The organism is Acinetobacter pittii ANC 4050, assembly GCF_000399685.1.
Classification (GTDB): domain Bacteria; phylum Pseudomonadota; class Gammaproteobacteria; order Pseudomonadales; family Moraxellaceae; genus Acinetobacter; species Acinetobacter pittii_E.
Map to the genome: position 1 here is coordinate 1 of NZ_KB976987.1, position 57,671 is coordinate 57,671.

Sequence of the window (57,671 nt, forward strand, 5' to 3'; positions counted from 1 at the left end):
AATGTGAACGGTACTAACTACACCGTGACAGCAACTGACCTTGCCAACGGCTTCATCACAGCAGCTCTCGCCGCAACAGCAGCAGATCCTGTGACTGGTCAGATTGTGATTCATGCTGAGGCTGTAGATGCTCAAGGTAACGTGGATGCTGCTGATGCTGATGTAACAGTAACACTCGATGTTACTCCACCAGATATCACTACAACTGTGTTAGCAATTGACCCAGTTACTGCTGACAACATACTGAATGCAGTAGAAGCAGGTGGTCCGGTGACCTTAACAGGTACCTTGACCAACATTCCTACAGATGCTGCAACAACAGAGGTTGTGGTGACTGTAAATGGTGTTGATTATACTGCAACCGTGGATGCAACAACGGGTCTTTGGACCGTTGATGTAGCTGGTAGTGGCCTTGCTGCAGATCCAGACTTAACAGTTGATGCAGTAGCAACCTTTACCGATGCGGCGGGTAACCCAAGCACAGTAGCGGATACACAAAGCTATACTCTTGCGGGTTCTATCCCTGCATTTGACAACACTGATCATGCAGTTCTTAGTCCGAAACCAGCTCTTGTTGGTGATGATGTAAGCCTAGGCAGTACTTCTTATTTAGTACTTACATCTGTAGCAGGCTTAGACCTTCAACTTGGTGGTAATTCTCTAGGATTTACTGTCGCTGATGGTCATGAAGGTGATGTCACTTTCCAATATAGTGGCTTAATCGACGCAGCTGTACTTTCTGACTACAAGCTAGTAGTTCAGAAATTCAATACAGCAACTAACCAATGGGAATCTATCCATGGGGATGCTGATTCATCTTTAATTAGCTTGCACTTGTTAGGTATTGGTACAGGTAATGTTCCTGGTGCAGTCCTTGATGGTTTAGATGCGGGTCAATACCGCGCATTCTTAGCCTACGATGGATTGTTAGGAGTTGGCGTATTAGGTACTCTTTCTGCCACTATGGATGATTATGACTTGTCTGTAGCAGGTGGATATGAAATTGGTAATGCTGAAGGTAACGTGATTACTGATCCGGATCCAACAACAGGTCAAATCGATCAAGTAACTCCAGATACTTTTGTTTCATCAGTAAATGGTCATGCGATTGATGCTGATGGTGAGACATTTGCAGGTACTTACGGAACAATTACTTTCTATCAAGATGGTAGTTATGTTTACGTACCAAATGCAGATGGTTCTGGTGTAGGTCAAACTGATGTATTCACATATACGTTAACTGACTCAGTAACTGGAGCAACTGGACAAGCTAATCTTAATATCGTGTTTGATTCGATTCGTGCAGCGGATAATCTTGTTGAGGTTGAACTCAATCCACAATATCAATTGGTGGGTACAGAGACTGATTCGGCATTCTATGGTGTTCTATTAAATGTTGGAAATATTGTTGACTTACAACTCCTCACTGTAGATACAGTTGACTTTACTATCGCTGCTGGTCAGGAAGGCGTTGCAACATTCAACTTCAATAGTTTGATTGGTGCATCTGCTTTAGGTGATTACAATGTTGTGTTGCAAAAATACAATGATGCGACAGGACAATGGGAAGCTGTGAATGGTACAGGTGATCGTTCATTATTGAATTTAACCTTACTAGGCACTACACCGACAGCACAGATTGCAGGACTTACTGAAGGCGAATATAGAGCATTCTTGTCATTCAGTGGTGCAGTGGGTGGCGCACTCGCAGTAACATTAAACGGCAGTGTAGATGTTTATAACCCTGCGGTTATTACTGGTTACGATGTTGTGGCAGCTCATGGCAATCTAATCTCTGATCCAAATACAAATGGTGATGTTGATATTGCTACACCTAACAGTATTATTAGTGAAGTCAATGGCATTGCAATTGGAGCATCTCCAACTGAAATTATCGGTGCTCACGGTACTTTACTCATCTATGCAAATGGTGATTACACCTATACACCAAATGCTGATAGTGCTGGTTTAGGTCAGGTTGATCAATTTACCTATACCTTGTTAGACCCTGCTTCTAATACAACTTCACAAGCTACGTTCTATGTACATCTAGATAGTAAAGCTGTGGATATGAATTGGGATGCAGCTGATCCATCACAACCTGCTACTGTAACAATTACAGCAGTGGATGATGCTGTAAATGCTGCAATTGCTGCTGAGCCTCATTTAATTGAGGATGACAGAGCATTGGGTAGCGCAAGTTACCTTGCATTGTTATCGTTGGCCGGTATCAATCTACAAGCTCCTTTACCATTCGTGAATAGTACTGTGGAGTTCAATGTAGGCGCTGGTGAAAACGGAACTGCAACCTTCAAATACAGCAGTTTAATCAATGAAGGAGCGCTTGGTGATTACCAACTTGTAGTACAAAAATTCAATACTGCTACTAATAGTTGGGAGTCAATTACTGGTAGTAGTGAAGCTTCCTTGTTGAACTTGAGTGTATTGGGTATAGGGGTGAATGCGACACCAGGAGCGGTTGTTGAAGGACTTGATGAAGGTCAATATCGTGCCTTTATGACATACAACGGCCTATATGGTAAGAGTATCCTAGGCACATTGTCTGGTACGATGGATGTTTATGATCCAAATCAAATTGACTTTACTGGTCTAGCAACAGAAGGCAATGTGATTACCGGACTTGGCGTAGGCACAAATGCCGATACAGTAACGGGCTTCACAATTGTTGATTCGGTTACTGTGAACGGTGTGACTACGAATGTTGATCCAAATACTGGCACAACTATTCAAGGTCAATACGGTACGCTTCAAATATTCGCAAATGGTGATTACAGCTATACACCGACTAATACCAATGCCAATCTAGGTCTAGTTGATCACTTCACTTATACATTGTCTGACCCTATGGGAGGCAATATTAGTGCAAGCCTAGACTTTACAATTGGTAATAGTACTCCAATCATCGCGGTTGATGACTTGGCTGTAGCAGTCATTAATCCAGAGTATTTACAACTCCAAAATGATGTGGCGGTAGGTAGTACTACGTATCTAGCATTATTGTCATTGACTGATAATTTTGACTTCCAAGCTGGTGGTCAAAGCGTTAACTTTACTTTGACCGATAGCACCTTAAACGATGTGACCTTCAATTACGGTGCATTAATAGATGCAAGTCTGCTTGCTGACTATGTACTCGTGGTTCAAAAATTTGATACTGCAACGAATCAATGGGTAGCTGTGAATGGTACTGGAGATGCTGACTTACTCAGTCTTGCAGCCTTTGGTGGAAACTCAGTGACATTGGAAGGCCTAGCAGCCGGTCAATATAGAGCTTATATGACTTATGCTGGTGGTGGTGTCGGAGTTAGTGTGCTAGGTACATTGTCAGTTCAAAAAGATGTATTTGATGCGACAAATATCACAGGCTACAGTACGCAAGTCGCTGAAGGTAACGTTATCCATGATGTTGGCCTAAATGGACACGCAGATACTGCTTCTGGTTTCAGTACAGTGACTAGCGTTGACTTTAATGGCACGACATTTGCGGTTAATGCGACAGGTGTAACAACAATTGTGGGTGACCACGGTACATTGTCAATCTACGCTAATGGTAATTACAGCTATGAACCAAATGGTGAGGCTGCAAGTCTTGGTCAAGTTGATCAATTTACGTACACCTTGTCAGATGGTGTAAATACATCGCAAGCGACCTTGTATCTACATATTGATAGTGATGCTATTGATATGACTTGGAATACAAGTGACCCATCACAACCTGCAACAATTAATGCTGTAGATGCAATCGATAATGTGGTTTCTGCTGGTGTAGATATCGTTCCTCAAGCCACATTCGATGTAGCTATAGGCTCTGCAACTTATCTAGCATTGCTAGGAATTACAGAGGACTTTAATGTACCGGTATTAGGAACACCAAGTGTTGGATTTACAATTGACGCTGGTCATGAAGCTGAAGTTACCTTCTCATATGGTGCATTGCTATCAGTATCATTATTGAATGATTACAAAGTGGTATTGCAACAAAAAGGTGCCGATGGTTCTTGGTACAATATTGATGGCGGTACAAGTACTGGGTTACTCAACATTGGCGTATTGGGCAGTGGTGGCTTCGGTGCAACGGTTCAACTCGATCAAGGTGAATACCGAGCATTTATGGTTTACACCGGCTTAGGTTTGGGCTTACTAGGTACAATGAGTGTAGTGAAAGATGACTTTGATTACACAGTTGCTTCTACTAATACAGCAGTAGTTGCAGAGGGTAATGTACTGACTGATGATGTAACGACATTAGCTACTCAGGTTACAACCGTAACTTCTGAGGTAGTGGGTGCTCTACCACAAACAGTAGGAACAGATACAGTTATAAGCGGTGCATACGGTACATTGGTGATTTCTACAAATGGTCACTACACCTATACACCAAATACAGCTGATCTGAGTGCAATTGGTAAAGTGGATTCATTCACTTACACAATTCGTGATGCAATAACAGGAACTACTGATACTGCAACATTACATGTTCAGGTAGGTTCTCCAGACGTTACAGTGACTTGGAATACTGCAGATCCTTCAGTAGATGGTATTGTTCCTGCACCTATCGCAAATCCGGATGAGATTACGGTCAACAGCATTTTAGTGAATGCAATGACTAATATTGATCCGCTTGATAATGGTCAAGGTTCGTTTAGTACACCACTAGGTACTCCGCTCACTCCTCGAACTGGCACAATGACATACAACTTCACAGTTGATGCCAATGATATGAGTGATGTCACAATTTACGCAGTTCCTGGTGCAGGTTTGAGTGTGTTACCTTCTTACACAATCACTGTAACGAATAGTGCAGGAGTTGTGGTTGGTACAGTAACGGGTACTTCTCTAGCAAATGCTGTAAGCCTATTAGATGGCGGTGTTCGTTTGACCTTAAATGATTTAGAAGCTGGTACATACACAGCGACTATCTCTAGTCGAAACATCTTAGGCCTTGGTTATACCACTTCAGTATATATGGGCGAAACAATCACTCACCTAGATAGCTATGACTATACTGGTGCTAATGGTGGAGTGGTTTCTGGTAATGTACTGGAGGGTGATGCAATTGGAGGAGTTGCTGACATCGCTGAGGGTTCTCAACTATATGTATTGAATACCACAACTGGTACATATGAACTTGCTTTAGGTCAAGCTATCGATACAGGTACAGGAACGCTACATATGTATGCGAATGGTTCGTATACATATCTGCCAAGTACTTCTTCGACAGCGGCATCTGACGTAATTGAATATAAACTGGTATCAGGAATAACTGGTCAGGAATCTTCATCTAGCTTGACAATCAATCTAGATAAAGAATTTAACCTCAGCACGGGCGATGATATTGTAGTTAGCTCAGCTGGCCAAGATGTTCTTAACAGTAATGCAGGTGGTTCAGATACTTTAGTCTTTAATGTATTGAATAATGCTGATAATGCTGGTGGCAATGGTGTAGATACCTGGAATAACTTCCACGTAGGGCCAACTGCTTCCGATGCTGATGCTGACAAAATTGATATAAGTAGCCTATTGGTTGGTTACACTGGAAATGGTACTGCAGCATCATTTGCTGGATACCTCACAGTGACTTCTGATGGTACAAATACAACTGTTAGTATTGATCGTGACGGAGCTGGAACAACTTATGCTACAACAGATTTACTTGTATTAAATAATACTGATACAACCCTAGATCAATTGTTGCAAAACAATCAAATCATTTTCTAATCTGATAAGTGATTTATAAAAAAAAGAGCCTTCGGGCTCTTTTTTTACGTCTAAACAATACGTTAACTTAGCTTTTTACATGTTCATGTTATGATGCATTGAAAACTTTATAGAACAACAAATAACGGATAGGGACTGATTTCGAGTGACAGCATTTTTAAACTTCCAAAGACAACTGAACCTTTGGTTAGAACATATCGCTCCCCATGTTTCAGATCTTCAGAAAGAAACAATTTTATTTATATCATTTGGTCCCAAAGACCAAAGATGTAACGTATGGCATAGTAAAAAGACAAGCTTTTCACAAGCAAAAAAAGAATTATTAGATTTCATTAATGATCAGTTTGCACAGGAAACACTTACTGATTATATAAAAATTGATGTTGCATATAATTTAGCAAGACAAGCTTGGAAAGTAGTAGAGCAGCAGATCCATCATCAATTTCATAACAACCACTATCGTCGAGGTATTGGATTTGATGAACAATGTTCGGTTGCATTTCTTGAGCAAGAGATTTATGGAAAAGCCATCATTCGAGGTTTGAGCTATGACAAACCCAATTTTTTTGATGAAACAAACCTAAATTACGCAGTTAAGCAAAAATATAATACGACTAAACCACAGATTAAATTACAAGAATTACAAGACATTTGGACTTTTGATACCTATGCAGCATTTTATGAAAATGAGCAATTCATTAATTTAGCGAGCCGCTATGATGCGAATGGTATTAGAGCGATTTCAAGCAATAAGAAACAGCATTTTCAGTCGTTAATTGAAAAAAATTCGGCATTTTTGCATGATCAGATTCAAGAAAATGGCAAATTTATCTATGGCTATTTTTCTGCTTATGATCGGGACATCCGTAACTATAATACGGTACGCCACTGTACCTCGGTATATGCGTTGCTAGAAACATTTGAAGTGCAGAGCAAGCCAGAGTATTGGCCCAAGATACATGCTGCCATCCAATATGCGCTGACCAACTTTTATAAAGAAAAAGACTCTGAAACCAGTTTTATGATTGATGGTAAAGAAGGGGAGTTTGAAATTAAATTAGGGGCCAATGCAGCTGCTATTTTAATGTTAACTAAATATCAAGAAATTACTCAAAAAAATGATTATCAAAAATATGCAGAAAAACTAGCAAATGGTATTTTAAAATTAGTCGATTCAAATGGCTCAACCACTCATGTATTAAATTATCCAGATTATGATTTAAAAGAAAAATTCAGAATTATTTATTATGATGGTGAAGCTGCTTTAGCTTTATTAAGGTTATATCAAATTAATCAAAATTCTAGTTTATTAGAAACTGTTAAATTAATGTTTGAATATTTTATTGAAAATAGATATGAAAAATATCATGACCACTGGTTAAGTTATTGTACAAATGAACTCACTAAAATATGCCCTGAAGATAAATATTTTATTTTTGGTTTAAATAATTATTTAAAACATTTTATTTTTATTCGAAATCGAAAAACGACCTACGCAACTTTATTAGAAATGTTAATGGCTGCTTATAAAATGGTGAACCGTTTAAAAGAGCAGGGCCGAACGGTACTTTTTGAGCAGGCTTATATGTCTGAGCTTCAAAAGCTAATTGAGTTTAGAGCTGATTTCCAAACCACAGGCTTTTTTTATCCGGAAATGGCGATGTATATGGCGCGGCCAGATAAAATTTTACATGCATTCTATATCCGCCATGATCGTTTTCGAGTAAGGATTGATGACCAAGAACATAATTTATCAGGCTATATCGCCTATGTAAAAGATTACAATGGTGATGAGTCATGAAGTATCAACCCGTTGAAATCAAGTTATTAGCTCATATCGACACTACAAATTTTGATGAAGCTGTATGGCAATTCGAAGTTGATGATGATATTTCAACGCTCTTACTCATCGACTATGCACTAGAACAATTTCAACAAAAAAAAGTACAGGCTCAAGACGTCTATGTCGTGCCACAAAAAATGAGTGAGCGAATTGGACAGCAAAGCTTAGGTTTAGAAACATCTGAAAGTTATACATTTACCGAGTTATTGCAGTTCTTAATTTTTACTCAAGCAGCAGATGTAAAAGATGCTTTAAGTAAGATGCTCTGCGGTACAAATGAGCAAGCATCTTTAATTTTCTCTAAAAGAGCCGCTACCCATAACTTAACCCTAAAAAATGCAGGTGTCCAAAATCAGTTAAAGCATTTGTTTTTATTGCTTAGAAAAATTTTTAGTTACCCAATTGAAATAAAAAAACTTTTTTTTATTAAGGAACTTATTTTTAAAGGAAAGTCCTATTTTCCTCAGACCTCATTAATGGCACAGAACGTAGTAGAGGTCTTATATCTTACAAACTCATTTAGAAAAATTTATCTTACTTTCTTTGAAGAAAACCAAACGATTGGTTTCTTTTTATTTTTAGATGATATTCATCGTGCTGAGCACTTGATTCCTTACTATCATTGTTTTCAAGCACAGAATGTAAAACCTAAAGTTTGCTCTGCTCCGAGTGGCATTATTAACATTTTGGGGGATACCTACTTTGGGGAAATCTACACTGAAAAGCGTAAGGTGAGAGGACAAACGGACGCTCTGCAGCAATATGGGTATGACTATTCATTCGATAAAATAAAAGCCTTTTTAGGCGAAAATGACCTAAATATTGCTAACTTTGAAGCGGTCTTTGCTTTAGAAACTCAATCTCCTTTAGCACATAAAAAGCCATTCATTCTTAAAGCTGATGTTGAACAAACATTAGGTGCGTTCAAAAATATTCACCTTAACCATGTTGTACTGGCAAATAATCATCTAAAAGATTATGGGGATCGTGGATTAATTTATACATTACAACAATTTGATCAAGCTAATATTTCTTATATTGGGGCTGGCCTAAATCAAAAAGATGCTCATAGCTACTTTGAAATCACTTTTAATAACAAGCATTACGCTATTTTTAACGGCTATTGGCACAGAGACACGGCCTATTTAGATTATGATTTTTATGCTTTAGGTCATAAAAATGGAGTTACGTGCTTAAATGGAGTTTTACTTGATCAAATAGGCCGTTATAAGCAGACTAACCCTGAGCATAAAGTTATTGTTATTTGTCATTGGGGTGTCGACTTTAAGCCCGTTACAAAAGAGCAGAGTAAACTTGCTAAGATTTTAACCCAAGCGGGTGCAGATCTTATCGTTGGTCATGGTGCTCATACTATTCAACCTATTCAGATGATCACCCAGAAGCCAGTCGTGTTTGGTATTGGCAATGCTGTCTTTAATAGTAATGGTGAATATGACGCACACAATGCTTTACCTTATGGTTGTATAGCAAGGTTAGATTTGTCAAAAGATCAGCTGCGTTTATATCCGATCTACACTAATAATCTGAAAACATTTTGGCAACCGTATCCAGTCAATGCTGAAGATTTCTTAAAGGCCAGTAGTTACATGACAACTCTACTAGCCCAAGAAAATTATTACACGGCACAAGATGATTTCGGTTTTTACGTTGAAATGAGTTTTTAATAAAGTTTATGGATAGCGTTGATAGTTTTCTAAAATTGTTTGAAGTTGTACGGGCGTAAAACCTAAATTTCTAAGTCCACCACTACCAAGTTTACATTCTGCGCTCGTCATGATGTTGGTTGACGTACGTTTAGTTGCGTTCGGTGCACATACATGTTTTAGTCCAAACACATGGCCCATCTCATGTACGCTACCCGCCTGAATATTATAATTGAGACGGTTCCAGTCTAATAAAACAAAAGGTTTACCATTATTGCGAAACGCTCTACTCGTTACATCCTCAAATTTCCACTTCGTTGAGTAGGCATCATAAATGAAAACAATAACCTCTTTGCTCGCAGTCCGCTTAGGAAAACAGGTATTTACACTTGCAGGAATGGTCTCGGTAGTAATTGGGTAAGGCTGATTAATCTGTTGTTTTAAATCACAGCGTAATTTTGAGAACTCTTCATAAGGGATATAACGATGTAATTTAAACTTGAAAATTTTATTATTTTTATCATCAACATAATATCTATTTAGTATTTTAATTTCCTTACGCATCTGTTGATAATTATCAAACTTCGTCGCTTCTGGTGTATTGGTTGTAAAAACAAAAGTGACTGGAACAATAGGGCGACCATCTATAGATACTTTAGGGGGTTCTCCTGATGTAAAAGGAGGACGTGTAGTACAAGAAACGCATAGTAAAGTTCCAGTAACCACCAGTAATATTTTTTTCATGCAGATCTCCCTCAAGCCCACCTTGGATTGCATTTAGTTTTGGTCAAAAATTTTTATATGATATGAATTATGTCAATTTTTATGGAGTCCATTTTGACAACTCAGTATGAACTACATCGACAGATTTTAGAAGTCATTGCTTTGATTCCTTACGGAAAAGTTGCGACTTATGGGCAAGTTGCTCGTATGGCAGGATTACCTAAACATGCAAGATTGGTGGGCTATGTTTTAAAACATCTTGAAGCTGATCATCAAGTTCCTTGGTATCGTGTGATTAACTCTCAAGGCAAAATTAGCCTAAGTAAATTTAATGAAAAGGGCGAAAATATTCAGCAATTAAAGTTGGAAGCTGAAGGCGTCTATTTGTTAAATGGTAAAGTTAACTTAAAGCAGTTTGCTTGGCAGCCTTAATGTTCAGATTAGAGCCTAATTACACATGAAAAAGAATGATAAACGGTTTAGTGGAGCAATATGATTTTTAAGTTTGATGGCACAGATGAGTTATGCTGAAAAAGGGAAGCTTTAACTCAACCTTTTAAGATATAAAAGCCTATCTTGCTCAATTTAGCCAGACAGGCAATCTTGCATTAGCGCACAATTAAAACAGGAATATGGCTTTCACCTAAGACTTTTTGTGCCACACTTCCTAATACAAGTTTTCGAACCCCTGTGCGACCATGTGAGCCCATAACAATTAGATCTGCATTTAAATCTTGGGCAGCCTGAATAATTTCCTCATGTACGACAAAACCTTCCAGTAATTTAGTTTCAACAGTAAGGCCTTCATTAGAAAATTGTTGTTTTGCTTGTTCTAAAATATCAAGTAAATAAGTTCGTGTGCGTTCAATCAGCTCATTGGTTTCACCAGTTTTTACATAGGCATCAGCAATAAATGGATCAAGTGCCATCACCTGTACAACTGTAATTTTGCTATTTAGCGCTTTTCCCAGTTTGATTGCCTCTTTCATGGCAACCATAGACGTTTCAGAACCATCAATTGGTACAAGAATATGTTGATATAACATGAGTATTTTCCTTATTGTAATGATGCTTATTTATTAATACTTTAAACTTATTTTTTGACGATTTAAATTCAAGCGCGTAATCATTTGTGGCTTTATAACAACAAATTTTTGTAGATATATTTTTTATAAAATACGCAAATTTTCTACATGTGCAGATAAAGCATCTATATCATCAGATTGTAAATATTCGCGTATTTTTAAAATTTGCTTCTCATCTAAGTCATAAAGTTTTAAAGCAAGTAATTTGTCTATTTGTTCTTGAGGAAAGCGATATTTAATAATTTTTGCAGGCACCCCTCCGACAATTGCATAAGGAGGAACATCTTTAGTTACCACAGCTCCCGTTGCGATCACTGCACCTTCACCTAGTTTGACACCTTGCATGATCATCGCACGGCTACCAATCCAGCATCCGTCAGCAATTACAGTATCACCAGCTGCCAAAAAACTTCGAGTATCAAAAGGAAAAGTTGAAATCCAGTCTGGTCTGTGAAGTTGGTTACCACCCATCATGATCACACACTCAGCGCCAAAACAAACAAAATTACCAATATAAAGCTGGTCAATTGGCTTGTCTGGAGTAGAGGGCTTATCATGTAAATAGCGCACGACACAACGTTCAAAACCCTGATCCCAATAGGCCGAATAGTAAGAATAATTTCCTTTAATATGGATATTTGGATTTCTTACAGTTTTGGAAATAAACTCAAATTCGCACCAGTGACGAATAGGGGAGCCAATTAACTTTTCAGCCATAAGGGAAATATAAAAAAGAGAATACGCCATTATACCGAATTGCGATTCAAGCTGAACCCATAATCTCAGCCCAGCCAGTGAATCAAATATTAAAGGAGGGGTTAATTTGAACTAATTATTATGAGGAATACGTGCAATGACTTTAATCTCAAAATCAAAACCCGCTAGCCAGGTTACACCAACAGCGGTCCAGTTGGGATAAGGCTTTTGTGTAAAGATCTGATTTTTAACTTTCATAATACTTTCAAACTGCCGTTCAGGATCGGTATGAAAGGTGGTGACATCAATAATATCATCGAAAGTGCAACCCGCTGCTTTCAATGTCTCTGCTAAGTTTTTAAAAGCTTGTGTTACCTGTTTTTCAAAATCAGGTACAGGCGAACCATCTTCAAGGCTACCAACCTGCCCTGAAACAAAGAGTAAGTCTTTCGATTGAATTGCGGCTGAATAACCATGCTGTTCATATAATGCATGACGCTCTTGAGGAAATATTGCAGTTCTCATCAGGTTTGTTCTCCTTCAGTATTTAAATACCAAATTAGTAAATGTTGTTCAAATTTCACATACGCCTCGTATGTAAACATAATTGACATACGAGGCGTATGTCAATTAAAATTTTTATGATGATTCCTTGGTGAAATACATGTCTGTTCGTGAACAAAAGATGGCGGAAACCCGCAAGAAACTAATTGAAGTAGCTCGTCGTGCATTTGCTGAATATGGCTATGCCGATACTTCAATGGATAAACTCACGGCAGAAGCAGGTTTGACCCGCGGGGCGTTGTACCATCATTTTGGCGATAAGCGTGGTTTATTTGCTGCAGTGGTCGATCAAATTGATTCACAAATGGCAGAATATGCCCAGCAGCATCGAGAGCAGCCTGATGATCTTTGGGGAGGATTATTACTTGAAGGGCAGACCTATATTCAAAATGCTTTGAATCCTGAGTTTCAGCGTATTGTGTTACGTGATGGACCTGCAGTGCTGGGCGATCCAGCGCATTGGCCAAGTCAAAATAGATGTCTGCAGTCTACCCGTGAGTGTGTTGAACAGCTATTGGCAGCAGAACGAATTAAAATTGTAGATCCTGAAGCGGCAGCAGTGCTTTTAAATGGTGCTGCCATGAACGCTGCATTATGGGTGGCTTCTAGTGAATATCCTGAACAGGTACTTCCTGAAGCATTAAATGCTTTTCAAATCTTTGCATCAGGCTTTTTAAAAGATACATAGTGAAATTTTTAATATTAGTCTGAAATATAAAAAACCCCTCAATTGAGGGGTCTTATAACTTAAGTATATCTATTTAAAAATTAAATATATTCTACACTTACGATTTCATATTCTACTTCGCCTTGAGGAGTAACGATTTTTACTTCATCACCTTCACTCTTGCTCAAAAGGCCACGTGCAATTGGTGAGTTCACTGAGATTTTATTGATTTTAAAATCTGCTTCATCATCACCAACAATTTTATAAGTCTTGCGTTCTTCAGTATCAAGGTTCTCAATCGTTACCGTAACACCGAATACAACACGACCGTTTTGTTCTAAGTCTTTAACATCGATGACTTGTGAAGCACCCAATTTACCTTCGATATCTTGGATGCGTCCTTCACAGAAACCTTGCTGTTCACGAGCAGCATGGTATTCTGCATTTTCTTTTAAGTCCCCATGTTCACGTGCCTCGGCAATCGCTTGAGTAATACGTGGACGTTCAACAGATTTCAGATGTTGTAATTCTTTCTCTAAGGCGATTTTACCTTCAGGGGTCATTGGATAACGTTGCATTTCGGTCCCTCTTAAGTTGAGAAAACACAGTTAAAAAAATGAAAAAATCCCGCCACCGATAAGGTGACGGGACTTATCGGTAAAAAAATTAACCTACAGTTAAATCTTGCAAGCGATATACATCCATTGGCAATTTCACAGCAAAGGCTTGGCAAACAGCTTCTGCACCATTGATTGTCGTTGTGTAATACACTTTGCCTTGTAGGGCAGCACGACGGATCATTGCAGAGTCATATTGAGCCTGTTTACCTTCAGTGGTATTGACAATAAGGTGTATTTCACCATTTTTCAAGCGGTCAACAATATGTGGACGACCTTCAGTAACTTTATTTACAGATTCACATTCTAAACCTGCTTCTTTAAGCACTTGATAAGTACCACCTGTTGCAACAAGCTTGAAGCCATACGCAACTAATTTCTTAGCGATATCAGCGATGTATTTCTTGTCAGATTCACGTACTGATAAGAAAGCATGTTTTACTTCGCCTTCAGTTGGTAAACCTGGTAAGCGTTCATTTGAGCCTAAAACAGCTTTATAGAATGCTTCACCAAATGTTTTACCTACACCCATCACTTCACCTGTAGATTTCATCTCAGGTCCAAGCATTGGATCAACGCCTTGGAATTTAGCGAATGGGAAAACTGCTTCTTTCACAGCAAAGTGAGTTGGAATGATTTCTTTAGTAAATCCTTGAGATTCAAGAGATTGACCTGCCATACAACGTGCAGCAACTTTAGCTAAAGAATCACCAATACATTTCGATACGAATGGAACTGTACGTGAAGCACGTGGGTTAACTTCTAGAACGTAAATATCGTCACCTTTTACAGCGAACTGAACGTTCATCAAGCCAACAACACCAAGTTCTTTTGCCATTGCAATCGTTTGACGACGCATTTCATCCTGAATTTCTTTTGATAAAGAATAAGGAGGAATTGAACATGCAGAGTCACCTGAGTGAATACCAGCTTGTTCGATATGCTGCATGATGCCGCCGATCACAACGTCTTTACCGTCAGATACACAGTCAACATCAACTTCAGTTGCGTCATCTAGGAAACGGTCAAGAAGAACAGGGGCTTCATTAGATGCCTGAACTGCTTCACGAAGGTAACGTTTAAGTTCTTCTTCGTTATATACGATTTCCATTGCACGACCACCTAATACATAAGATGGGCGAACAACAAGCGGATAACCTACTTTAGCAGCTTCAGAGATACCTTCTTCAGCAGATTTTACAATGCTGTTGTTTGGTTGACGAAGCTGTAAACGTTGGATCATTTGCTGGAAGCGTTCACGGTCTTCAGCACGGTCAATCGCATCTGGTGATGTACCGATAATTGGGGTACCTGCTTCTTCTAAAGCACGTGCCAATTTAAGTGGAGTTTGACCACCATACTGTACGATTACGCCTTTAGGCTTCTCGGTACGTACGATCTCAAGTACATCTTCAAGTGTTACAGGCTCGAAGTATAGACGGTCAGATGTGTCATAGTCGGTAGAAACAGTTTCAGGGTTACAGTTCACCATGATTGTTTCATAACCGTCTTCACGCATCGCTAATGCAGCGTGTACACAGCAGTAGTCAAATTCGATACCTTGACCAATACGGTTTGGACCGCCACCAATCACCATGATTTTGTCACGGTTTGATGGATTTGCTTCACATTCTTCATCGTAAGTTGAATACATGTATGCAGTACCAGACTCAAACTCTGCTGCACATGTATCAACACGTTTGTAAACTGGATAAACACCCAAGTTCCAACGTTGTTTACGGAATTGCTTTTGTGAAATGCCCATGAGGTGAGCAATACGAAGGTCAGATAAACCTTTACGCTTGAACGAACGGATGTTGTCAGCGTTTAAGTCACCAAAACCTAAAGTTTTCACTTGAGCTTCAGTTTTAACGATGTCTTGAATCTGAATAAGGAACCAACGGTCAATTTTAGTTGCTTCAAAAACTTCATCTAAAGAGAAACCGTGACGGAATGCATCCGCTACGTACCAGATACGCTCAGGACCCGGAACTTTAAGCTCTTTTAAAATAGTTTCTTTGGCATTTGTTGCACCAGCTTCGATTTTTTCATCAAAACCGCTTACACCAACTTCAAGACCACGTAATGCTTTTTGTACAGATTCTTGGAAGTTACGGCCAATTGCCATGACTTCACCAACAGATTTCATCTGAGTGGTAAGAACTGGTTCTGCTTGTGGGAATTTCTCGAAGTTAAAACGAGGAATCTTAGTTACAACATAGTCAATTGATGGTTCGAAGCTTGCAGGAGTGATACCGCCAGTGATGTCATTTTTCAATTCATCAAGGGTATAACCAACAGCAAGTTTTGCTGCGATTTTAGCAATTGGGAAACCTGTTGCTTTAGAAGCAAGCGCAGATGAACGAGATACACGAGGGTTCATCTCGATCACAACCATACGTCCGTCTTTCGGGTTAATACCGAACTGAACGTTAGAACCACCTGTCTCAACACCAATTTCACGAAGAACTGCAACTGAAGCATTACGCATCAATTGATATTCTTTGTCAGTTAATGTTTGAGCTGGTGCTACAGTAATAGAGTCACCAGTGTGTACGCCCATTGGGTCGAAGTTTTCGATCGCACATACGATAATACAGTTGTCGTTTTTGTCACGAACAACTTCCATTTCGTATTCTTTCCAGCCAATTAATGATTCATCAATCAATAACTGGTGAGTAGGAGAGAGGTCGAAACCACGTTCACAGATCTCAAGGAATTCTTCACGGTTATATGCAATACCGCCACCCGAACCGCCCATTGTGAATGATGGACGGATAATTACTGGGAAACCAAAGCGTGACTGGATTTCTAAAGCTTCTTCCATTGTTTCAGCAATGGCAGCTTTTGGACATTCCAAGCCAATTTTACGCATAGCGATATCGAAGAGTTTACGGTCTTCGGCTTTCTCAATCGCGTCTTTAGTTGCACCAATTAATTCAACATTATATTTTTCAAGAACGCCGTGCTCATCAAGTGCAAGAGCACAGTTCAATGCAGTTTGGCCACCCATAGTTGGCAATACTGCATCTGGACGTTCTTTTTCAATGATTTGAGCAACTGTTTGCCAAGTAATCGGCTCAATATACGTTGCATCAGCCATTGATGGGTCTGTCATAATGGTTGCTGGGTTAGAGTTAACCAAAATAACACGGTAACCTTCTTCACGAAGAGCTTTACACGCTTGAGCACCTGAGTAGTCAAACTCACATGCCTGACCAATCACAATCGGGCCAGCACCAATAATTAAGATGCTTTTAATATCCGTACGTTTAGGCATTATTCGCTCCGTAATTACTGTTTAGATGCTTCAATAAGTTCGATGAAGTGATCGAACAATGGGGCACAATCATGTGGACCTGGGCTTGCTTCAGGGTGACCTTGGAAGCTGAAAGCTGGTTTGTCTGTACGGTGAATTCCTTGTAAGGTGCCATCGAACAATGATTTATGCGTTGCTTTTAAGTTAGCCGGTAAAGTTTCTGCATCTACAGCGAAACCATGGTTCTGTGAAGTAATCATCACTGTACCATCTTCAAGATTTTGTACAGGGTGGTTAGCACCGTGGTGACCATGGTTCATTTTTACAGTTTTTGCACCAGAAGCGAGTGCCAAGATTTGGTGGCCTAAGCAAATACCAAATACAGGTAATGTTGTGGTTTCAACAATAGTTTTTACAGCTTCGATTGCGTAATCACAAGCAGCTGGATCGCCTGGGCCGTTTGAAAGGAATACGCCATCTGGATTAAGTGCCAAAACTTTCTCAGCCGGAGTTTCAGCAGGTACAACAGTGAGTTTACAACCGCGGTCTGCAAGCATACGCAAGATGTTGGTTTTGACACCGTAATCGTATGCAACCACGTGATATTTTAATTCGGGTTGAGTAAAGCCTTTACCTAATACCCACGAACCTTCAGACCACTCAAAGCCTGTTGGATCACAGCATTCTTTTGCAAGATCTAAACCATTTAAACCACCAAAAGCACGAGCTTTGGCAATTGCTTCTTCTTCAGTAATATTTTCGCCAGCAAGGATGCAACCATTTTGTGCACCTTTGTCACGTAAAATACGCGTTAATTTACGTGTATCAATATCAGCAATCGCAACAACATTGTGCGCTTGTAAATATTCACTTAAAGACTGTTCAGCACGGAAGTTGCTGTGTAGTAGTGGAAGGTCACGAATAATTAAACCATTCGCCCATACTTTATGGATACGACCAGATTCAACGTCTTCCGCGTTGCAACCAGTGTTACCAATATGAGGGTAAGTTAATGTCACAATTTGTTGTGCATAACTTGGGTCAGTCAAAATTTCTTGATAGCCTGTCATGGCTGTGTTAAAAACGACTTCTCCAGTCGTACTTCCCGTTGCGCCGATTGACGTTCCTTTAAAGATCGTTCCATCTGCGAGGGCTAAAATGGCGGGGGTGCTCAAACCAAAGCTCCTGAATTTCGGCTGTAAAAAAGCGAGTAGACCCAAAAAAGATAGGCGATGTTGTGATAAAACATGCCCCTCCCTATCGGTCTGCTCGCTTGTAACTTAACAGCGCATTATACGCATGGAACCTTAAAAAGTCTATTTATTTTCTGCTAAAAAATATAATTCATTGCTTGCTTTTTACAAAAAAATTATCCACTCATCCGAATCAAGTACTTTTGATAAATTGTCTAACAATTTGCAAGGTCGATTTTTAGAACTGGATTTATTGTATTGTTAGTTAAAAAATAACCAATACGAGGAAATAGCATGAGTAATGATCAAGTTTCAAAAGATGTGAGCGAAAAAGCTCAAGCTGTAGTTGATTCAGCAAAAGCCGAGGTGAGTGAGGTGAAAGAAACCGTAGCTGCTACCACGACTAAAGCTAAAAGAGCTGTCACTGCTAAAACTGCACAAGTAAAAGAAAGTGTTGCTGAGAAAACCGAGCAGATTAAAGAAGTCGCTACAGAAGCGAAAACTCAGGTAAAAGAGGCTGTCGCGGAAACTCAAGAACAGGTCAAAGAAGTCATAAGTGAGGCTCAAGAAAAAATTGAAGCTGAAACTCATGAGTTAAATAAGAATATTCAGAATCAATTTATCCAAATTAAACAAGATATTTTGCAACGTCTAGATGTGATTAAAGCTCAGTTTAGTACTTCACAAGAAGGATTGTCTGAACTTAAAAATGCTTTGAAAGCAGAAATTAATGCTCTTATTGAAGATTTGACCAAAGTCAGTAAAGAGCTTAAAGGTGATATTAGCCAAATTTCTTTAAAGCACAAAGATTCTTTAAGCGAAAGCATTAAACGTACTAAAAATAATGCAGTCGAAGCTTGGAATAAAGCGCGAGATAATTAATAGTTCCAGTTTTTCAAAGCTATAAAAAAGCGAGAATTAATTTCTCGCTTTTTTACTTTTAAAACTGATGTAACCAGTCACGCTTATTATGGAAATCTGCACTTTTTCCACTATGCTGCATTGCATAGTATTGAATACCTTCTTTGGTTTTTAAAACTGCAGTTAAACCTAAATAAAGGTTTGCCCATTTCAAGCGATGCTGTTGCATAAATTGTCCCAAATCAAGACTAACATTTAAGCCATAATGAGTACGCTTGAGATGGTTCAGTTCAATATCGTAAGCAGCAAGGGGAGGTATACTTTCTGGATAGCGATATTCTTCAAACTGATAAGACTGCCATGCTTGAGAAGGGGAAAGGTTAATTTCCCGATAATAATCTTCATCATGCACGCCAACAAAAATTTCGAAACAAGTTTCTTCCCACAAAAAATCCTGACGAGGATGAGCCGCGACTTCTTGGGGCCAGATAATGAGTTGATTTGGATCACGAATCCAAAAACCGACATTTAAGGTGTGCGGTGTCTGCTGTTCAATTGCGCCAACAACAGAAACAGCATGAAAACGATCAAAAGCTGAAAGTTCGTAACTTGCCATAGTTTGTCAAATCAAATTAGTTTGCTAAGTGAGCGTGGCGAACAAGATTAGACAAATGCTGGTTTTGTTTAGCTGCTTTTTTGTAAAGTAAAACAATTTTACCAATCTTTTGAACAGCTTCTGCACCAGTCGCTTCTACAATTGCATCAATTACAGCAGTACGTGCTTCACGATCTTCACCGGCAACCTTAACTTTGATAAGTTCATGGTCATTTAAAGCACGAAGAGTTTCTTCGATTACAGCATCTGTTAAGCCTTGTCCACCAATCATGACAACCGGATTAAGCACATGACCAATTTGACGTAAACGTTTACGTTCATGGATAGATAAAGCGGCCATTAAAAATACCTGATTTTAAAAACGACTTAGTATAGCAAAAAACTTAAATTCAAATGTACGAAAAACTGTATAAATAATCGATTAACATTATTGAAAAAAAACTGTAAAACTTGGTGAGATTACGCTACATCCGTACTGTAATGAGAGTAATTTTCACGTACAATGAACGATCAGAAGTTTTTTTGATATTTAGTGAGTTATGGCAACACGCATTACAAACCAGAAATTGTCGAAAAGTAGTCGTGCGTGGATGAGGGAGCATCTAGACGATCCTTTTGTAAAAAAAGCACAAAAGGAAGGGTATCGTGCGCGAGCAGCCTATAAACTTCTTGAAATTCAAGAAAAATATAAGTTGATCAAGCCAGGCATGACGGTGGTAGATTTGGGTGCAGCTCCTGGTAGTTGGTCTCAAATTGCTGGCAAACTTGTGGGTAGCAAGGGATTAGTAATTGCTTCCGATATTTTGCCTATGGATGCTTTGCCTGATGTCACTTTCTTACAAGGCGACTTTAGAGAAGAAGCTGTATTTGAAAAATTGTTAAATATTTTAAATGGGCGACAAGTAGACATTGTAATTTCTGATATGGCCCCCAATACATCAGGTAATAGGGCTGTTGATCAACCTAGACAGATTTACTTATGTGAACTGGCTTTAGATTTTGCTCAAAAGGTTCTTGGTCCTAATGGACAGTTTGTGGTTAAAGTGTTCCAAGGCGCAGGATTTGATGAGTTTCGTAAACAAGTGGTTGATAGTTTTGATGTGTTAAAGACAGCAAAACCAGCAGCTTCTCGGGCGCGCTCTAAAGAAGTTTTTTTGGTTGGACAAGGGCGTAAGAAAGCATTGCAATAAAGTTTACTTGCCAAGCTCCTAAAAATTGTGCATTTTGTACTTTTAGGTTATCCGCAAGCAATACAGTTGCTGTTTTTATGACGATCGGCCAAGATTGGGCATGATCAAATTAGATCGATATGGGAATAAAGCTTTGAGCGATTACTTCAAGAATGCCGTATTGTGGCTAATAATACTTGGTGTTCTGATTTTAATTTTCAGTAATATCAGTGACCGCAATAAGCCTACTGCGATGAAATATTCAGATTTCGTTGCAGCGGTGAATGCTGGCCAAATTAAGCAAGTCACAATTGACGGTTTAAATATTAATGGTGAAAAAACTAACGGATCACAGTTTGAAACTGTTCGTCCGCAAGTTGAAGACACTGAGCTTATGCCGAGCTTAAATAAGCAAAATGTTGTTGTAGAGGGAACGGCTCCTCAACGTCAAGGCATTTTGATGCAACTTCTCATTGCTAGTTTCCCTGTACTGTTAATCATTTTGTTATTCATGTTCTTTATGCGTAACATGGGTGGTGGTGCAGGCGGAAAAAATGGACCGATGAGTTTTGGTAAATCGAAGGCGAAAATGCTTTCTGAAGACCAAATCAAAGTCAATTTTTCTGACGTCGCCGGCTGTGATGAAGCAAAACAAGAAGTTGTTGAAATTGTAGATTTCTTAAAAGACCCAGCAAAATTCAAACGTTTGGGCGCTACGATTCCTCGTGGCGTACTTATGGTTGGACCTCCTGGTACTGGTAAAACGTTATTAGCCAAAGCAATTGCTGGTGAAGCTAAAGTTCCTTTCTTCAGCATTTCAGGTTCTGACTTTGTAGAAATGTTCGTGGGTGTGGGTGCGTCTCGTGTCCGTGATATGTTCGAGCAAGCGAAGCGTCATGCGCCTTGTATTATCTTTATTGATGAGATTGATGCAGTAGGTCGTCACCGTGGTTCAGGTACAGGTGGTGGTCATGATGAGCGTGAGCAAACCTTAAACCAAATGCTCGTAGAGATGGATGGTTTTGAAGGTAATGAAGGTGTAATCGTAATTGCTGCGACGAACCGTGTTGATGTGCTGGATAAAGCATTATTACGTCCAGGTCGTTTTGACCGACAAGTAATGGTCGGTTTACCTGACATTCGTGGTCGTGAGCAAATTCTAAATGTACATTTGAAAAAATTACCTTCAGTTACGGGTGTGGATGTTAAAGTTCTATCTCGTGGTACTCCAGGTTTCTCTGGTGCACAGTTGGCAAACCTTGTGAACGAAGCTGCATTATTTGCTGCACGTCGTAATAAGAATACTGTCGACATGCATGATTTTGAAGATGCAAAAGACAAAATCTACATGGGTCCTGAACGTAAGTCGATGGTTCTACGTGAAGAAGAGCGTCGTGCAACTGCTTATCATGAGGCGGGTCATGCGATTGTTGCTGAGATTTTGCCAGGTACAGACCCTGTTCATAAAGTAACGATTATGCCGCGTGGTTGGGCTTTGGGTGTAACTTGGCAGTTACCTGAACAAGACCAAATTAGCCATTATAAAGACAAGATGCTAAACGAAATTGCAATTTTGTTTGGTGGACGTATTGCTGAAGAAGTATTTATTCAACAGCAATCTACTGGTGCTTCAAATGACTTTGAGCGAGCTACTAAAATGGCACGTGCGATGGTTACGAAGTACGGTATGTCTGACAAAATGGGTGTCATGGTTTACGAAGATGAAAACCAAAATGGCTTCTTTGGAAATGTAGGAAGCCGTACGATTTCTGAAGCAACTCAACAGTTAGTTGATGAAGAAGTACGTCGTATTCTTGATGAGCAATACAAAGTTGCACGTAATATCTTGGAAGGTAATAAAGATATTGCACATGCAATGGTAAAAGCTTTGATGGAATGGGAAACTATTGATCGTGATCAAATCCGTGACATTATGGAAGGTCGTGAGCCACAACCACCTAAAGTATATGTTGCTGAAAACCCAGTGGCTGCATTTGAACCACCAAAAGATGGTCCATCTACACCACCACCATTGCCAGCAATGAACTAATTAGTTAATAAAAAAAGCCACAGTCATGTGGCTTTTTTTATGGGATGAATTTAATAAAAGCTGAAAACAAATCAACACTATAGATAGCTGATAATTGCTAAAATGCTTATCAGATTTTAAACCGGAGCTTTTTATGCAGTTAATGCCTTTACCTCAGCAAATTTTAGAGTGTGGACAGCTTCAGTTGGATCTATCACAGCCTCACGTTATGGGTATTTTAAATGTCACACCCGATTCTTTTAGTGATGGTGGAAAATATAATCAAGTAGATCAAGCTATTGCTCATGCGCTAGTCATGATAGAACAGGGTGCTACCATTATTGATATTGGTGGAGAATCTACTCGGCCGGGGGCGTCTGAGGTAAGTGTAGAAGAGGAAATTAGAAGAGTTGTACCTGTAGTTGAAGCTTTGGCCAAACATGATGTGATTCTATCAATTGATACAAGTCAGCCAGATGTTATTCGTGCAGCAAAAGAGGCAGGAGCACATATTTGGAATGATGTACGTGCGCTTACTCGACCAAATGCTTTAAAAACGGCAGTAGAGCTAGATATACCTGTAGTAATTATGCACATGCGTGGTGAACCCACTACGATGAATCAGCTAGACCAATATACGGACGTAACATTGGATGTTATAGCGGAGCTCCAGCAGCGCGTGAATGAGGCTTTAAAGGCAGGCGTAAAAAAACAAAATATTATTATTGATCCCGGGTTTGGTTTTGCAAAAAATGCGCAGCAAAATTTAAGACTCCTCAATGAATTTTGGAAGCTTAATGAAATGGGTTATCCAATTTTATCTGGTCTTTCTCGTAAACGTTTTATTGGTGAAGCCTTGCAAGGTGCAGCCGCAGATCAGCGCGCTGTAGGAAGCGTTACGGGGCATTTGCTGAGTATTCAGCAAGGTGCATCCATTGTTAGAGCACATGACGTGAAAACAATGACAGATGCAATACGGGTTTGGAAAGCGATGATACAAGCTTAATGAAATAGGCTGTATAGAATCAAAGGGTGACCATTAATTGATTGGGCTAGATGGCTGAGTCAGGGAAAATGATCGTTATTCTTTGAAAAATATGTTATAAGCGGCAAGTTTTTGCTGTTGTGTAAACTTTTGTATGTTCGAAGACTTACTTCTCCCAATGTTTGATGATGAATATTATCCAGATATTTTAGTCGCTGAACTCAAGCAGTTGATTGAACAATTTGCTAAAAAAGTTCAGAAACCTGCTTTAGCTGAGCAGGATATCTATCGATATGCTCATCAAACTGTTATTGAAATTAATGAAATGAAACCTCAGTTTGAGGATCTAGATTCTTCCTTGGATGATAGTGCTGCTGACTATATTGCTGAGGCAATGATGATGGTGGCACAGGATGCAGGATATTTAGACCTTGAAATGGAAGAACTGGTGATGAATCGAGAGTGGTGATTACTCTCGATTTTCTTAATTTTTAAAATTAAATTTCTATTCTGCTGTTCATTTACTTCTGCTAATATGTTGATCCAATAGTTTTTTCTTGCTGCTATAGTTCTTTAAATTGAGTAAATATCTGTTGAGGTGCTAGCTATTAGATAGTCATCTTGAGTGATAGAGCAGCCTGCAAAGTGCTAATCATTATTTTTAAACAAGATCGTACCGCTAAAAATATCTTTGGTATTTACAAGGGGTATAAAAAATTAGAGCGGATATAGATATTAATATTCTTATTATGGCTATTATTTTCATCAGACATAAAAAAACCAGCTTACGCTGGATTCTTTGTAACACCATATTCAATATTTGAAAATGGTGCCCGGGGCCGGACTCGAACCGGCACGCTTTGTGGGCGGGGGATTTTAAATCCCCTGTGTCTACCTATTTCACCACCCGGGCATGTGCGCAATAATAGAGGACAAGTGCACGATTGGCAAGAGAAAATCAGAGAGTTTGCTTTATTTTCAATCAGTTCTTGTCAGTATTTATATAAATTAACCAATTTATGTCATGATTTGTTCATTAAACTGAGATCAGTTGTTCATCTTATTTACCTAAATTTAAGACACTCATTGCTTAAAACTTAGGTAATTTTATGTCAGAGAAAATTTCACGCCGAGAATTAATTCAAAAAAGTCTATTCGGTTTTGGGGCTTTATCTTTGCCTGTCGCTTTTACAGGGTGTAATGATGGTTCCGATGATGAAAGTTCAGAGGCGCAAGTAGATTTCCTTTATGGGGTAGCAAGTGGGGATCCATTACAAGACAGAGTCATTTTGTGGACACGTGTGACGCCGACAGATTTTGGGGTGCGCCTGAAAGTAACTTGGGAAATTGCCACCGATAATCAATTTACTCAGAATTTAAAGGCTGGTACGGTTCAAACGACTAAAACTGACGATTTTACCGTGAAGGTGGATGCAACAGGTCTACAAGCGGGTACGACTTATTATTATCGCTTTCGATTTGGTAGCATAGTCTCGCCAGTAGGGCAAACAAAAACATTACCTGTAACTACCAATAAGGTCAGCTTCGCAGTATGTTCTTGTTCTAATTATCCTGCGGGTTATTTTTATGTATACCGTGAAATGGCAAAACAGAATGTGGATGTAGTTATTCATTTGGGTGATTATATTTATGAATATGGGGCTGATGGCTATGCGACAGAAGATGCTGCAAAGCTGGGCCGTACTTTGCCATCAGATAATAATAAAGAAATTATTAAATTAGATGATTATCGCAAACGTTATGCGCTGTATCGTCAAGATAAAGACTTACAGGCAGCGCATCAGCGTCATCCTTTTATTGTGATTTGGGATGATCATGAGCTAGCGAATGATACTTGGCGCGAAGGTGCAGAAAATCATCAAAGTAATGAAGGTCTTTTCTTAGAACGTAAATTAGCTGCTCTACAAGCTTATTTTGAATGGATGCCAATTCGCCCAGTTTCTAGTACCGATCATTTGAATATTTATCGTCAATTTAATTTTGGCTCATTGGTTGAGCTGACGATGCTGGATACACGTATTATTGCGCGAGATAAACAGCTTGAATATAAAGATTACATGACAGCATCTGGTTTAGATGCTCAAAAATTTCAGACTGATTTAACAGATCCAAAGCGTACTTTAATGGGACACACACAAAGAGATTGGTTGGTTGATAAATTAAATAAATCGACCGCAACATGGAATGTGATTGGTCAGCAAGTTTTAATGAGTAAAATGTGGATTCCTGCTGAATTGTTGACTTCTCTAGGGCAAATTACTTCAGGGGGAGCTTCGCCTGATATGCTAGCTAAAATGAATGCACAAATTACAGAATTAGTCACATTAAAGTTACGACTAGAGCAGGGTGATCAAACTTTAACTATTCAAGAAAAAGCGCGAGTCACAACTTTGGTTCCATATAATCTTGATGCTTGGGATGGGTACTATGCTGAGCGAGAGTTTGTGTATGATAAATTGGCAGAGTTTAATAAGAAAATTATTGTTTTGGCCGGTGACACTCATAATGCATGGACATCTTACTTATATAGCCAAAAAGGGAAGTATGTCGGTGTTGAACTGGCGACAAGTTCGGTTTCTTCACCGGGTCTTGAAAAATATTTAAGTATTCCTTTGGCTCAGTTGCAACAGTTTGAATTTGCTTTTACTACGCTTATAGATGAGTTGGCCTATTGTAATTTAAATCAGCGGGGCTATCTTGTGGTTACGCTTGATGATAAACAGGTGCAATCGGATTGGATTTTTGTAGATTCAATTAAAAATGCAGAATATAAAGTAGATTCAAGCCGAAACTATCAATTAGTGTTGGATGCGAATTTAACACCTGAAAAAGACCAGAAAAAAACTGCTTAGATATATGGGAGAAGGGGTAGTAATAAATATCCCTTTTTTTAGGCATAAAAAAACCAGCTTACGCTGGATTCTTTATTGCACCAATTTCTATACTAGAAAGTGGTGCCCGGGGCCGGACTCGAACCGGCACGCTTTGTGGGCGGGGGATTTTAAATCCCCTGTGTCTACCTATTTCACCACCCGGGCTTTACCAAATTTGGAGGCGGAGGTCGGAATCGAACCGGCGTCCACGGAGTTGCAGTCCGCTGCATGACCACTCTGCCACCCCGCCTACATTTGGTGATGCACATATTAGCAACCTTTAGAAAAAAAACAATACTGTTTTGAGATAAGATGAACATAAAAGCAACATCTAGAATAAATTTGCCCAAATAATCATGTATTATTGGCACATTAAATTCATGTCTACCTTGGAGATGTGCTGTGGCATTGGTTTTAGACGGTCGTGCATTAGCAAAGCAAATTGAAGAAAATTTGTCAGTACGTGTTGAAGCTTTAAAAGCTAAAACAGGTCGTACCCCAATTTTGGCGACTATTTTGGTTGGGGATGATGGCGCATCTGCAACTTATGTACGCATGAAAGGAAATGCTTGCCGTCGAGTTGGCATGGATTCTTTAAAAATTGAATTACCACAAGAAACGACAACAGAACAATTATTAGCAGAAATTGAAAAACTTAATGCTAATCCAGATGTGCACGGTATTCTTTTACAACATCCAGTTCCTGCACAAATTGATGAGCGCGCATGTTTCGATGCAATCTCATTAGCTAAAGATGTTGATGGCGTAACGTGTCTTGGCTTTGGCCGTATGGCTATGGGTGAAGCTGCATATGGTTCGGCGACTCCTGCCGGCATTATGACCATTTTAAAAGAAAATAATATCGAAATTGCTGGTAAACATGCAGTTGTGGTTGGTCGTTCAGCAATTTTAGGTAAACCAATGGCAATGATGTTATTGCAAGCCAATGCAACAGTAACGATTTGCCATTCACGTACACAAAATTTACCTGAGCTGGTAAAACAAGCTGACATTATTGTGGGTGCAGTGGGTAAAGCTGAACTGATCCAAAAAGACTGGATTAAACAAGGTGCAGTGGTTGTTGATGCTGGTTTCCATCCGCGTGATGGCGGTGGTGTTGGTGATATCCAACTACAAGGTATTGAAGAAATTGCTTCTGCTTACACACCAGTACCAGGTGGTGTTGGTCCAATGACAATTACTACTTTGATTCGTCAAACTGTAGAAGCTGCTGAAAAAGCTTTAGGTTAATTTAATTAACGCTAGGCTGTTATTTGATATGCGTAACCGTCATCCGCAATTGTTTGAGGCAGAAATACGTTAAAAATTTAATGTTTCTGCGATGCTTTCGATTCTAGAGAGTATCTGCCGAGTTTTGCGGATGACAATGGTTTTGCCTACTTTTCCCGAAAGAAAAGTAGGTCCAACCGAAGGTTAAGGTAAAAATTCAAATCATAATGGAATGACTCTGTTATGCTTGTTATAAAAATGAATTAAAAGAAATCTGATGAGCTGCACTTTTCAATTGACCAAAGCCCCTGAACATTTACTTCAAGCACTCAATGAAGTTATTCCCAATTGTGAATTGATGGTACAACAGTTACCAGAAACACCTATTTCTTTATGGTTGATTCCACCTGTTTTTCCAACTGATCGCTTAGATGATGAAGTTATTCGCCGTATTTGGAATGATACGCCATATTGGATCTTCTGTTGGGCTTCAGGTTTGGCGATGGCTCAGTGGTTACTTGCAGAGCCACATCATGTTAAAGATAAAGTCGTTTTGGATTTTGGAGCGGGTTCCGGTGTAGTCGCAATTGCTGCAAAAATGGCAGGAGCAAAACGAGTAATATGCTGTGATATTGATCAGGTTAGTTTAAATGCTTGCCGCGAAAACGCTTTGTTGAATGATGTTGAGCTAGAATATTTAGATGATTTATATAAGGCTGAGCAAGTCGATGTTTTATTGGCAGCTGATGTTTTATATGACCAATGTAATCGGTTCTTCTTAGATGAATTTTTAAAGTTTGCGCCAGAAGTCTGGGTGGCTGATAGCCGTGTTAAAAACTTTAGTCACCCGAAATATCAAAAGATTGATGAAAGAAGTGCTTCTACATGGCCTGATCTGGATGAAGCTAAAGAATTTAGAAATGTGAGTTTTTATAAGACGCTGTAAAAAGAACAGCGTCTTTTTTATTTTATGAACAAGTATAACGAACAACTTTTAGTGTGCTTGGACGTGCTTCAAGCGCTTGGCGAGTTGCATAGTCTTCACCATTATTTAAACTAGGTGTATTCGATAAACCAAAAGAAGCACGAGTTTCACCGAGTTGAATTCCATAATGCTCATCTTTTGCTGGATTAGGAATTTCGTTAATACTCAAAACTGATAATTTATAAACTTTCTGAGCGCCTAGCACATTTTGACAAGCGCGTTGTAATTTACGTTCATCGATTTGCTGGTTATTACGACCAGCTAAAGTGTAAGCTAAAGTCGCTGAAGTTTCTGTTTTGTTTTCAATCTGGTATCCAGTTGAACCATTATATTGTCGAGGGGTAGTCTGACAAGCAGTTAAAACAAACATACTACTTAATGCCAAGCATAAAATACTTCTATTCATCAGTATCGTCCTTATTTTCTTATAGCTAGTATCTCATAAAATACAGAGGTTGTTGGGGCTTAATCGCATGTTTGAGCTAACATCGGCGAACGATATTAGCCCTTATGAGAAAATTGTTAATGTTCTTTAATTTTCGAATGATGCTTGGTGTCTTTCATGAAAATATAAATAATGAGAGAAATGAAGATCATGATACTGACATAAATAAAGTACCAAGATTCATGTCCAGCTTCTTTAAAACTTAAAGCAAAGAACTCTGCTGTACCGCCGAATAATGTATTAGCAATTGCATAAGGTAAAGCTACCCCTAAAGCTCGGATATGAGCGGGGAAGAGTTCAGCTTTAACTACGGCATTAATTGATGTATAGCCGGTTACCATGACCAAACCTGCTAAACATAACCAGAAAGCAGTCCAATAGTTGTCTGTCGTTGCAAGGGTATTAAATAGAATATAAGTAAATAGAACCCCAGTTACACCAAAAGCGATCATGAGTGGCTTACGACCAATACGATCAGATAAAGCACCCGCTACCGGCTGTAGACACATAAAAATAAATAGCGCTAAAGTTGTAATTTGGGTAGCTTCAGGTTTAGTAAATCCAGAAGTATTCACTAAATACTTTTGCAGATAAGTTGTGTAAGTATAGAAAGCTAAAGTCCCGCCAGCTGTTAAAAACAATACTGTGAACGCTTCTTTCGGATAATGTTTAAATAAAGCAAACATGCCCGATTTGGGCTGGTCTGTTTCAGTTTGAGCATTTTTAAAAGATTGGGTTTCTAATAGGCCGCGTCGAATACGGAAAACTACAATAGCAAGTAAAGCCCCGATAAAGAATGGAATACGCCATCCCCAATCATGAAGTTGTTCTTCGGTTAGTACCATTTGTAAGATTAATAGAACACATAGAGCTGTGAGCTGTCCGGCAATCAATGTTACATATTGGAAGCTAGAGAAAAAACCTCGACGGTTTCTTTCCGCCATTTCACTTAAATAGGTAGCACTAGCACCATATTCGCCGCCTACACTTAAGCCTTGGATTAAACGAGCGACTACTAAAAGAAGAGGGGCAAATACACCAATACTTTCATAACTTGGTGTCACGGCAATAAGCAGCGAACCTACGCACATTAATGTGACGGATAGTGTAAGGCCTGCTTTACGCCCTTTACGGTCTGAATAGATTCCCATAATCCATGCACCGATCGGGCGCATGAGAAAGCCTACGGCAAAAATTGCGGCTGCTTGAAGGAGCTGAGCAGTTTGGCTACCTTTTGGGAAAAATGCATGAGCAAAATAGAGCGTGAATGCGGCATATACATACCAGTCGTACCATTCGACAAGGTTACCCGCAGAACCACCCAAAATTGATTTTAGGCGTGTTTTTGTATCTAAATGAGGTTGTGGAGTTGTTGCGGTAGAAGGTTGATCAACCATGAGTCGCTCCATGTTTCGCTTGGGTTGAATGCTAAAAGAAAAGATTTATTCCGTTTCTACATATTTTCTAGAGGAGTATTTCACTTTATTTTTTTTATGTCTGTAAAACAATATTTATTATTTAAGCAAAGGAATAAGTTGAATATTTATGTGATTTCAAATTAGCCGATCAATATATTTTCATCATCTAATTCTCATATTTCGCATATTATTTTTCCCAAGTAGTAAAAAACTGATAAAGAATGAGTGATGTTTAGGCGAAGAATTCCTGTATACCTTAAAAATAGTGATATATTCCAAAGAAAATTTTGAATAAATACAGTTAGACATAATGTTTTGGCATTGTGAACTAGATGTGTGTGGATAATGAAGGGACATTCAGATGTCAAGTTGCCCGAAAAAATATATTGTGGCTTTCGATCAGGGAACTACAAGCTCAAGAGCAATCGTTTTAGATCATGATGCTAACGTTGTAAGTATTGCTCAAAGAGAATTTACTCAGATTTATCCGCAGCCAGGTTGGGTCGAGCATGATCCTATGGAAATTTGGGCAACGCAAAGTGCTGTTTGGGTAGAAGCTCTAGCTCAAGCAGGTATTAAGAGTGAACAAGTTGCAGCAATTGGCATTACAAATCAGCGGGAAACCACAATTGTCTGGGATAAAAAAACAGGCAAGCCTATTTACAATGCGATTGTTTGGCAAAGTAGACAGACGACTGAAATATGCAATCAATTGCATAAAGCAGGATGGCAAGAATACATCCGAAAAACCACAGGTTTAGTGATTGATCCGTATTTTTCAGCCACAAAAATTAAATGGATTTTAGACCATGTTGAAGGAAGTCGTGAACGCGCTGAGCGAGGAGAGCTGTTGTTCGGTACAGTGGACACTTGGTTAATTTGGAAACTCACCAATGGTGCAGTTCATGTTACTGATTTTACCAATGCTTCACGAACCATGCTTTTTGATATAGAAAAGCTTGAATGGGATGAAAAACTTTTACAAGCTTTAGATATTCCTAGAGCAATGCTACCCGAAGTTCGTAGCTCATCTGAGGTTTATGGATATACACATACCATCAGTGGGCAAGAAGTAGGTATTCCAATTGCAGGAATTGCAGGTGATCAACAGGCCGCACTGTTTGGTCAAATGTGTGTTGAGTCAGGCCAAGCAAAAAATACCTACGGTACGGGCTGTTTTTTATTAATGAACACGGGTAAGAAGATTGTCCGTTCAGAGCATGGGTTACTGACTACTATTGCATGTGGTGCCAGTGGTGAAGTGAATTATGCTTTAGAAGGCGCCGTATTTAATGGTGGTTCTTGCGTACAGTGGTTACGCGATGAGTTAAAGGTCATTAAGAATGCTAAAGACTCTGAGTTTTATGCAACACGTGTAAAAGACAGCAATGGTGTATATGTCGTTCCTGCGTTTACAGGATTAGGTGCACCGTATTGGGACCCAACTGCGCGTGGAGCAATTTTTGGTCTGACACGTGGTGCCAGTATTGAACATATTATTCGTGCAACTCTCGAGTCAATTGCTTTTCAAACTCGGGATGTTTTAGATGCTATGCAGCAAGATGCAGAAGAAGAGCTTCGTACACTTCGAGTTGATGGTGGAGTAACTGAAAATAATTTCTTGATGCAATTTCAGGCCGATATTTTAGCGACACCAGTAGAACGTCCCATAATGAAAGAAACCACTGCTTTGGGGGCGGCTTTCCTAGCTGGATTGGCGACGGGTTTCTGGCAAGACCTTCACGAGTTAAGGAATAAATCTGCCATAGAAAAAGTATTTGAACCGAAAATGTCTTCTGAGCAATCCGAGCTGATTTATAAAGGATGGCTCAAGGCAGTGAAGCGTAGTCAAAGTTGGGCTGAGGATTGATCTGTTCTTTAGCTGGTTGAATTCAATAGTGGGGTAATCAATTAACGATTAAATACTTGGTTATTTAAAATTGATTATTCTACTTTTTTGATTGTTGTTTCCTCAATTTGATGGTTTAATTTTTATAAGATCAACAATAAAAAGAAAATGAGAAATGACAGTACAGCCTAATGATTATTCAAAAATATATGATCTTGCCGTAATTGGTGGCGGTATTAATGGCGTCGGTATTGCTAATGATGCAGCAGGCCGTGGACTGTCCGTATTTTTATGTGAAAAAGATGATTTAGCTAGCCACACCTCATCTGCTAGTAGTAAATTAATCCATGGTGGTCTGCGCTATTTAGAACATAAAGAATTTAGATTGGTTAGAGAAGCTCTAGCAGAGCGTGAAGTGCTATTGGCTAAAGCTCCACATATTATTAAACCCATGCGTTTTATTATGCCTCATCGACCACATTTACGCCCTGCATGGTTAATTCGTGCAGGACTGTTTTTTTATGATCACTTGGGGAAACGAGAAAAATTATTAGGTTCGAATCTTATTTACTTCAAAGAAGATAGCCCTTTAAAACCAGCTATCACGCGTGGTTTTGAATATTCTGACTGTACTGTAGATGATGCACGTCTTGTAGTGTTAAATGCACTACAGGCCAAAGAGCAGGGTGCTAAAGTCGTGACACGAACACGATGTGTTAAGGCTTATAAAGAGCAAGAACTGTGGCATTTGGAATTACAAAGTGGGGCTGAGTTTTATCAGATCCGTGCAAGAGCTTTAGTGAATGCGGCAGGACCTTGGGTCGAGAAAGTTATTAGTGAAAATCTAAATTTAAGATCGCCTTATCAAATCCGATTGATCCAAGGAAGTCATATTGTTGTATCAAAACTATATGATTGTCATAAAGCCTTTATTATGCAAAATGAAGACCGACGCATCGTTTTTGCAATTCCATATTTAGAAAAATATACGTTGATTGGTACGACAGATCAGGAATATACAGGTGATCCACAAAAGGTAGATATTACCGATGTAGAAATAGATTACCTCTTAACAGTGACAAATTCACATTTTAAAAAGCAGTTAACTCGGGCTGATATTGTAAGTCAGTATTCGGGTGTACGTGCGTTATGTGATGATGAGTCAGATAATCCATCTGCAATTACCCGTGACTATACTCTGGCGTTGCAGAGTGAACATGAAAAAACACCTTTGTTATCTGTATTTGGCGGCAAGATCACGACTTATCGGAAACTGGCAGAGGCTGCTTTAGAAGATCTATCCCCGTTTTTTAATAATATGGCAGAGGAGTGGACTGCAAATGAGCCATTACCGGGAGCCGAAAATTGGACAACCTTAGATGATTTAACGCATCAGATTCAGTCACGTATAAGCGGAGTTTCTGAGTCACTTGCCAACCGTTGGGCGCATGCATATGGCACAAGAGTGTGGAATATGCTTCAAGAGCGAAATGCATTAGAGCAATGGGGCCAAAATTTTGGACATGATCTATTTGAATGTGAAGTTAAATATTTATGTGAATATGAATGGGCGAGTACTGCTGAGGATATATTGTGGCGTAGAACTAAACTCGGTCTAGCATTTAATGAAAAACAAGTAAAAGTATTAGAAGCTTATTTATCTGAGCGTCGACAAAAAGATGACGCCGCATAATAAAAAAGGCCGCACATAGCGACCTTTTTTATATTTAGCAATTAGAAGCCAGTTTTTACAGCTTCAAGTAAAGCTGCTTGACGTTCTTTTAATGCTTTAGGTAAGCGATCACCTAATTTATTAAATAAATCAGTGTGGCTTTCAATTTCAGTAATCCACTGATCTTTATTTTGAGCTGTGATGAGGTCAAACTCTTCTTTAGAGAATTCAGTACCTTGCCAGTTCAAGTCGTCATATGTTGGAACAAGACCAATTGGTGTTTCAACAGCATTTGCACGACCTTCACAACGGTCAATGATCCACTCAAGAACACGCATGTTTTGACCGAAACCAGGCCATACGAAGTTGCCTTCAGCATCACGACGGAACCAGTTTACGTTGAAGATTTTTGGTAATTTATTACCGGCAGCTTCAGCTTTTGTACGTACTTCTTGACCAATGTTTAACCAGTGATCGAAGTAGTCAGCCATATTGTAGCCAGCAAATGGAAGCATCGCGAATGGGTCACGACGAACGATACCTTGTTGACCAACAGCAGCAGCAGTAGTTTCAGAACCCATAGTTGCAGCTTTATATACACCGTCAACCCAGTCGAAAGCTTCAGAAACTAAAGGAACCGTATCTGCACGGCGACCGCCAAAGATAAATGCAGAAATTGGAACACCTGCTGGATTTTCCCAGTCAGCATCGATAGAAGGACATTGACCAGCTGCAACAGTGAAGCGAGCATTTGGATGCGCTGCTTTTTCACCATTTACGTGAGGTTGACCTTTCCAGTTTGTTAAGTTTGTTGGAACTTCTTTAGAAAGACCTTCCCACCATACTTGACCATCTTCAGTAACCGCTACGTTTGTATAGATAACATCTTTGTGAAGAGTTGCCATACAGTTAGGGTTAGTCTTGGTATTTGTACCAGGAGCTACACCGAAGAAACCAGCTTCAGGGTTAATCGCATATAAACGACCATCTTCACCTGGTTTGATCCATGCAATATCGTCACCTACAGTTTCGATTTTCCAACCTTCATAGCCTGCTGGCGGAATTAACATTGCAAAGTTCGTTTTACCACATGCAGACGGGAATGCAGCAGCGATGTAGTGTTTTTCACCTTGAGGGTTAGTTACACCAAGAATAAGCATGTGTTCAGCTAACCAACCTTGTTCGCGTCCCATGACAGAAGCGATACGAAGAGCTAAACATTTTTTGCCCAGTAATGCGTTACCGCCGTAACCAGAACCGAAAGACCAGATTTCACGAGTTTCTGGATAATGAACGATGTATTTTTCAGGGTTACATGGCCAAGCAACATCTTGTTGACCTTCAGCAAGTGGAGCACCTACTGTATGTACACAAGGAACAAACTCACCGTCTGTACCTAATACGTCATAAACTGCTTTACCCATACGAGCCATTTTACGCATGCTAACAGCAACATAAGGAGAGTCAGTTAACTCAATACCGATATGAGCAATATGGCTACCTAAAGGACCCATAGAGAAAGGAACAACGTACATTGTACGGCCTTCCATTGAGCCTTCAAATAAACCATTTAATTTTTCACGCATAACAGCTGGGTTTTCCCAGTTGTTTGTCGCACCAGCATCTTCTTTATTTTGAGAGCAGATGTAAGTACGGTCTTCAACACGTGCAACGTCAGATGGGTCAGAATTTGCAAGATAAGAACCAGGATGTTTTTCTTGGTTTAATTTCTGCATGGTGCCGTTAGCGATCATCAAGTCGATTAGACGTTGATACTCTTCTTCGCTTCCGTCACACCATTCGATTTTTGCTGGTTTGGTTAAGTTTGCAATTTCTTCAACCCATGCGATAAGCTTAGGATGACGAACGAATTCTGGTGCGTTCACTGTGGTCATGGTGAGGCCTATTCAAAATATGTACAACGTACAAGTCATTCATTGAGAGGTACAATGAAAGATCAAATAAAAAAGTGGCTGTATTAAAGCACAAAATCATAAAAAAAATAAGACTAAAGACTAAGAAATAGATATTTTGATTTTTAAAATTTTTATTATTTAAATCATTAACTTATAGTTTTTTACAATATCTTATTGGTCATATTTTTATGTTGTATGTATGTTATTTATCATATTTATTTCTTTAAAAATCAATAATTTGAATTAAATTTTTTTCTTGAGAATTATTATTGATTATATAGATGATGTTCATTCAAAATTTACATAAAGGGACTTTTATTAGACGTTTTTATATACAATATTTGTGATGAATCCCTCTAAGATAATAAAAATGCGGACTTTAAAACCTCTCTCTATCATTTATAACCAAAAATCGGGTTTTCATGCGTCAAAACATGAAGATATGTATGAGCAGTTAATGACTTTATTCACCGAATTTGGTTTCGAAATACAAGTTTTTGAATTGGCAGAAGATGTTTCCTTTGATGATTTGATGAGTCAAGTGATCCATCGGCATAGTCAAAATACAAATTCAGGCGTTGTCGTTGCAGCGGGGGGGGATGGAACCTTAAATGCAGTAGCGTCAAAGCTTAGACATACTCATATTCCTATGGGAATTTTACCTTTGGGAACCTTTAATTATGTCGCTAAAGTTTTAGATATACCGTTAGATTTGTTAGAAGCTGCTGAAGTTATCGCTACAGGTACATCTCGTTCTGTACATATTGCGACTATTAATGATCATGTTTATTTGAATAATGCGAGCCTAGGGTTGTATCCATTATTTATAAAAAAACGTGAGCTTTATAATAAGTACTTAGGACGTTTACCTTTACATGCCTATACCTCAGCTCTGGATGTCTTATTAAGAGAAAATAAATCCATGAAACTATCTGTCACAGTTGATGGGAAGAAATATCCAGTTAAAACACCTTTAATTTTCTTTGGTAATAACCAATTGCAATTGTGTGATATGAAATTAAGGATTGCCGATTGTGCTGCACAAGGACGGGTCGCTGGAGTGGTCATTACAAAAAGTGATAGGCTTAGTATATTAAACATGTTGTGGCAGTGGATTCAAGGCAAAGTAGAAGAAGCACAAGATGTTTATAGTTTTTGTGCAGATCACGTTGTGGTTGAATGTGCAAAAAAATCGAAACTCACAGTTGCTTTAGATGGTGAAATAATAGAGATGAAACCCCCTTTAAATTTCACTGTAGAAAAAAATGCTTTAAATATTATGGTGCCAAATGTTGTTACATCTGTCTGATCTGCATTTTGGAACAGAAATTGAGGCATGTTTAGATGCAATCCGACTTTTTTGCATTCAACATAGACCTGAAGTCATTGTTGTAAGTGGAGATATTACTCAACGTGCCCGATATCAACAGTTTTATAAATGCCGTCAGTTTTTAGATAGTCTTAACATTCCTTACCTTGTTGTGCCTGGTAATCATGATATTCCGTTGTACCATATCTGGAACCGTTTTTTTTCACCGTTTACTCGCTATCAATATTTTTTTGGTCAGCTTGAACCAACTTTAGAAACTGAGCATTTTTATATTGTCGGAGTGAATAGTATACGTCGCCGCTATCATACTCGTGGACATATTTCGATTGAACAAATTCAGATGACTTATGAGCGATTACAACGAGCACCAAAAAATAAAATCAAATTAGTTGTTTTTCATCAACCTTTTTATACTCGACCTGATGATGAGCATGGTATTAAGGATTGCCCTGTATTAGGAAAAATGGCACTTGAAAAATGGAGTACAACAGGGCTATTTGGAATGTTGCATGGGCACTTACATAAAACTGCTGTATATGATTTAACGCAAATTTATCAATTAAAGATTGATCATCCTATTTATGATATTCATGCAGGAACAGCAACTTCTAGCCGTTTACATTACCATGTTCCGAATAGTTTTAATATCATTTCAAATGAAGGAAAAATTAATCATTATTGGTTTAATGATGATTTAAAGGTTTTTCAATTAATTTAATTTATAAAAACACTATAAGACATTTAACTTAAGAGTAGATTGATAAAATTTTATCCATTACAATGCCTAAGCTCAAATTCTATATATGGGGAATAGAAAAACATTTTAAATGTTTTATCATTTTAAAAATAATATTAATGGATGCATAAAAATTTTTAACTATATAAAAAGCCGCAATTTTAAGTAGCTATAATAAGGGGTTAGTGTTTTATGATAGTTAATAATATTTGATTAAAATGAGTATCTATTTGACTTAATATTTTAGAGAAACTTAATAATTATTTAAAAATTCATGGTGGAAAAATGGTACAAGTATCATTAATGGCAAATAATGCTTCAAAAAATAATCCAGTTGATATTAATGTAGGCCAGACAAAAAATATTGTAGTTGATCCTAAAGAAATCGCAAAAATCGATATAAATCCAGAAAAGATTGCTTCAATAACAAGACACGGAAATAGTGCAGTTATCCATCTAAAAGATGGAACTGAGATTGTTTTAGAAAACTTTTTTGTAAGTGAAAATCCACAAATTATTTTAAATGACGGGCAACGTTATTGGACTGCCAATTTGGGTGAAGATGCTACCGGGCAGACTAGTGTTAATTATTTAGAATTAAAAGATGTACCAAAGTTTATAGATTCTTCATCTTCTGTACCTATCTGGTCTTGGGCAGTTAGTGCTTTAGCAGGGGCTGGAACAGTTGCTTTATTGTCTCGAAAAGATTCTAAAGATACGACACCTCCTGAGCCAGGTACTTTGAATCTCAAAAATTTTTTAGATTCTGGAGTTTCAACAAACGACCAGATCACTCAAGACAAAAACTTTAATTTAAAAGTTGAAGGACAGGAAAATGGTAGCCGAGTAACGTATTTAGTTTCTACTGATGATGGAAAAACTTGGCAGGAAACAACGGTTGTTCAAAAAGATTTAACTGATGGTGTATATCTTTATAAAGCCGTAGTAACGGACCGAGCGGGAAATGCTTCGGAAACTGCTATACAAAAAGTTGTTGTGGATACTACGGCGCCAAAAGCAGGTGAACTGACTTTAGCTGATTTGACTGATACGGGTGTTTCGGCAACAGACCAGATTACGCAAGATAAGAACTTCAATTTAAAGCTTGAAGGACAGGAAAATGGTAGTCGAGTAACGTATTTAGTCTCTACTGATGATGGAAAAACTTGGCAGGAAACAACAGTTGCTCAAAAAGATTTGGCTGATGGTATTTATCTCTACAAAGCCGTAGTGACAGACATTGCAGGCAATGTATCTGAAAGCGCTATACAAAAAGTTGTTGTAGATACTACGGCGTCAAAAGCAGGTGAACTGACTTTAGCTGATTTGACTGATACGGGTGTTTCGGCAACAGACCAGATTACGCAAGATAGTAATTTTACTTTGAAGCTAGCTCAACCGATTGTGATCGGAGAGCAAGCTGCTTTATTAGACCACTATGAAGTTTCAAAAGATGATGGAAAAACTTGGCAAGAAACAACAGCTGATCAAAAAGATTTAGCTGACGGTGTTTATCAATATAAAGCTGTAGTAACAGACGTTGCAGGGAATACCTCAGTATCTGCTATACAAAAAGTGATTGTAGATAATTCCTTAAATGTTGAATCAACTACAGTAACTGTAAAGCCGATTACCGAAGACAATACAATAAGTCTAGTTGTAAAAGATCAAATTATTTCTATAAGACTGGAAGTAGGTAACCTACCAACAGATTTAAATAATTCTCTGACTTCAGTAAATACGACTTTAAACGATGTTGTTTATAACTTTCATTTTGATGAGGTCACCCAAGAGTGGGTTACTGAAATTCCAGCAGAGTTCTTGTGGTCAGAAGAATCGCAAACCAATATATCAATTGATATTAGTCTTACTGATCAAGCTGGCAATACAGCCATTATTAAACACACCCAAAATTATAATGTAGATCATACTCCGAATTCTCCAACTCTAGATTCACTAACTTTCAATAATATAGATGGAGCTATCATTTCAGGTAGTGCATATAAAGGAAGTAAGGTCGATATCTATAATAAAAATGGTGAATTGCTTGCAAGTACAATAACGAATGAAGAAGGTAAATTTACTTTACAAAATCTTTCAATTAACTCAAATCAAGAGGTTTATGCAGTTGCTACTTATAGTGGATACAGCAGCGAAAATTCATCAATTGGACTAGTTACTGAAGTTCCAGCTATTAGTATTACAAGAATTAGTCCAGAAGGTGTGATCACTGGTTATGCGACTGAAGGTAGTCATTTTATTGTAAAAGATCAGAATGGAAATATTTTACAAGAGTTTAACTCTATTGCATTTGAGGGCTCTGGTATTACGCCTTTTAATGTAATGACATTAGGTGAAGTAAGACCATTTACTTTGTCCCTTAATCAGCCTTTGGAGGAAGGGACTCAAATTATTATCTCTACAGATAAAGATAATATTTCAGGTCATCCACAATATATTACCGCAGACTATACGCCCGCAGTATTTATAGAAACTCCACATTTTGATATTAGTGGTGAAACTTTATCAGTACATGTTAATGAGCCGAACAGCTTTATTCGTGCATTTTCTGTAGAAGGTAATTTAATTGCTACAGGTTTTACCGATGAACAAGGCTTTGCAAGTTTAGTTGTTTTCCAATTTTTAAAAGAAGGCGAATCGGTTACCGTACAGGTAGTGGATAAAAATCAGAATGTTAGTGAAACCCTAATTGAAGTTCCAAACTTTGCTTATATTCCACATGTCGAACGTATTACACAAGAAGGCTTAATTTCTGGAGTTGCTGAAGATAATAGTACGGTAATCGTGCGTGATGCTGAAGGAAATGAATTAGGAAAGGTTACATTAGGTGATGATAATAGTTGGAATGAATTTAGTCATTTTAGCTTGAGTGTAAACCGACCTTTAATTGATGGAGAGCAAATTTCCGTTCAAATTATTGATAATAAAGGTTTGATGAGTCCTGAGCAGAATATCATTGTAGATCTGACTCCTCCACCTATTCCAACAGATTTAAATTTCAATGATGCTGGTGATCTAGTTTATGGTCATGCAGAACCTTTCTCTGAAATTTTAGTTAAAGATGGACAAGGAAACATTCTTAATAAATGGTTCTGGAATAACTGGACCGACGAAAGTGGAAGTTTCTCGATAGAGCTCGGTATGTTTTTAACCAATGCCGAGACAGTTTATGTCACGGCTACCGATGTAAATGGAAATGTAAGTTTAGCTGCTCAGATACAGGCACCTAACTATGCTTTTGCCCCATATGTAGATAGCTTTACTTCGGACGGAGTAATAAGTGGGCAAGCTGAAAATAATAGTACTCTCATTGTTAAAGATGCCAAAGGTGAAGTCGTAGCTGAAATTAAAGTCGGTGAAGATAATGGCTGGAATGGATCAAGTTATTTTAAACTCCAACTTGATCGCCCTCTTGTTGATGGTGAGCAGTTGTTCTTATCAATTAAGGATGCTCGTGGACAAATAAGCACCGATACTGTAATTACTGCTGATACAGTTCCTCCTACACCAGCCAGTAATTTAGTTTTCTCAGAAGATGGTTCATATCTTACGGGTGTAGCAGAACTGAATACTACGATTCAGGTTTTTGATCATAATGGTCAACTCGTGAATATATGGGATAACACCATAAACTCGGACGGTACATTTACTATTTTCTTAGGTGGCAATAATTTACATGGAGAGGCATTCACGGTCACCGTTAAAGACCAAGCCGGAAATGTGAGTGAAGCTGTTTCAATAAATGCTCCACTTGATGATATTGCACCGGATCCAATTAAAAATATTTTACTTGATGCCAACGGTCAAAACTTTACAGCACAAGCAGAAGCAAATAGTCGGATTGAAGTTTTTGATTCATTAGGTAGTCAGACGGGTTGGGGCTCTACAGATAATGCGGATAATGTCTCAGGCTTTTTCAGTCAAATCTATTTACATGGTGAAGAACTTACTTTTGTTGTCATAGATCGAGTTGGTAACCGAAGTGTTGAATTTAAGCTAAATGCTTTAATTGATACCATTGCGCCAAATTCAATTGAAAATATCATCTTCAACGAAGATGGCCACAGCTTTACAGCTCAGGCAGAAGCGGGAAGCTCTATTGATGTATTCGATCAGGATGGAAATAAGATTACTACTAGTTATACCGATAGCTTAGGTAATGTATTTGGTTATTTCCCGCAAGTTTACTTACATGGTGAGGAACTTACTTTTGTTGTAGTAGATCGAGCGAGTAACCGCAGTGCAGAGGTCAAGCAGAGTGCTTTGAATGACGATGCCGCGCCAAATCCGATTGAAAATATTGTATTAGATATCAATGGACAGAGCTTTACAGCTCAGGCTGAAGCAAATAGCCAGATTGAAATTAAAAATACCAATGGTGACATTATTGGTTATGGATCAGCAGATAGCACAGGCAATGTTTCTGGTTACTTGTATCAGGTCTATTTACATGGCGAAGAGCTTACTTTTGTTGTCGTTGACCGAGCGGGTAACCGTAGTACAGAAGTTAAGCAGAATGCTTTAACTGATGATATTGCACCAAATCCGATTGAAAATATTGTACTCGACTCAAACGGTCAAAACTTCACGGCGCAAGCAGAAGCAAATACTCAAGTTGAAGTTAAAAATGCTGCGGGTGAGGTCATCGGTTCAGGTTACGTAGATGGCGCTGGTAATGTGTCAGGTTATTTATATCAAGTCTATTTACATGGAGAAGAACTCACTTTTGTTGTCGTTGACCGAGCAGGTAACCGTAGTGCAGAAGTTAAGCAGAATGCCTTGATTGATGAGATTGCACCAAATCCGATTGAAAATATTGTACTTGATGCGAACGGACAGAACTTTATAGCTCAAGCAGAAGTAAACACTCAAATTGAAGTCAAAAATGCTGCTGGTGAAGTGATAGGGTCTGGTTCAACTGATAGTATGGGTAATGTTTCAGGTTACTTATATCAAGTCTATTTACATGGAGAGGAACTCACTTTTGTTGTCGTTGACCGAGCAGGTAACCGTAGTGCAGAGATCAAGCAAAACGCTTTAACTGATGACATTGCACCAAATCCGATTGAAAACATCATCTTCAATGAAAACGGTCAAAACTTTACAGCGCAAGCAGAAGCAAATACTCAAGTTGAAGTTAAAAATGCTGTGGGTGAGGTTGTAGGTGCTGGTTATGTAGATAGTGCTGGTAATGTCTCAGGTTACTTGAATCAAGTTTATTTAAAAGGTGAGGAACTCACTTTTGTTGTGATTGATCAAGCTGGTAATCGGAGCGTTGAAGTAAAACAAACAGCCTTTCTTGATAATACTGCGCCGGAAAATGCGACTAATTTAGTATTTAGCGAAGATGGTTTATATCTAACTGGTGTGGCTGAACCCAATGCTACGATTCAAATATTTGATCAGAATGGCCAATTATTAAATCTTTGGAATAATAATGTTAATTGGGATGGAACATTTAGCATCTCTTTAGATACTAATTATTTGCATGGTGAAGAGTTTAAAGTAGTTGTAGTAGATCGGGCGGGTAATTTGAGTAGCGCGGTTACTGTAAAAGCACCGCTCGATGATATTCCTCCCACGGCTGCAAGTAATCTTATCTTCAATGAAGATGGTTCATCCCTTTCTGGGGTAGCTGAGCCAAATACCTTCATCCAGATTTTTGATCAAAATGGTCAGCAGATGAATACATGGAATCAGAGTGTAAACGCTGATGGTACATTCACTATTTCTTTCGGTACTTATAATTTACATGGTGAAGAGTTTACAGTCACTGTTAAAGACCGAGCTGGAAATGTGAGTGAAGCTGTTTCAGTTAAGGCTCCATTTGATGATATTGCGCCAAATCCGATTAAAAATATTGTACTTGATGCGAACGGTCAAAACTTTACAGCACAAGCGGAAGCAAATAGTCAGATTGAAGTCAAAAATGCTGCTGGTGAAGTCATAGGGTTTGGTTCAACCGATAGTATGGGTAATGTTTCAGGTTACTTATATCAAGTCTATTTACATGGAGAAGAACTCACTTTCGTTGTCATAGACCGAGTAGGTAACCGTAGTGATGAAGTGAAGTTAAATGCTTTGATGGATACCATTGCACCAAATCCGATTGAAAATATTATCTTTAATGAAAATGGGCAAAATTTTACGGCACAAGCAGAAGCAAATAGTTTTATTAGTGTCAAAAATGCTGCGGGTGAGTTTGTTGGTTATGGTTATGTCGATAGCACTGGTAATGTGACAGGCTACTTCAATCAGGTTTATTTAAAAGGTGAGGAACTCACTTTTATTGTTATAGATAGAGCAGGTAATCAAAGTATTGAATTTAAGCAAAATGCTTTAACTGATGATATTGCACCAAATCCGATTGAAAATATTGTATTAGATATCAATGGTCAGAACTTTACAGCTCAAGCGGAAGCAGATAGTCGAATCGAAGTTAAAAATACTGCGGGTGAGGTTGTAGGATCTGGTTATGTAGATGGCGCTGGTAACGTATCAGGTTCTTTTAATCAAGTCTATTTACATGGCGAAGAGCTTACTTTTGTTGTGATAGATCGAGCAGGTAACCGCAGTACAGAGGTCAAGCAGAATGCCTTAATTGATGATATCTCGCCAAATCCGATTGAAAATATTGTGCTCGACTCAAACGGTCAAAACTTTACAGCGCAAGCAGAAGCAAATACTCGGATTGAAGTCAAAAATGCTGCGGGTGAGGTTGTAGGTTATGGTTATGTAGATAGTACTGGTAACGTGTCAGGTTATTTTAATCAAGTCTATTTACATGGAGAAGAGCTTACATTTGTTGTAATTGATCAAGCAAGTAACCGAAGTATTGAGGTTAAACACAATGCTTTAATTGATGATGTTGCACCGCCAGCTGCTTCAAATATTACATTAACCTCAGACGGATTGCTTTCTGGTGAGGCTGAGCCAAATGCAACGATTGAAATTATTGATCAATATGGTGCAGTTATCACAACAACTTATGTTTGGTACGATGGCACATTTAATCAATGGATTAATCTGAGTCAATACCAGACACAAAATTTGAGTATTGTTGTCAAAGATATTGCTGGTAACCGAAGCGAAGTTGCTCATCAGTTAGTACCTGTATTTTCGAATTCACCAATTACTGCAACAGAGCTAAAACTAGATGTAGATGGCCATATTCTGACAGGAAAGGCAACAGCAGGAATGTCGATTGTTGTTACATCTATTGATGGTCAGATCATTAATGGAGGGTGGAATAATGCCGTGAATGAAGATGGTAGTTTTGCTATTCAGTTAATTGATTACTATCTACAGGGACAGACATTACAAGTTCGAGTTTATGACCAGAATACGAATCAATATAGCCTAATCTCTGAAATTATTGCGCCTTTAGACAATATTGCTCCAGTAATTAATGATGTGGTGATTAGTAATGACGGTTATGGTATTACGGGACAAGCTGATCCGAAAGTAATCATTAAAGTAATGGATGCAGATGGAGATTTACGAGCAGAATTTCAATCGGATGAAGCTGGATATTTCAATGCTAGTATTTATCCACCATTATTACGTGGAGAGCAGTTATTTATCACGGCAACAGATTTAGCCAAAAATATAAGTACCCCACTTAATATTACTTTTAATCCAGACACTAATGCACCACCAACAGCAGATCAGGTCGTTGTATCTGAAAATGGTTTATTTATTGAGGGAACTGCTTCACTAAATAGTGAGGTGCGTATTTTTGATGTGTATAGTAATTATATTGGTGGTGGTTCTGTAGATGAAACAGGGCATTTTAATATCCAGTTATACTCACCTCAGGCGAATGGGCAAACTTTACGCATTGTTGTGGAGCAAAATGGCTATCAAAGTGCTTACACCGAAATTAAGGCACCCATAGACATCGTCGCGCCAAATGCAGCAACTCAGCTTGTTTTAGCAGATGGAAATATACTTTCAGGACAAGCGGAAGCATATTCAACGGTTAATATTTTTGATGTTAATAATAATTTAGTTGGTCAGACTACGGTTGGAAGTAGTGGTACTTTCTTGGCGCAATTATGGTCACAATATTGGCATGGCGAAACATTGACGGTAAAAATAGTTGATGCCAATCAAAATGTGAGTGTGGGTACAACGGTTGTTGCTATAAATGATACAACAGCACCGAAAGTGGTCACCCAGCTTGCCATAAATGAATGGGGGAATTGGCTGGTAGGACATGCCGAAAGCAATGCTACTGTTGAAGTGACTTATTATTTTGCTGATCAAGAACCTTCTGTAACAAGTACTACGGTCATGGCAGATGGAACTTTCTCTACTTATGTGGATGGGACTGCAACATCATTTGACCTTACTGTTATTGATCGTGCTGGAAACCGTAGTGAAACCATTAGCCAAATAATTAGTGATTTACCTACCATCACTGTTGATCAATTTAAAGGTGATGCTACGGATAATACATATGTAGTTGATCATATAAGTGATTTTGTTGAAGAATATACTGTTGAGCCGTATGCAACATATAAAGATGTTTGGGTTGATAATAGCTATATGTATCCAGAATGGATTAATGAAGGGCATTATGAACAGATATGGCTTGTTGATGGATATTATGAACAACAATTAATAACAGATGTATATTATGAAAAGCAGTGGATCATAAGTGGTTATTCGACTATACAAAAAATATATATAAATCAAGATAATATAACTTATATAGATAATGGCACGGCAGAGAGCGACTATAGTCGATATGTAGAACAACATTATGATGCTGTAAATGAACAATGGCAAGAAGGCTACGAACTGACCTATATACGTTCAGAAGAAGGCTGGGTTGATACTAGTCATTTTGAAGATATCTATTTTGATACAAGTCATTATGAAGATGTTTGGGTGGATGCTAGCCGTTATGAAGATGTTTGGGTAGATACTAGCCACTATGAAGATGTTTGGGTAGAAAGTGGCTATTGGGAGAACCAGCTTGTCGAATCAGGCTACCGAGATGTCGATTTTGGTGGACACGATAAAATAGTTAGCTCTGTGAGTTATAGTCTGGTTGGATATTCTGATTGGTCGACAGGTCTAGAAAGCGGGCGTTATGTTGAAGATTTGGAGCTGGTTGGTTCTGCTCATCTCAATGCAACAGGTAATGCTTTAGATAATCTTTTAACAGGTAACTCTGGTAATAACGTTTTGAATGGGCGTGAAGGTAACGATACCTATATGACTCATGAAGGTGCTGATACCATTCTGTTCCAATTGCTAAATAGCCAAGATGCGACAGGCGGGAATGGACATGACACAGTGTTAGATTTTACTTTAGGTGATGTACGAACTGACCCCCAAGCTGACAAAATCGATTTAAGTGAACTATTGATTGACTATTCTAAAGATGTGAGCACATTAGCGAAATTTATTACTGTTGAGCAAGATGCTGGAAACACGACTATTAGTCTTGACCGAGATGGCGAAGGTACAAGGTTTGGTAGCGCGTCATTGATAACCTTAAATCAGGTCAATACAACATTAGATGAATTGTTAAATAATCAGCAACTATCTGTTTAACAATAAAATTTATCTTTATAAAAGAGGCCATGAAAATGGCCTCTTTTATTTTGTGCTTTAAATTTAATAAAAACTCTTCACAACCTGTTAAAAAATGACCAAAAAAGATAAGTTTTTTTTCATTTTCCCCTTGAAGCCTTTTTTTTCATCCCCACAAAAGTGACATCTAAATATTTTGTTATTGCTCTGGATTAAAGCAATAACGATTAATCAAAAAGACTTAGTCTGATGGAGTTAATTATGAGCAACATTCGTCCATTACATGATCGCGTTGTAATTCGTCGCGTAGAAGAAGAAACCAAAACTGCTGGTGGTATTTTACTTCCAGGTTCTGCTGCTGAAAAACCATCTCAAGGTGAAGTAATTGCAGTAGGTAATGGTCAAATCACTGAGAATGGCGTACGTGCTTTGGATGTTAAAGTTGGTGACAAAGTATTGTTTGGTACTTATGCAGGTACAACAGTGAAAGTAAGTGGTGAAGAACTCTTAATCATGAAAGAGTCAGACATTTTAGCTGTGTTGGAAGGCTAATCAATCCATAACTCAATTCATTATCAGATTCAGTATTTAAAAAGATTCGGAGTTTAATATGTCAGCTAAAGACGTAAAATTTGGTGATTCAGCTCGCTCAAAAATGATTGCAGGTGTAAACGTACTTGCAGATGCGGTTAAAGTGACTTTAGGCCCTAAAGGTCGTAACGTTGTTATCGATCGTTCTTTCGGTGCTCCGCACATCACTAAAGACGGTGTAACTGTTGCTAAAGAAATTTCATTAAAAGACAAGTTTGAAAACATGGGTGCTCAACTTGTTCGTGAAGTTTCTAGCAAAACTAATGACATCGCTGGTGACGGTACGACAACTGCAACTGTACTTGCTCAAGCAATTTTGAATGAAGGGATCAAATCTGTAACTGCAGGTATGAACCCAATGGATTTAAAACGTGGTATCGATATCGCAGTAAGAACTGTAGTTGAAAATATCCGTTCAAATGCAAAACCAGCTGATGATTTCAAAGCGATCGAACAAGTAGGTTCTATCTCTGCAAACTCTGACACTACTGTTGGTAAACTTATCGCTCAAGCGATGGAAAAAGTAGGTAAAGAAGGCGTAATTACTGTAGAAGAAGGTTCTGGCTTCGAAGACGCATTAGACGTCGTAGAAGGTATGCAGTTTGACCGTGGTTATATCTCTCCTTACTTCGCAAACAAGCAAGATACTTTAACTGCAGAACTTGAAAACCCATTCATCCTTCTTGTTGACAAGAAAATCAGCAACATCCGTGAATTGATTTCTGTTTTAGAAGCAGTTGCAAAAACTGGTAAACCACTTCTTATCATCGCTGAAGATGTTGAAGGTGAAGCACTTGCTACGCTTGTTGTAAACAACATGCGCGGTATTATTAAAGTGTGTGCTGTTAAAGCTCCTGGTTTCGGTGACCGCCGTAAAGCAATGCTTCAAGATATTGCAATCTTGACTGGCGCAACTGTTATTTCTGAAGAAGTTGGTATGTCTTTAGAGCAAGCGACTCTTCAAGATTTAGGTACTGCGCACAAAATCACTGTTTCTAAAGAAAACACAGTTATCGTTGATGGTGCTGGTGATGCTGCTGGTATTGCTGAACGTGTTCAACAAATCCGTGCTCAAATCGAAGAGTCTACTTCAGAATATGACCGTGAAAAATTACAAGAACGTGTTGCTAAATTAGCAGGCGGTGTTGCTGTAATTAAAATCGGTGCAGCGACTGAAGTTGAAATGAAAGAGAAGAAAGACCGTGTAGACGACGCGCTTCATGCAACTCGTGCTGCGGTTGAAGAAGGTGTTGTTGCTGGTGGTGGTGTTGCTCTAGTACGTGCGGTAAATGCATTAGACAACTTAAAAGGCGCTAACGAAGATCAAACAGCGGGTATCAATATTTTACGCCGTGCGATCGAAGCTCCACTTCGTCAAATCGTTGCAAACGCTGGTGACGAGCCATCTGTAGTCATCAATGCTGTTAAGAATGGTGAAGGTAACTTTGGTTACAACGCTGCAACTGGTGAATATGGCGATATGTTAGAAATGGGTATTCTTGACCCAGCTAAAGTAACTCGTTCTGCACTTGAGCATGCTGCTTCTGTTGCTGGCTTAATGTTAACTACAGAATGTATGATTACTGACATTCCTGAAGATAAACCAGCTGTTCCAGATATGGGTGGCATGGGTGGTATGGGCGGAATGATGTAATATCGCATCAACGCTTTAACCAAAAAAAATCCCTGCTTATGCAGGGATTTTTTTTATTTTTCACATAATTTTAAGAAATAATTAAGTTCACTTGCTTATATTAAAAAACAGGAACAGCAGCTAGAAGTTCCTCTTTTGTTACAACCATGCTTATTTACTTGTAGGCATGGTTTTTTTTTAGCCTAATAAAATAATTAACCAAGTAATAGCGATGATAGAGAGTGCAACAAACTGAGCCGCACTTCCCATATCTTTTGCATTTTTAGAAAGTTGATGTTTCTCAAGAGAAACACGATCAACCACTGCCTCAATAGCCGAGTTGAATAGTTCCACGATCATTGCAAAAAGACATACGATAATCAGTAATGCATGTTCGCTACGGCTCACATCAAGAAAAAAACTAACTGGAATCAAAATAATATTTATCAAAACAATTTGGCGAAAAGCGGCCTCATTTTTATAGGCTGCTTTAAATCCCGAAATGGAGTAGCCCGTAGCATTGAGTATACGTTTCAGACCACTTTTACCCTTATAAGGAGAATAGCTATTCATTTACTTATATTTCTGACACTTTTCATGCATTATATAATTTGGGTCTTAAAAAATTATTAAATCTTTTTTAAAGATTTTGACTTTATAACTTGATAGAGAAGAAGAGATGAAAAAATTATGTGTCGCTTTGGGCCTTGCAATTGGAAGCATACATGCAAGTTATGCTGAGCCAAGTACAACCACACAAGTACCGGGATATTATCACCATCAATTTGGCAACTACCGTGTAACTTCTTTGCTTGATGGTACGATTTACTTAAATCCTGAATTATTTAAAAATTTAAATCAGGCACAAAAAACTAAAATTTTAACTAAATATGCTGCTGTTAATGAGAAAGGGATTCAGACTTCGGTAAATGCATTTTTAGTTGATGACGGCAAAAGCTTAACACTTGTAGACAGTGGGGCAGCAAGTTGTTTTGGACCGCAACTGGGTTCAATTGCAAAAAATATTGAATTGGCAGGTTATAAACTTGCTAATGTAAAAACTGTTTTACTTACTCATTTACACCCAGACCATGTGTGCGGTATTGCTCAAAATGGAAAAGCTGTATTTCCTAACGCAACTGTATATGCCCATGAGCGTGAAGCTGATTATTGGTTAAATCCTGCTTCTGAAAAAACAGTACCAGCAGACAAAAAAGAAAGTTATTTGGGCACGGTTAAAAACGTAAAAGCTGCACTTGCACCTTATCAAGCAAAAAAAGCATTTAAGACATTTAAAGACGGCGATGTTATTCAAGGTTTTGAGGTGATTGATACGCGTGGTCATACACCAGGTCACCATAGCTTCCGCTTAAAAAGTAATGATCAGCAAATCATTTTTGTTGGAGACATTGTACACTCACATTCTTTACAGTTTGATGCTCCAAAAACAGGAGTGGATTTCGATGTGAATTCTGAGCAAGCGATTAATACCCGTTTAAAAATGTTTGCTGAAATTTCAAATAAGCAGCAATGGGTTGCAGCGCCACATTTACCGTTTCCGGGCATTGGTCATGTTTATAAAGTAAATGCTGAGCAATATCAGTGGATCCCGCTTTATTTTGACAATGTTGTAGGGAAATAAAAAAACAGGGCATTTATTGCCCTGTTTTTTCTTCATAACGTTATTTATTTTGTGGCTTTTTCAAAGTTAATGACCGCTTCACGGCCAAGTGCTGGATCATCTGTAAAGACACCATCAACACCCGCTTTGAAATAGGCTTCAAACTCTTTTAAAGCACCAGATGGGCAGCGCTCAGCTGGCTTATCTTGACTGCATTTTAAAGGCTTTGGTAAGAAATTATTTTCTGGACGGAATGTATAAGGATGTACTTTTAAGCCAGCTGCATGAGCATCAGAAATAAACGAAGTCGTTTGAACTGAGCCATTGTCATTAAAGTTTAGAATATAACCTTTACTTGGTCCTACACCGTTTGCATATTTAGCAACATCTTTTAAGCCTTGTGCTGTGGCTAAATCTGCATAAGTTTTAGTTTCACCAGATTCAACAAAGTCGGCTGGTTGAGAAGTCTTAGCGTCATAAAGTTGAATGATTTGTGCGTGCTTAATCGTTTTATGAAGGTCGAGCTGATCTTTTAAATATTTTAAATTACTCACTTCAAAAGACTGTAAATAGACAGGTGCAATATCACGTGTATATTCATATTTGGCTAAGGTTTTAAGAAGGGTATCCTCCATTGCCAATTTCTGGTTTTTAAAGTAAGTCGGATGTTTAGTTTCAATATATAAGCCAATAATTTTTCCCGTTTTCTTATAATTTGCTTCAGCTAGCTCAATCACTTGTTCTAGAGTCGGGACAGGGTAAAGGTCGTTATAGGCTGTGTTCGCTGGGCGGAACTCTGGAATACGTTCACGCGCTTTAAGCTGCTGTAATTCACTTAAAGTGAAGTCTTCTGTAAACCAACCTGTTAAGTCTTTACCATCAATATTTTTTGTTGTTTTACGGTCTGCAAACTGACTTAAAGTGCTTACATTGGTTGTTCCACCAATCTCATTTTCATGGCGAGTAATCAATACGCCGTCCTGTGTGGAAACAAGGTCAGGTTCAATAAAATCTGCACCATCATCAATAGCCTTTTGATATGAAGCTAATGTGTGCTCAGGACGTAAAGCGCTCGCGCCACGGTGGCCTACCACCAAGATTTTAGGAAGTTGATATTCAGGTGTGGTCGGTGAATTTTCAGTTTTATCATCGTCATTACAACCCACCAAGCTAATTAAACTTAAGCATAAAAGTGCTTTTTTAAACATAATTCTACTCATATTGTTTTAGTCGAAACGCATTTAGTCTGCTCATTGAACTTGACGTGAACATGAAGAATTCATGAATTTTCAGTGACACTTGTTAAAACCTTCTTTGTGGGTTTGTAGGAAATACCGATTCTTGCTTTGTTTTTGTTCTAATTGCATTTATTGTGTTAATTCTACTTGTCTTTTTTATATCGCTCGTTGATGATCAAGAGGCCAAATTTGGCATTGCCACCTGTTAATTGACGACTTAATCCTGAGCAGCCATGCTATCTAAATTTTTTATTCAGCGCCCTATTTTTGCCAGTGTTCTAGCAATTATTGTTATGGCATTTGGTATTTTCTCGGTGCTGAATTTACCCGTAGAGCGCTATCCTGATATTGCCCCTCCTAAAATTACAGTATCGGCAAGTTATAGTGGGGCAGATGCACAAACGGTTGAGCAAAGTGTTACTCAGATTTTAGAGCAGCAAATACAAGGTATTGATCACTTACTTTATTTCAGCTCTACCAGTGATTCATCGGGACGTAGTCGAATTACCATTAGTTTTGAAAATGGAACCAATCCAGATACCGCACAGGTCCAAGTCCAAAATAGTATTAGTGGTGTCATAAGGCGTTTACCCGATGAAGTACAACGCCAAGGGGTGACGGTGAGTAAGTCACTCGGTGATACTTTTATGGTGATAGGTTTATATGACTCGTCTGGTAAATCGGGAAATATTGAGCTATCAGACTACTTAACTACACATGTGGTCGATAACCTAAACCGTATTGAAGGGGTGGGTGAATCTGATGTTTTTGGTTCGCAATATGCAATGCGAATCTGGCTAAATCCAGAGAAATTAAAACAATACAATTTAATGCCAAGTGATGTTGCCAGTGCAATCACCGCTCAAAATACACAAGTTGCCGCAGGTGCAATCGGTGATTTACCTGTTATTGATGGACAATATTTAAATACTAAAGTCACCGCAGGTTCTCGACTAAAAACAGTCGAAGATTTTAAAAATATTGTGGTGAAAGCCAATCAAACAGCGAGTTATGTCTATTTAAAGGATATTGCTAGAGTCGAGTTGGGTGCAGAAAATTATCAATCTTTTAACACCATTAATGGCTATCCAGCCGCTGGTTTAGGTATTTCGCTATCTTCGGGCGCAAATGCGATTCAGACTTCAAAACTCATCCATCAAACTCTAGATCAGCTTACAACTAAACTACCTGCCGGCTATAAAATTGTTTACCCACGAGATAATACGCCATTTGTTCAAGAGTCAATTAAGGAAGTCGTAAAGACGCTTATTGAAGCCATTATTTTAGTTATTTTGGTGATGTTCCTGTTCTTGCAAAGCTGGCGCGCTACACTCATTCCGAGTATTACCGTTCCTGTTGTTATTTTAGGAACTTTTGCTGTTTTATATGTGCTCGGTTTTAGTATTAACACTTTAACGTTATTTGCATTGGTACTCGCTATTGGATTGTTAGTCGATGATGCGATTGTGGTGGTCGAAAATGTTGAGCGGCTCATGCATGAACAGCATTTAACCCCAAAAGAAGCAGCCATTGAGTCGATGGGAGAAATTAGTGGAGCTTTAATTGGGATTACATTGGTTTTAACTGCCGTTTTTATTCCAATGTCGTTTTTAGGTGGCTCAATTGGCGTGATTTATCGCCAGTTTTCTATCACTTTAGTTGCTGCTATGGCGTTATCGCTGGTCGTTGCCTTAGTGCTTACACCTGCGTTATGCGCTTTAATTTTAAAGCCTAATCCAGAGCCTATGCGTTGGGCGGTTTGGTTTAACAAAAAAATTGATCAACTTAAAAATCAATATATAAAAATCGTCCAAACAAGCATTCGCTACAGTAAATCGGTTGTGGTCATTTTTGTGGCTTTGATTGCTGTGTTTATGCTGTTTTATAGCGGTTTAAAAAGTGGATTTATTCCTAAAGAAGATCAAGGCATTTTAAGCGTTCAAATTAAGCTTGTTGATAGTGCGCCAATCTCGCAAAGTCAAAAAATTGGAGAACAAGTCCGTCAATACTTCTTAACCCAAGAAGATAAGAATGTGGATTTGGTTTTGATTCGCTATGGTCGAAATTATTCTGGTACAGGGCAGAACTTGGCACAAGGATTTATCGCTTTAAAACCTTGGGATGTACGTACTGGTAAAGAAAATTCGGCTGACGCTATACAAAAGCGTGCGATGAAATATTTTAGTCAATTCAATAATGCACAAATTAATGTGACATTACCCGCTTCAGTTAATGGTTTAGGCCAAACCGATGGTCTGGATTTATGGATTCAAGATTTGAATGGGCAAGGGCAAGATTTTCTAGATAATACCTTCCGTCAGTTGCAAACGCAGAGTAAAAGCTATTCAAGTTTTGAAAACTTTGATAAGCAGTCTACTAACAGTAAAGCAAACCTTAATATTAAGATTGATCAGAAACAAGCATTAGCAAATGGATTAGAACTACCCGCAATTAATAGCACTTTGTCGAGTGCATGGGGTGGAACGTATGTAAATGACTTTATTGACCGTGGTCGTATCAAGCGTGTCATGATTCAAGGTGATGCCCAATTCAGATCAAAACCGGAAGATTTATATAATTGGTCTGTACGTAATAACCAAAATGAAATGGTACCTTTTAGCTCATTTGCTAACTTCAGTTGGGGCGGCGCTCCTGAAATTGTAAAACGTTATATGGGTTATAGTGCCTTGCAGTTACAAGCCGATGTGGCGAGTGGCAGCAGTTCGGGTCAGGCAATGAAAGATGTTGAACAACTCGTAAATCAGCAAAAAGACGTTGGCTTGGCATGGACAGGTTTATCTTTTGAAGAACAAAAGTCGACAAATCAGGCTGTCTGGTTATATTTAATTTCGGCAGGCTTTATCTTCTTATGCTTAGCCGCTCTCTATGAAAGCTTAAGCATTCCTGCCGCCGTGATGACCTCTATTCCGCTTGGTGTAGGGGGAAGCGTCATCTTCTCTTATATTTTTGGTCTACCCAATGATGTGTATTTCCAGATTGCACTATTAACCACGATTGGCTTGTCATGTAAGAACGCAATTTTAATTGTTGAGTTTGCAGCCTTAGCTCAAGAAAAAGGTAAGACCGCAATTCAAGCCGCTCTAGAAGGCGCAAGCTTACGTTTAAGACCGATTTTAATGACTTCTTTGGCCTTTGGTGCAGGTGTAATTCCTTTGGTCTTTGCACAAGGGGCAGGGGCTGTAAGCCGTCAAGAAATCGGTATTAGTATTTTAGGTGGCGTTATGTTCGGTACCTTACTGGTTCTGTTTTTTATTCCAGTCATGTACGTGTTATTGCGTTCATTGTTTAGATCGAAAGCTGCTCGTTAAGTAAATAATTTAAAAAGAGGTATTAAATCAAGTATATTAAGATTAACTTCTCTTCATATATTTGATTTAGATGCCTCAAGAAAAAAAATTAACAGAGCAACAGGTCATCGCACTAGAACGAGACCTGGCCAAGTTCGCGACCATGATGGACAGCGCGGTTCGTATTCCTTTTACAAAGCAGGGCATTGGTGCCGATGCTGCACTGAGCACGATTCCAATTGCCGGTGATGTTGCTGGTTTCGTATTGACCTGTTATGCGATTTATAAAGCTAAACAAATTGGTGTACCTCAACATAAGCTAACGCCAGTTATCAAACTCGCTGTTGTAGATGCTGTAGTGGGTTTTGTTCCAGTTGCTGGGACTATTTTCGATATTTTTATACGACCGAGTCGAAAAGCATTAGATGTGGTTCATACGCATATACGCGAAGAATATAAGATTCAAAGTGATATTCATATCGTTCATCCATACTTACATGAAAAACTCGAAAAAAAGCAGCAGAATTCAGCTTTCTGGCGTAATCCAGTGGTGAGTTGGTTATGGCTGCATATTCCAGATTTGCTTGGTGCGTTTGTACTGCTTTTAATTGGTATAGCTGTTTGGTGGGGCGCAAGTTACCTGTGGGGTCTCTATCAAACCATGTAATAAAAAATAAAGCCTCCAGTTGGAGGCTTTATTTTTACATTAAACGTTTTATGGGCAATCTAATTGATGTAAAGCTGCCACACGTTGTTCAATTGTTGGGTGGGTTTGGAACAAAGCAGCTAAGCTGAAACCTTGTTCTTTACCTTCCGCAATTGCGAAAGCTTTCATTTCTTTTGGCATTTGATCTGGCATTTCAGTCTCAGCTTGTAGACGTAATAATGCAGAAATCATTGCTTGTTTACCTGCTAAACGTGCACCTGCTTCATCAGCACGGTATTCACGATAACGAGAGAACCACATCACAATGGCAGATGCGAGAATACCAAAGACGATATCCAATACCATGGTAATAATGAAGTAACCCATACCAGGGGCTTCATCATCTTGACGACCAAAAACGTTACGGTCGATAAAGTCACCAACTACACGAGCAAAGAACATAACAAAGGCGTTCACGACACCTTGGATGAGTGCGAGGGTAACCATGTCACCATTCGCAACGTGACCAATCTCGTGCGCAAGCACAGCACGTAGCTCATCTTTGTTCATACGCTCAAGTAGACCAGATGAAACGGCAACTAAGGCATCATTTTTGTTCCAGCCTGTTGCAAAGGCATTGGATTGATATGATGGAAAAATACCAACCTCTGGCATGTTAATACCAGCGCGTTGAGAAAGTTCAGCGACTGTTTGCAATAACCAGCTTTCAGCTTGGTTACGAGGAGCATTCGGGTCGATCAGTTCTGTACCGGTCGTTTTCTTAGCCATCCATTTTGACATGAATAGCGAGATTAAAGATCCCACCATACCAAACACAAAACAGATCACTAGAAGGTTGCCTAGATTCAAGCCACCCGCGCC

Annotated in this window: 37 protein-coding genes, 3 tRNA genes and 3 pseudogenes (1 of these 43 running past the window's edge); 25 read left to right on the forward strand and 18 right to left on the reverse strand. The window is 38.7% G+C overall.

All coding sequences use genetic code 11. The annotated features are described in order from the left end of the window. From F931_RS04025 to F931_RS04035, 4 genes and pseudogenes are all read left to right on the forward strand, one after another. Nucleotides 1-5,265 (forward strand): annotated as a pseudogene (locus tag F931_RS04025) (beta strand repeat-containing protein); the annotation flags it as partial. 165 nt (nt 5,266-5,430) lie between these two features. Continuing rightward, nucleotides 5,431-5,739, forward strand: a complete 309-nt coding sequence (locus tag F931_RS22670) for a type I secretion C-terminal target domain-containing protein (protein WP_416376698.1) — start codon at nt 5,431-5,433, stop codon at nt 5,737-5,739. 145 nt (nt 5,740-5,884) lie between these two features. After that, nucleotides 5,885-7,540, forward strand: a complete 1,656-nt coding sequence (locus F931_RS04030) for a glycoside hydrolase family protein (protein WP_016140169.1) — start codon at nt 5,885-5,887, stop codon at nt 7,538-7,540. Beyond that, nucleotides 7,537-9,267, forward strand: a complete 1,731-nt coding sequence (locus tag F931_RS04035) for a CapA family protein (RefSeq protein ID WP_016140170.1) — start codon at nt 7,537-7,539, stop codon at nt 9,265-9,267. The genes F931_RS04030 and F931_RS04035 overlap by 4 nt, the downstream gene beginning before the upstream one ends. A gap of 6 nt (nt 9,268-9,273) precedes the next feature. Here the strand turns inward: F931_RS04035 and F931_RS04040 are convergent, their stop codons facing one another. Continuing rightward, on the reverse strand, nt 9,274-9,990 hold the full coding sequence (locus F931_RS04040) for a hypothetical protein (RefSeq protein WP_016140171.1): 717 nt from the start codon (nt 9,988-9,990) through the stop codon (nt 9,274-9,276). An 81-nt stretch (nt 9,991-10,071) separates the two neighbouring features. Here F931_RS04040 and F931_RS04045 point away from each other — a divergent pair, with 81 nt between their 5' ends. Then, nucleotides 10,072-10,401, forward strand: a complete 330-nt coding sequence (locus F931_RS04045; protein WP_079748510.1) for an MGMT family protein — start codon at nt 10,072-10,074, stop codon at nt 10,399-10,401. 176 nt (nt 10,402-10,577) lie between these two features. Here F931_RS04045 and F931_RS04050 read toward each other — a convergent pair whose 3' ends face one another. The 3 genes from F931_RS04050 to yjgH form a co-directional block, all read right to left on the reverse strand. Then, nucleotides 10,578-11,015, reverse strand: a complete 438-nt coding sequence (locus tag F931_RS04050) for a universal stress protein (protein WP_016140173.1) — start codon at nt 11,013-11,015, stop codon at nt 10,578-10,580. Nucleotides 11,016-11,138: 123 nt separating this feature from the next. Next, nucleotides 11,139-11,771, reverse strand: a complete 633-nt coding sequence (locus tag F931_RS04055) for a CatB-related O-acetyltransferase (protein ID WP_016140174.1) — start codon at nt 11,769-11,771, stop codon at nt 11,139-11,141. A 111-nt stretch (nt 11,772-11,882) separates the two neighbouring features. Continuing rightward, nucleotides 11,883-12,275, reverse strand: coding sequence for a RidA family protein (gene yjgH, locus F931_RS04060; protein ID WP_016140175.1), 393 nt, complete (start codon nt 12,273-12,275; stop codon nt 11,883-11,885). Nucleotides 12,276-12,414: 139 nt separating this feature from the next. Here yjgH and acnR point away from each other — a divergent pair. Beyond that, nucleotides 12,415-13,048, forward strand: a pseudogene (acnR, locus tag F931_RS04065) (TetR/AcrR family transcriptional regulator). Between the two features lie 34 nt (nt 13,049-13,082). Here acnR and greA read toward each other — a convergent pair. The 3 genes from greA to carA form a co-directional block, all read right to left on the reverse strand. Next, nucleotides 13,083-13,559 carry a transcription elongation factor GreA gene (greA, locus tag F931_RS04070; RefSeq protein WP_016140177.1) on the reverse strand — a complete coding sequence of 159 codons (477 nt, stop codon included), beginning with the start codon at nt 13,557-13,559 and terminating at the stop codon, nt 13,083-13,085. An 88-nt stretch (nt 13,560-13,647) separates the two neighbouring features. Continuing rightward, nucleotides 13,648-16,878, reverse strand: a complete 3,231-nt coding sequence (carB, locus tag F931_RS04075) for a carbamoyl-phosphate synthase large subunit (RefSeq protein WP_016140178.1) — start codon at nt 16,876-16,878, stop codon at nt 13,648-13,650. A gap of 14 nt (nt 16,879-16,892) precedes the next feature. Beyond that, nucleotides 16,893-18,032, reverse strand: a complete 1,140-nt coding sequence (gene carA, locus F931_RS04080) for a glutamine-hydrolyzing carbamoyl-phosphate synthase small subunit (RefSeq protein WP_016140179.1) — start codon at nt 18,030-18,032, stop codon at nt 16,893-16,895. Between the two features lie 136 nt (nt 18,033-18,168). Here carA and F931_RS21830 point away from each other — a divergent pair. Beyond that, nucleotides 18,169-18,315, forward strand: a pseudogene (locus tag F931_RS21830) (hypothetical protein); the annotation flags it as partial. Between the two features lie 29 nt (nt 18,316-18,344). Further along, nucleotides 18,345-18,932 carry a hypothetical protein gene (locus tag F931_RS04085; RefSeq protein WP_016140180.1) on the forward strand — a complete coding sequence of 196 codons (588 nt, stop codon included), beginning with the start codon at nt 18,345-18,347 and terminating at the stop codon, nt 18,930-18,932. A gap of 58 nt (nt 18,933-18,990) precedes the next feature. Here the strand turns inward: F931_RS04085 and F931_RS04090 are convergent, their stop codons facing one another. Together F931_RS04090 and yhbY are read right to left on the reverse strand one after the other, a co-directional pair. After that, nucleotides 18,991-19,527: a DOMON-like domain-containing protein gene (locus F931_RS04090; RefSeq protein WP_016140181.1), complete on the reverse strand. Its 537-nt coding sequence runs from the start codon at nt 19,525-19,527 to the stop codon at nt 18,991-18,993. 16 nt (nt 19,528-19,543) lie between these two features. Further along, nucleotides 19,544-19,867, reverse strand: a complete 324-nt coding sequence (gene yhbY / locus F931_RS04095) for a ribosome assembly RNA-binding protein YhbY (protein ID WP_002115576.1) — start codon at nt 19,865-19,867, stop codon at nt 19,544-19,546. Nucleotides 19,868-20,066: 199 nt separating this feature from the next. Here yhbY and rlmE point away from each other — a divergent pair, with 199 nt between their 5' ends. From rlmE to F931_RS04115, 4 genes are all read left to right on the forward strand, one after another. Continuing rightward, a complete protein-coding gene (gene rlmE, locus F931_RS04100; RefSeq protein ID WP_000235573.1) occupies nt 20,067-20,717 on the forward strand; it encodes a 23S rRNA (uridine(2552)-2'-O)-methyltransferase RlmE in 651 nt (216 codons plus the stop codon). Between the two features lie 133 nt (nt 20,718-20,850). Then, nucleotides 20,851-22,746, forward strand: a complete 1,896-nt coding sequence (ftsH, locus tag F931_RS04105) for an ATP-dependent zinc metalloprotease FtsH (RefSeq protein WP_005803954.1) — start codon at nt 20,851-20,853, stop codon at nt 22,744-22,746. A gap of 133 nt (nt 22,747-22,879) precedes the next feature. Then, nucleotides 22,880-23,731 (forward strand): dihydropteroate synthase, encoded by an 852-nt coding sequence (gene folP / locus F931_RS04110; RefSeq protein ID WP_016140182.1) that lies wholly within the window; start codon nt 22,880-22,882, stop codon nt 23,729-23,731. Nucleotides 23,732-23,864: 133 nt separating this feature from the next. After that, nucleotides 23,865-24,179, forward strand: coding sequence for a DUF5713 family protein (locus F931_RS04115; protein WP_016140183.1), 315 nt, complete (start codon nt 23,865-23,867; stop codon nt 24,177-24,179). Nucleotides 24,180-24,537: 358 nt separating this feature from the next. Here the strand turns inward: F931_RS04115 and F931_RS04120 are convergent. After that, a tRNA-Leu gene (locus F931_RS04120) sits at nt 24,538-24,623 on the reverse strand. 196 nt (nt 24,624-24,819) lie between these two features. Between F931_RS04120 and phoD the strand changes: the two genes are divergently transcribed. Next, nucleotides 24,820-26,583 (forward strand): alkaline phosphatase D family protein, encoded by a 1,764-nt coding sequence (phoD, locus tag F931_RS04125; RefSeq protein ID WP_016140184.1) that lies wholly within the window; start codon nt 24,820-24,822, stop codon nt 26,581-26,583. A gap of 100 nt (nt 26,584-26,683) precedes the next feature. Here the strand turns inward: phoD and F931_RS04130 are convergent. Then, a tRNA-Leu gene (locus tag F931_RS04130) sits at nt 26,684-26,769 on the reverse strand. An 11-nt stretch (nt 26,770-26,780) separates the two neighbouring features. Continuing rightward, nucleotides 26,781-26,854: transfer RNA gene (locus F931_RS04135), tRNA-Cys, on the reverse strand. A 152-nt stretch (nt 26,855-27,006) separates the two neighbouring features. Here F931_RS04135 and folD point away from each other — a divergent pair. Continuing rightward, complete coding sequence (folD, locus tag F931_RS04140) at nt 27,007-27,855, forward strand: bifunctional methylenetetrahydrofolate dehydrogenase/methenyltetrahydrofolate cyclohydrolase FolD (RefSeq protein ID WP_016140185.1); 849 nt, start codon at nt 27,007-27,009, stop codon at nt 27,853-27,855. A 256-nt stretch (nt 27,856-28,111) separates the two neighbouring features. Next, complete coding sequence (locus F931_RS04145; RefSeq protein ID WP_025470246.1) at nt 28,112-28,780, forward strand: class I SAM-dependent methyltransferase; 669 nt, start codon at nt 28,112-28,114, stop codon at nt 28,778-28,780. 22 nt (nt 28,781-28,802) lie between these two features. Here F931_RS04145 and F931_RS04150 read toward each other — a convergent pair whose 3' ends face one another. Beyond that, complete coding sequence (locus F931_RS04150) at nt 28,803-29,225, reverse strand: hypothetical protein (protein ID WP_016140187.1); 423 nt, start codon at nt 29,223-29,225, stop codon at nt 28,803-28,805. A 116-nt stretch (nt 29,226-29,341) separates the two neighbouring features. Next, nucleotides 29,342-30,673 carry an MFS transporter gene (kgtP, locus tag F931_RS04155; protein ID WP_080649424.1) on the reverse strand — a complete coding sequence of 444 codons (1,332 nt, stop codon included), beginning with the start codon at nt 30,671-30,673 and terminating at the stop codon, nt 29,342-29,344. Nucleotides 30,674-31,043: 370 nt separating this feature from the next. Here kgtP and glpK point away from each other — a divergent pair, with 370 nt between their 5' ends. Both glpK and glpD read left to right on the forward strand, forming a co-directional pair. Then, nucleotides 31,044-32,552 (forward strand): glycerol kinase GlpK, encoded by a 1,509-nt coding sequence (gene glpK / locus F931_RS04160; protein WP_016140189.1) that lies wholly within the window; start codon nt 31,044-31,046, stop codon nt 32,550-32,552. A gap of 154 nt (nt 32,553-32,706) precedes the next feature. Further along, on the forward strand, nt 32,707-34,224 hold the full coding sequence (gene glpD / locus F931_RS04165) for a glycerol-3-phosphate dehydrogenase (protein WP_016140190.1): 1,518 nt from the start codon (nt 32,707-32,709) through the stop codon (nt 34,222-34,224). A gap of 41 nt (nt 34,225-34,265) precedes the next feature. Here glpD and pckG read toward each other — a convergent pair whose 3' ends face one another. Continuing rightward, nucleotides 34,266-36,098 (reverse strand): phosphoenolpyruvate carboxykinase (GTP), encoded by a 1,833-nt coding sequence (gene pckG, locus F931_RS04170; RefSeq protein WP_016140191.1) that lies wholly within the window; start codon nt 36,096-36,098, stop codon nt 34,266-34,268. A gap of 391 nt (nt 36,099-36,489) precedes the next feature. On the opposite strand from pckG, the gene F931_RS04175 reads away from it, so the two are divergent. The 5 genes from F931_RS04175 to groL all read left to right on the forward strand — a co-directional run bounded on the left by F931_RS04175 (nt 36,490) and on the right by groL (nt 49,997). After that, nucleotides 36,490-37,428, forward strand: coding sequence for a diacylglycerol/lipid kinase family protein (locus F931_RS04175; RefSeq protein WP_016140192.1), 939 nt, complete (start codon nt 36,490-36,492; stop codon nt 37,426-37,428). Further along, nucleotides 37,409-38,167: a metallophosphoesterase family protein gene (locus tag F931_RS04180; protein WP_016140193.1), complete on the forward strand. Its 759-nt coding sequence runs from the start codon at nt 37,409-37,411 to the stop codon at nt 38,165-38,167. The genes F931_RS04175 and F931_RS04180 overlap by 20 nt, the downstream gene beginning before the upstream one ends. Before the next feature lie 303 nt (nt 38,168-38,470). Then, a complete protein-coding gene (gene blp1 / locus F931_RS04185; RefSeq protein WP_016140194.1) occupies nt 38,471-47,773 on the forward strand; it encodes a biofilm-associated Ig-like repeat protein Blp1 in 9,303 nt (3,100 codons plus the stop codon). Between the two features lie 240 nt (nt 47,774-48,013). Beyond that, the gene (groES, locus tag F931_RS04190; RefSeq protein ID WP_002120604.1) at nt 48,014-48,304 is read left to right on the forward strand and encodes a co-chaperone GroES; all 291 of its coding nucleotides are present in this window, start codon (nt 48,014-48,016) and stop codon (nt 48,302-48,304) included. Between the two features lie 58 nt (nt 48,305-48,362). Further along, nucleotides 48,363-49,997: a chaperonin GroEL gene (gene groL, locus F931_RS04195; RefSeq protein WP_016140195.1), complete on the forward strand. Its 1,635-nt coding sequence runs from the start codon at nt 48,363-48,365 to the stop codon at nt 49,995-49,997. Nucleotides 49,998-50,174: 177 nt separating this feature from the next. On the opposite strand, the gene F931_RS04200 is transcribed toward groL, so the two are convergent. Continuing rightward, nucleotides 50,175-50,549, reverse strand: coding sequence for a diacylglycerol kinase (locus F931_RS04200; protein WP_016140196.1), 375 nt, complete (start codon nt 50,547-50,549; stop codon nt 50,175-50,177). Nucleotides 50,550-50,655: 106 nt separating this feature from the next. Between F931_RS04200 and F931_RS04205 the strand changes: the two genes are divergently transcribed. Continuing rightward, entirely contained in the window at nt 50,656-51,618 is a 963-nt protein-coding gene (locus F931_RS04205) for an MBL fold metallo-hydrolase (RefSeq protein ID WP_016140197.1), read from the forward strand. A 44-nt stretch (nt 51,619-51,662) separates the two neighbouring features. Here F931_RS04205 and glpQ read toward each other — a convergent pair whose 3' ends face one another. Continuing rightward, nucleotides 51,663-52,805: a glycerophosphodiester phosphodiesterase gene (gene glpQ / locus F931_RS04210; protein WP_016140198.1), complete on the reverse strand. Its 1,143-nt coding sequence runs from the start codon at nt 52,803-52,805 to the stop codon at nt 51,663-51,665. A gap of 263 nt (nt 52,806-53,068) precedes the next feature. Here glpQ and mexB point away from each other — a divergent pair, with 263 nt between their 5' ends. After that, nucleotides 53,069-56,164, forward strand: coding sequence for a multidrug efflux RND transporter permease subunit (mexB, locus tag F931_RS04215; RefSeq protein ID WP_016140199.1), 3,096 nt, complete (start codon nt 53,069-53,071; stop codon nt 56,162-56,164). A 70-nt stretch (nt 56,165-56,234) separates the two neighbouring features. Further along, nucleotides 56,235-56,810: a DUF4112 domain-containing protein gene (locus F931_RS04220; RefSeq protein ID WP_016140200.1), complete on the forward strand. Its 576-nt coding sequence runs from the start codon at nt 56,235-56,237 to the stop codon at nt 56,808-56,810. Nucleotides 56,811-56,858: 48 nt separating this feature from the next. Here F931_RS04220 and htpX read toward each other — a convergent pair whose 3' ends face one another. Further along, nucleotides 56,859-57,671: the 3' portion of a protease HtpX gene (gene htpX, locus F931_RS04225; RefSeq protein WP_002118851.1), read on the reverse strand. 93 nt of this gene lie beyond the right edge of the window; the window shows 813 of its 906 coding nt (coding positions 94-906); its start codon lies off the right edge, out of view; it ends in the stop codon at nt 56,859-56,861.

Bases quoted from the DNA above. Each gene is read 5' to 3' on its own strand.
- F931_RS04035 (WP_016140170.1), top strand. From the start codon at position 7,537: ATGAAGTATCAACCCGTTGAAATCAAGTTATTAGCTCATATCGACACT.
- F931_RS04040 (WP_016140171.1), bottom strand. From the start codon at position 9,990: ATGAAAAAAATATTACTGGTGGTTACTGGAACTTTACTATGCGTTTCT.
- F931_RS04045 (WP_079748510.1), top strand. From the start codon at position 10,072: ATGGAGTCCATTTTGACAACTCAGTATGAACTACATCGACAGATTTTA.
- F931_RS04050 (WP_016140173.1), bottom strand. From the start codon at position 11,015: ATGTTATATCAACATATTCTTGTACCAATTGATGGTTCTGAAACGTCT.
- F931_RS04055 (WP_016140174.1), bottom strand. From the start codon at position 11,771: ATGGCTGAAAAGTTAATTGGCTCCCCTATTCGTCACTGGTGCGAATTT.
- yjgH (WP_016140175.1), bottom strand. From the start codon at position 12,275: ATGAGAACTGCAATATTTCCTCAAGAGCGTCATGCATTATATGAACAG.
- greA (WP_016140177.1), bottom strand. From the start codon at position 13,559: ATGCAACGTTATCCAATGACCCCTGAAGGTAAAATCGCCTTAGAGAAA.
- carB (WP_016140178.1), bottom strand. From the start codon at position 16,878: ATGCCTAAACGTACGGATATTAAAAGCATCTTAATTATTGGTGCTGGC.
- F931_RS04085 (WP_016140180.1), top strand. From the start codon at position 18,345: ATGAGTAATGATCAAGTTTCAAAAGATGTGAGCGAAAAAGCTCAAGCT.
- F931_RS04090 (WP_016140181.1), bottom strand. From the start codon at position 19,527: ATGGCAAGTTACGAACTTTCAGCTTTTGATCGTTTTCATGCTGTTTCT.
- yhbY (WP_002115576.1), bottom strand. From the start codon at position 19,867: ATGGCCGCTTTATCTATCCATGAACGTAAACGTTTACGTCAAATTGGT.
- rlmE (WP_000235573.1), top strand. From the start codon at position 20,067: ATGGCAACACGCATTACAAACCAGAAATTGTCGAAAAGTAGTCGTGCG.
- folP (WP_016140182.1), top strand. From the start codon at position 22,880: ATGCAGTTAATGCCTTTACCTCAGCAAATTTTAGAGTGTGGACAGCTT.
- F931_RS04115 (WP_016140183.1), top strand. From the start codon at position 23,865: ATGTTCGAAGACTTACTTCTCCCAATGTTTGATGATGAATATTATCCA.
- phoD (WP_016140184.1), top strand. From the start codon at position 24,820: ATGTCAGAGAAAATTTCACGCCGAGAATTAATTCAAAAAAGTCTATTC.
- F931_RS04145 (WP_025470246.1), top strand. From the start codon at position 28,112: ATGAGCTGCACTTTTCAATTGACCAAAGCCCCTGAACATTTACTTCAA.
- F931_RS04150 (WP_016140187.1), bottom strand. From the start codon at position 29,225: ATGAATAGAAGTATTTTATGCTTGGCATTAAGTAGTATGTTTGTTTTA.
- kgtP (WP_080649424.1), bottom strand. From the start codon at position 30,673: ATGGAGCGACTCATGGTTGATCAACCTTCTACCGCAACAACTCCACAA.
- glpK (WP_016140189.1), top strand. From the start codon at position 31,044: ATGTCAAGTTGCCCGAAAAAATATATTGTGGCTTTCGATCAGGGAACT.
- glpD (WP_016140190.1), top strand. From the start codon at position 32,707: ATGACAGTACAGCCTAATGATTATTCAAAAATATATGATCTTGCCGTA.
- pckG (WP_016140191.1), bottom strand. From the start codon at position 36,098: ATGACCACAGTGAACGCACCAGAATTCGTTCGTCATCCTAAGCTTATC.
- F931_RS04175 (WP_016140192.1), top strand. From the start codon at position 36,490: ATGCGGACTTTAAAACCTCTCTCTATCATTTATAACCAAAAATCGGGT.
- F931_RS04180 (WP_016140193.1), top strand. From the start codon at position 37,409: ATGTTGTTACATCTGTCTGATCTGCATTTTGGAACAGAAATTGAGGCA.
- blp1 (WP_016140194.1), top strand. From the start codon at position 38,471: ATGGTACAAGTATCATTAATGGCAAATAATGCTTCAAAAAATAATCCA.
- groES (WP_002120604.1), top strand. From the start codon at position 48,014: ATGAGCAACATTCGTCCATTACATGATCGCGTTGTAATTCGTCGCGTA.
- groL (WP_016140195.1), top strand. From the start codon at position 48,363: ATGTCAGCTAAAGACGTAAAATTTGGTGATTCAGCTCGCTCAAAAATG.
- F931_RS04200 (WP_016140196.1), bottom strand. From the start codon at position 50,549: ATGAATAGCTATTCTCCTTATAAGGGTAAAAGTGGTCTGAAACGTATA.
- F931_RS04205 (WP_016140197.1), top strand. From the start codon at position 50,656: ATGAAAAAATTATGTGTCGCTTTGGGCCTTGCAATTGGAAGCATACAT.
- glpQ (WP_016140198.1), bottom strand. From the start codon at position 52,805: ATGTTTAAAAAAGCACTTTTATGCTTAAGTTTAATTAGCTTGGTGGGT.
- mexB (WP_016140199.1), top strand. From the start codon at position 53,069: ATGCTATCTAAATTTTTTATTCAGCGCCCTATTTTTGCCAGTGTTCTA.
- F931_RS04220 (WP_016140200.1), top strand. From the start codon at position 56,235: ATGCCTCAAGAAAAAAAATTAACAGAGCAACAGGTCATCGCACTAGAA.